Genomic DNA, 47958 nt, shown 5'->3' on the forward strand with positions numbered 1-47958 from the left:
GCCTTAGACATTGAGGAAAACCTTCCCATATACTGTGGGACGGTTATTTGTTGTACCCTTTTACCAGTATATCATCCTTCGTTTCGTTCATTAATAATTAAATATTGACAGCCTATTAGCTGGTATAACGCAATAACGGCTGCTCCGCAGCAACCGTTCAAGTATCGTGACCGTTTGCTGAAAAAGGTCAGATTAAGGAGCAGCAGATTTGTTCATCCGCTTAGCGGATATCAGATATAGAATTAGCACTACTCCAAAAAGGTTCCATAAACTCGGTATTGATGTGACAGTTAGATATAATCCATAAGGCAGGGACCAGACAAATACCATATACATTAGGATTCGTTTTTTTAAAAATGAACTTACTATGCCTAATATCGCGTACCCGCGTGGGTATTCAGCGTCACTGTCTCCGTTGCCCATGCTTTGCTCTCCGGGAAGTTGTTCGGCTGAAGGCCCAGCACCGCCGAGGCCTGTCTCGCTCCGTCTTCATGGCTTGCGTATTCGATCTTGGCAGGCAGCGGCTCGCGTATTCGCGGGCTGATCGGCACGCTCAAATCAATAAGTTTCATCTGTGTTTCCCTCTCTCCTTTATACTAACTACGAATCGTTCCGGCATCCTCGTCTTAGTGATTACTCAACTATCCTCCCGTTACTTCAACTGAAAAAATAGCAGTTGCCGTGGCGATCTGCTTCTTACGTCAGGCATAAAGACTGATACTATGATCAAGCTGCAATTTTTGCATGTCTCAAACAGTTTACCGTCTTTTGATGATCACCCAGCCATTTTTGTCATTCCATTTCACGTCGTAACCAATGCCTCAGCTACAAAACAGATTTATGGTGGTGAATCTTAGCCAGCACGGTGCGGGCGTATTCCGTCGGCGTCATATCCGTCGCTTTTTTGAAGCAGGACGAGAAATAATGGATACTGCTGTAGCCGAGCCTCTCCGCGATTTCGGTGTAGTTATACCGCTCTTCGCGGATCATCGATTTCGCCTCTTCGATCTTGAGATAAGTGAAATATTGCATGATGCCGAGTCCCGTCATTTCCTTAAACAAAGATTTGAGCCGCGTTTTGCCAATGAAAAAATGGTTGCATATTTGCTCGAATGTAAGCGGGGTGGAAATGCGGCTTTTCATATATTCGGTGATTTCTTCAATCAACTCCAACTTTCGTTTATCGTGAGGGATGATCGATACATCGGGTTTGCCTCCAATGCCGTGACGGCTGCTATGCCGGCGAAACAATTTGATCAAAAAAATCTCGAGGTAGTTTTTTATCAGATGCTCGCAGCCGAAGGGCGATCGTTCCTTTTTGCCGAGATACGGAGTAAATTGTGTATCGATCGGCGGATCGAAAGCTTCGAAGCCTTCTTTTAATAGCTCGGTAAGGATGGAGCGCTCATCCTTTTCCAACCGAAACGCTCTATTTTCGAAAAACAACATGGAGGGCGATTTCGACTCAAAAGAGACGATGATCAGATTCACAGCGTTTTTGGCTCCCCCGCAGTGGTATACATTCGGCGCGTAAAAGACGATATCCCCTTGCATTAATTGGAACCGACCGAAGTCGGTGAACACTTCCATCTCTCCTTTGTCCACATAAACAAACTCCCAAAAATCATGCTTTTCCCCCTTGTCATAGAAGCTTCTGGAAAGTTCGTAATAGTGGAATGTGTACAGTCTGTCGATAGCAAACTCCATGTGCAGATGATATTGTTTGCGGACCATATGTGTGTCCCTCCGACCAAAAACCGCAATTTATCGGCTATTTTCATAAAGACCGACTGAGCCGCAATCGTCTATGATAAAAGCGAGTCGCGCGGCTCGGACACATCGCTTTAAATGTTTATAAGATCACAATACGACTATATCAATACTCTCAGGAGAAGTTCAATGAGGATTTAGAAGCCAATAAGCGAGGGATCTGACATGTTGAAAGTCTGGAAGCAATGTTTTGTGCTGATGATTATTGCATCGGTAACGTCGGCTTGTACAAGCAAAGAAGCAAGCAAAATCGGAAATAAAGGGGTTGGCGGCGAGTCGGCGAAAGATTGGTCAAAAGAACCGATGGAACTTGTTTTCTTTGCCAACAATATGGAGACGCCTGAAGATATTAATTCCAGATATGGCGATCCACTAAGAAAAAAATTTCCCAATCTGACGTTCAAATACATACAAGCGACGAAGGGAAACACCTTGCAAGATTTGATTGCCGCGGGAGATCGTTTCGATATTTTCTTTAACGCAATCGGTCTTTTCGAAAGCCAGGCTTTTGAGAACGGAATTCAATACGACATGACCGATTTGATCAAGGCGCATAATATCGATTTAAACGTTCTAGAACCAATGCTGGTTAACGAGATCAAACGGGCTTCCGGCGGTAAAACCTATATGCTTCCGGTCCAAAATAATAATTTCGTGCTGTACTACAACAAAGAACTGTTCAATAAATTCGGGGTTCCTTATCCGAAAGACGGCATGACATGGGACGATATGGTAGGGCTTTCAATAAAGATGAGTAGAGTCGACGAAGGTACAAACTATTTCGGGTACAGCCATTACTCAGGTCTCACGCTGAGGCTGAACTCCTTGTCCATCCCAATATCCGAATCGACCGGCTCGGGCATGCCGATCATTAACAAAGACGAACGATGGAAAACGATTTACCAAAAATATTTCATCGAACCGTTCCATTCGCCGGTATATGAAGATCATTTCAAGAAAAGCGGAAATATCCCCAATCTATCCAATTTCTCCAAAGGGAATTTAGCCATGTTCCTTTACTTGTCATCTTTAATGCAGCTTGCCGACCCTTATTTGAAGGACGTTGATTGGGACGTGGCGGCCATGCCAACCTTGAAAGAGAATCCCGGTGTCGGCACGCAGGCTAATCCGATCTACATGGGCATTACAAAAATGGCAGGCAACAAGGATGGGGCTATGGAAGTTTTAAAGTATTTCATTTCAAACGAGTACCAGGTTGAAATGGCGCGGCAAGGCATTATTCCATCATTAAAGGACAAGGATGTCAAAAGCCAGCTTGGAGCGAGCGTAACAGGGAGTGCAAAAGGGAAAAATTGGGGTGCGGTTTTTTACAATAATTTCGCTCCATCGGCTCCAATGGGACCGTACGATATCAAACTGGCGTCTATTTACGAAAAGTATGCGGATACTTTGACCAAAGGCAAAGCCGATCTGAACACGGTATTGCGCCAGGCGGAGGAGGAGTCGGTAAAATACGTGAATGAGCAAAAAAGCAAGTAAAATGATAACGTTGTCGGAGCGATTACAAAACAACAAATATCGTGAAACGAGGAGTCGTTGAGAATGGAACAACAAAAAAACGAGGCCGGACAAACCGCTATTAGCAGAAGAAAACTGCTGATCTCGGCAGGGGCAGCAGGTGCGGTTTTGGCAGCGGAAGGTTTGTTGGGCGGTCCCATAGGCAAAGTTTATGGTACGAATGCGTCCGTATCGGAAACGGTCTACGACAAAAGGTCCGTTCATCGATTCCCGTTCAATGTCGATGTCATGAACGACGGGGTCATAAACGTGAAAGGGTTCGACGCGAATGGAGATGGGATAACGGATGATACGGCGTCCATTCAGATGGCTGTTGATGCCGCGTTAGCTATCGGTGGAGGAGTAGTGCTTTGCCCAGCCGGAACTTACCGTTTAAGTTCGAATATTACGTTTCCGTCAGATGTCACGCTTTGGTTTGTAAACGGTGCCAAATTTAGCATCGATAGCACTGTTACGGTAACGATCAATGGTCCTGTTACCGCGGGGGCGTACCCTATTTTTAGCGGTTCCGGTACGGTTGCCGGCAACATGAAAGTCGATGTAGTTTATCCCCAGTGGTGGGGGGCCAAAGGCGACGGAATCAACGATGACAGACTTTCATTGCAGAATGCTTTTAAATGCGCTTGCACCAATAATCTTACAGTCGACTTGCTCAATCATTATACTTACATGATTAACTCGTCTAACGGCAGTAGTATATTCGATCTAAACGGGCCGGTCCATATTGTAGGTCGTTCGACAATAAAGATAGGGTCGATCGGCGATTACGAAATGCTCTTTAACTTAAAAAGTGATAATATTTCCTTTGAAGATTTTACGATAGATGATCATACTGCGGGCAATCCCATGACTTCCCAAACGGGAACCATAGGGAAACGCCGAGTCTCGATTTACGGGTTTAATGCCGGTGTTATTCAGAATATACAGTTTAAACGCATCAGAATAAAAGATACATTAGGTGTTTGGCAAATTACCATGAAGGCCAAACATGTAATTATTGAGGACTGTATCATCGAGTACGCATCGACAGGGAGTCCGACATACGATAGAACGTGTTGTTATATGAATGGCGAAAATTGGAGCGTTCGAAATAACAGGTTTATCGGATCCCCCATATCCCACACATGCATGGAAACACATGGGTCCGAAATTACGGTAGATGGCAATTTCGTCAAAGATTTTGATGCCCCGTTATACATTGTAAACGATAACAATGCCGTTCCTTCGATAGAATCGGTCTCGATTGCCAACAACACGTTTATATCGCGGCAAGGCATCCGCTTATGGTTTGAAATTTCAAATTGCAACGTAAATACCGTGAATATTCACAACAACTCGATTACGGTTACGGGAGATCATTACGGCATTCTTACTCACTATATTGCAGGCGCAAACGTAGTTGTCGACCGGGTGCATATCACGTCGAATCATTTCAAGTTAAATGCACAGAACTATGCCTTTATCGAGCTTTACAACACGCAAGGCGGAGCGGGTTATACGGGCAGCGTCGTCTATAACCGGGTTTTTATCAATGACAACTCCTTTACCGGAACAGTTAAAGAGGCAGTCAAGCTGTATTCCCAACCTATCAAGCATCAGAGTTTCAAATATGTTGAGTTTAAGGGAAATACATTCGACATCGCGCAGCTTTACACCGACAGGCTAATCTATATGGTGGATACGCCTGTGGCGTTCGAAGACGTGCAGTTTAATGATAACGTATTCAATGTCCGTTCCGTAGCAAGCCCTTATACTTTAATCCGGATGTTTCAGGTTGGATACGTCGAAGCTAACCGGCCTGCTATTCACGGGAATGTGAAACTGAAGAACAAGAGCTATAGCATCCCGTCCGGTATTGCTTTCAATTACTCCAATACACAAGGAAACCTGGTGCTCGAGTCAAACGAGAGATTGGATCACAATCTGCAAACCGCTGCCGCCCTGTATATTTACAAAGGAATTTTGACCGACATTTACAATCAATCGATTACATATGATCAAGGCGCTGTCGCTAAACAGATAAGGAATGGTTCAGCCCCGCCGACTAGCGGAACTTATAACGCGGGTGATTATGTAAATAACGTCACCCCTGCAGCTGGCGGCTACATGGGCTGGGTTTGTGTGGCGGCTGGAGCTCCAGGAACGTGGAAGGGCTTCGGCGCTATCCAGGTATAATATTTCAGAATCCGGAGTTCGCCTCGAAGGCAGCTCCGGTTATTATTATCGATAAGGAACGTTTAGTTCTTAGTTCGATTTGTGAAGAGCATTCTGGCCCTCACGTTTCGAGCGTATTCCGTTGGGGTCATGTTAGTCGTCTTCTTGAAACAAGAGGAAAAATAATGAATGCTGCTGAAGCCGAGACGTTCGGCGATTTCCGTAAAGTTATATCGTTCTTCGCGAATCATCACTTTCGCTTCTTCGATTTTGAGATCATTGAAATATTGCATGACGCCGAGCCCCGTCAATTTTTGAAACAAAGCCTTCAACTGGGTTTTCCCGATAAGACAATCGAGGCAAATTTGCTCGATCGTCAGCGAGGAGCATAGACGGCTTTTCATATAATAAATGATTTGTTCCAAAAGATCCGCCTTTTTATTCTCCGGAGGGATGACCGGCAATGGGGGAGCGCCGCCCGCCCCGTTCTGCGGGCCACATCGGCGGAGAAGCTTGATCAATAATATCTCCAAATAATTTTTGATCAAATGCTCGCAGCCGAACAGCGATTGCTTTTTCTTGCTAAGATACGGGTAAAGCAACGTATCGATCGGAGTATCGAATGCTTCGAGCGCTTCCTTTAGCAGCTCGGCCAAAATGCTGCGCTCCTCCTGCTCCAGCCGGAACGCCTTGTACTCGAAAAAAGACATGAACGGCGCCTCGGATTCGAACGAAACGATCATCAGGTTTACCGCGCTCCTCGCTTTTCCCACGTGAAATCGATTCGGCGCATAGAAGGCGATATCCCCCTGCTTCTGTAGAAACTGTCCGCCGTCGACGAATATTTCGAGTTCCCCTTTGTCCACATAAACAAGCTCCCAGAAATCATGATTTTCCCCGTGTGTATAGAAGCTCTTGGCGAGCTCGTAATAGTGGAACGTATACAGCTTGTCGATTGCAAATTCCGTGTGCAGCGCATATTGTCTCCGCACCATGCTATCATTGCTCCCATCCAAATTCTACAATCATTTTGCCTTATACTATATCATCTTTGAAGCTGGAAAGATGGAGCGGTTAAACTCTCCGTTTACTTTAACGAGCAACTGCAGCCGACCATTGGCCGCCTGCAGTCATCAAATGATTGTACTATCGTAACCGTTAGTTGAATCAACCTTCTACGCTTTACCACATATATGTGATATGGTTCAGCGTATCATTCACATCAAACATTTTTCTTCTGGCAAGAATTTTTTATGTTTTCTGGTAACTTGCATCCTATTTCTTGTTCGCTTCATGGACCTTCAGCAGCTTCCCTTTGATCGTTGTATCCTTCATTTTATTGAGTACCAGGCGGCCTTTGCCGTTGAGAATATCCACATAGGAAAGATTGTCCTCAATGGTGATAATCCCTATATCATCCGCCGATACACCTTCGATTTTGGCAATGGTGCCGACAAAGTCTACTGCTCTGATCTTTTTTTTCTTCCCACCGTTAAAATATAGCTTCAGGATCTCTTGATCCACTCGGGAGCTCCTGTCCTTTTTGACAGCAGGTTGAATCCTCAACTTCGCTTCAAAAGAGGCTTTAGCATGTGCCGCTGCTTCCTTTGAAGGACTATTTTTATTGGGGATTTCAAACCCGATATATCTTTCAATGTTGATAACGAATTTCTCTTCATTCGGCGTAGCGAAGGAGATCGCTTTCCCCGTATTGCCAGCCCGTCCCGTTCTGCCGGTCCGATGCACATAGCTTTCATTCTCTAAAGGAAGGTCATAGTTGATCACATGACTGATGTTGTCTATATCAATCCCTCTTGCGGCTACATCCGTCGCAATCAGATAGCGGAATTCCCCTCGTTTGAACTCATTCATCACTTGAAGGCGATTATCCTGCTCCATCCCCCCATGGATTCTGTCACAGGGATATCCCAGCTTGTCTAATTCCTTAAACACAACATCGACCCTAACTTGCGTTCGGCAAAATATGATACAGCTGTCCGGATTCTCGACCATAGTGACGTCCCTGAGCAAGTTTAGCTTGTTGTCGTCCTTCACGATATAAAGGGAATGTTCAATTTGGCTTGTCGTTCTACCTGTCTTCATCTCAATATCCAGCGGATGCTTCATATACCGATGGCATAAATTCTCAACATCCTTGGGCAGCGTCGCAGAGAACAGCATGGTCATTCTATCCTTAGGCAACTCGCGGATAATCCTCTCCACCTGCTCAATAAATCCCATGCTTAGCATCTCATCGGCTTCATCTATCACAAGAAACCTTACTTGCTCCAGGTCAATGGTTTGTTTCTCGATATGATCCATTACTCGTCCCGGCGTACCTATGACAACATGATTTTTGTGCGTCAACTGCACCCTCTGCCTGGCAAAAGGCTGCTTTCCGTAAATAGCGGTTGCCTTGATTCGCTTATATCTTCCAATATTCATGATGTCCTGATTGACCTGATCTGCAAGCTCACGCGTTGGCGTTAGAATCAAGGCCTGAGGCCGATTCTCTTCCCACTCCACCATTTCACAAATCGGAATTCCATAAGCTGCGGTTTTACCGCTTCCCGTATGAGACTTGACGGTCATATCCTTCTTCTCAAGCGCGGAGGGGATCACCCTGCTTTGAACTTCCGTTGGCTTCTCGTACCCCAAGCTATCCAAGGCACGGATAATATCTTCACTTAATTTATAGTCCTTAAAACTTTGTTCACTCATTAAAAGACCCCTTTGTTGAACCACCTATGAATTTTTTAATATCTCATCAATTTCACTTTTCAATAACAGGTACCTGTGAACACTTCTCATGATCGGAACCTTGGTTAGTGTGCTTTTGTCTACATAAGATTTCATTTGATCTTTAGAATAACCTAACAAACTCCCTGCTTCTGTAACTGTTAAAACAACCTCGTTACTTGTGGCATTAAAGGTTTTTTTCACTTTTAGATTCCAATCTTCGAATTCAACCATAAATTTCACCCCCTCTTATTCTTTGCCAATAACTTACTTAATCTCTTATGCCGGTTATCCGGCCCCGTTAAGAAATAGAACAGCCACCCTCAACTCAATGAATGAAGGGCAGCTGTTCTTGATTTCTCTTACAACATCACAACGTTTTCAGCTTGTGGACCGCGGTTACCTTGCACTATGTTAAATTCAACGCGTTGTCCTTCGTCCAGCGATTTGAAGCCGTCACTGACGATCGCACTGAAGTGCACGAAAACGTCGCTCCAGAATTCATAAATTAACATGCAACTTTATTGTTAACAAAAAAATTAAAATTCACACATTGCAAAGGTTTCATCGCACAAATGAACACCTTTTGTAATATGTGAATCTAGGTCTCAGTTATATGATAACGTAATTATAACACTTATTCAGGAGAAAACAAGGAATAGTATTTATCAATCTAAGTTTGAAAACGTACGAAGCCTGCCACGAAGCAGGCTTCTTGTCTTATGGGAGTACTCAGAACTTTGCTCATTATTTACCGGCATATTCCTTTGTCGCTGTAGCCAGCATGGATTCCCAATTGGAAAAATCCGTCTCCCTCACCACATGCCGGTCAAAAAGTTCGCCGGAAATATTATTGACATCCTCATGTGTCTTTGCTTGAAAATTGCCTTTATCTAAAAACTCTCCAAAGCTCTTAAAACTGGAGTGCTTACTCATGAACGATTCACTAAACAACTTTTCTAAAGAAATATGATTCGGATCTTCTTCAATCGTTTTCTGGCCTTGTAATTCCTTCAACAACTCGTCAAATGATATAAGCTTATGCTTTTTCAAACTACCACCCCTTAATCTGTGTTATGGATCCTAGCCTATCTTGTCGATATCGAAGACCACTCATTTTCAAGCCAGTTATCAAAGTCAGCGCCTTTATCACCTTCGTAGGTATCATACACATCGAGTCTCATCTTTTTTAATTTCTCTTTAAACTCTTCAAAGGAATGACCTGCTGGCAAGCTTTTCTTAATTCTTACCAAGATTTTAGTCGTTCCTTTAATCAAGTCTCCTTTTTTCCTTGGCGGCAGTTGAATATCTTCGCCAAATTCTTTGAGTTTATGGAAAGCAGCCTCTTGAACTTTGTACACGGCATCATTATTGTTCATCTTTGAAACGCTTGCAGCGGCCCGGCATATGGCGCATGTTCGAATCGACATGGGTTCTCCGTTACCCGCGGGTCCTGCTGCTTGTGCAGCACCTCCATCAGCTCCACGTTCAGCTTCTTCTTGATGTCCGAATATTCCGGCCTGTCAGCCACATTCTCCATATAAAAAGGATCCTTCCGCAAATCGTACAGTTCCTCATACGGGCGTTTACCGAAGCCCAAACGGAACAGCGGCTTGATCTCCTCTTCATTTCGGTGATGAATCATCCATGCTTTAGTTGGGCTAGCATCCATATCGGCGTAGGCGACTCCGGTTTTCCAATGCAAGTCCTCGTAGGAGGGAGGCACGGTATTCGGATTGTCCAAGCCGCGGGGAGCGCCCATTGGCCAGCGGTCCGGCTCAAAATTGATGATGTACAGATATTCCTCAGTCCGAATGGCCCGCTGCGGATAAGGCAACTCGCCTTTGCGAGCGGAGCTGACATGCCTCTCCCGGCCGGTTACGACAAAGGTGCGCCCCGGGTCCACCTGACCGCTTATCTCGCTCAGCAAAACCGGTAGCAGACTGCATCCCGTCATCGATTCTGGGATCGGCATCCCCGCCGCCTCCAGAAAGGTCGGTGCCAGATCCATCAGGTTCACGAAGTCGTCGATGATCCGTCCCGGCTGGATATGACCCGGCCAACGCATAGCAAGTGCGACCTCGCAGCCGATATTGTACAGATTGCATTTGCCTCGCGGCATTCCAGGAATCCCGTGGTCCCCGCTCACGACGATCAGCGTCTCGTCGAGCTCGCCTAACTCCTCCAGCCGCTGCAGAATAATGCCTAGTCCGGTATCCATCGCTTGGCATTCGCCCAAATAATCGCAAACATCCTCTCGAACCTCCGGAACGTCCGGCAAAAATGCGGGCAGCCGGCCCATGAGATCGTCTGGATTCAGCCCCCATAGCGCCTTGCCGGAACCCTGCTCCCACGTACGATGGGTATTGGTCGGACCCCACCAATAGCAAAATGGCTTTCCCTCCGGCCGGGATTCCATGAAAGAGTCAAAGTTCATTCGAACTTCGTCTAGAAGCTCTCGCTTGGCTGCTTCTATCCCGATCTCCTGCGCGCGCTTGGTGACATGGTGAGAAAACTTGCCGAAGTTGGCGCCACCCGTTACATACGCGGTTCGCTTCCCGCCATACGGAGCATTGGCGGTTTTTCCGGGAGACCACACTTTGTAAGTGTGGCCGATGTGGTAGCCGTTTTTCTCCAGCTCAAGCGGATAAGTCGGAATCGTTTCGTCCCAGACGGCCCCGAGCAGAATGGCGCCGAGACCAGTCTGCCAAAAATATTGGCCGGACAGCAAGGAACTGCGGCAAGGTGTGCAGCTCGGCGCCGGAACGGAAGCATTCATAAAGAGCGCGCCTTCTCGGGCGATCCGATCGAAACTCGGAGTGGAGATAAGCTTATTGATAGAATCAGGTCCTTCGTGCTCGGCATAAATGCTGGCATAGCGTCCCCAGTCGTCGGCGAAAGCAAACAAGATATTCAAATCGAAATCACCTTTCCTTAGGAAGATTTTTAAGTCACCTCGGCAAAATAATCATTAGAGTGACTATTAAGCACGTCTGCCCGTTACTTCAATGATGAAGAGCAGGGAGACGGCTTCTTAAATGAAGTCAAAATGATAATAGAACATTCTCAATTTCTTTCCACTCTTTGAATCGAATGGGAACCCTCTTATGCCACACCGTAGCAATTTTTTCCCAGTGTTCCATGCGTCTGTTATACTTTTCAAACCATCCACCTAAGAAGTTTGGACTTGATACAAAGCCATAACAGAGTTCAGCCGCAATTGCTTTCCATTCCTCTTTTGGCAAAGGATTTATGGAATGATAACCTTTACAAAAGGAAAAAATCCCGTTTAAATCTAATGCCGACAAATGTAAACAACACAATAAATCTTCTCCTATGTAACCCTCGGTTCCTGCTCCATCAGTCCAATCCACCAAGGCAGCCACTTCACCATTTATTTTTAGCATCCGATGGAAAATGAAAATTATTTTTGGGTTTCTCAGTTGTTATCATCCAATTCCGATGGAACTTTCCTAAAAGCTGCCCCATATAAAAGGCTTCACGTTCTGGTAATTGTCCAGGGTGATATGTATGGCCACTTATCCATTCATTGACCTGATAAGTCTCATTTTCAACATGCGCTAGCAACTTGCCTTGTCTTGTTTTAATAAGAAGGGGAGCAGGAAAATCGTATTCCCGTAACGATTGACTTAGCTCAAGCCCCCGTATCATTCGGTCATATCTTTTTTCTACTCGTTCCTTATACCAAAATCTTTTTGCATACCACTTTTTTGATCCAGCCAGAATACAGAAACTTTCCTCCCAAAGACCGTACTGTATTCTTTTTACATCATTAGCCTTTATTCCATATTGTTCCTCAAGCGCTTTAATTAGCTTATCCATATAGTCATCGTCCTTAAGAAATATGTATCTCGCTTGTTACTATAACGCGCATCATAGAGAGCTGCCCTTGTGGCAGTCCCACAATATCGTAGTTAGCGTAATGCTTCCAGGTTTTTTTGCTCGTTCAAACGCTTCCCAGATAACTTCATAGTATGCCCCCTCCTAGTTTTACAATAATTGGTTAGTGTGAAGCTATGTTATTATACTATTAATAAATTGACAAACCTTAAAAACTCACGTTTGCTTTCTGAATAGAAACATACATTCGCCTACCATGCCTGAATATGGAGTTTTCAGAAAATGAGATCTTTGTTTATCTTTATATATCTCATTTTTTTGAAGGGAGGGTCTATCGAATAGCTACCGATCATCATCGCGTCAGCCTGATTAGTTGAGCAATGATTCATGTATAAATGCCGTTTCGAGTCGGAATAAACCACCAGCCATTTTTCCCTTTTTTTTCTATAAGGGTTGAAGGTAAAATAAATATTGTAAGGATAAATTCATGAGAATAATATTTAGAACGGAGTGATAGTTTGAGGAAATTTATACTAGGCATCCTTGTTGGCGCCCTTATATTTTCGGTTAATCGAATCGATGCCTCCAACTTGTTAGAAGTTGTTCAGTTCCCCGCAAAACTTATCATAAACGGGAGCCCTGCAGCACTGGATGCCGATCATCCTATGTTGAACTATAATGGATCTGCTTATGTTCCGGTCAGAATAATCGGCGAGGCATTACAATCTAAAGTTAAGTATCTCGATGACCCAGAAAGGACGATCTCAATAAACGACCCGCGTGCAAAACTGCCCCAAAACTATCCCGAAGACTTGGCTATTCTGAATGGGGATGTCGTTTATCTCTCCATGTCCAAGGCCTACAATGAGGTACAAATAAGTGATTTTCTTAATAATATACAAAAAAACGTTGGCGATTGGATACGGATTACCAGATACACCTTCGAAGGTGACCCTATCATTCAGTTGGTTTCATATAACGATGGAATTTTCAGATATACCCTTGATAACTCCCGCGATAAATTCGGCGCTACTGATATTAGGGTAATGGATTGTTCAGAATTGAATAAATCAAATGGAGAATTACTCGGACATAAGTATACCGAGCTTACTTTAAAAGGCTGCGGTCAGAATCAAGAATCAACCTCGCTATACAAACTATTTGACAAATAAGGAGTTAGTATTGGATATCCACCTTACGTTAGAGCATCACACATCAATCAGACTGTGCGCAACGAAGGCAGCCGAACATATTGTCCGGCTGCCTTTGTGTAACGACTGAGCTATCGTACCCATCCCCCCGATTTAAGGATGTATTCACGGAAATTTTTTAAAAAATACTAACTCGAAAAGGCTGTTGGATTTTATTGTATCCATAGTCGTAAATCCGGAATCGCAGTGGATTTTCAAGATACTGCCTCAAATCGACGTCCTTGAATTTGGTCCGGAAGCAAGTATCCTCGGTATCCGAAAGATCCGGATACGTCGAACCACAACCTCCAGCAAAGCTTGAAAGTTTAAGCCTGTATTCTTCCGGTGTCGACACCCGCATCAGGCGAACCCCCTCGAACGACGTAATAGGGGATTGCTGCTTCGGCGTCTGTAAGATGATTTCCAGTAGTTCCGGGTACAATTTGGCGCTTTTCAGCTTGAGCCGGTCGTCCGGTGTCTTTAACAATTTCTGTTGATCCAGATCGACCAGCACATCCAGCTTGTCTTTGTCCAGTGCGCGGATGCTGCTGCCCACAATTTCGAGCGACTTCGCTTGGGCCAAATAGTTCCCTTCGAAATAAAGGGTGACCGGGTTTGGCGGCAAGCCGAGTTCTCCTGTATACGCTTGATCCGACCACACATCGGCGTATGAATGCGAGAACGAAGAAACATAATATTCGAGCGCTTTCCACTCATTGCCGGTTTCATCCATCAGTCGCAAATCCTCGATAGCAAAAATTTGCTTGGTGTTGTGCGGATCTATGACCAATTCGAGTTTGGTCACCGTCGGCAGCATGGTCGCCCGCAGGAACGTCACCTTTTGCCCTTCCAAGGTCACTGTTTGGTTAATGTCGAATATTTTCTTCTGAAGGGCGAATTTTTCCTTATCAATCCGAAACGTGAACTTCCATTCCGGTTTGAGCGGCCACAGCACAGCCTCATCTTGCTTCTGCCCCTCCATCTGCACTTTTAAAGTGAGTCTCTGCGGAATGGAGGCATTTTCCCGCAATAAGTACTGCATATTTCCGTTCAATTGATTCCCTTTTGCTACCCACGGGGGTTCGATCTCCCCAAGTGTCCTTCCGCCATCGACTACTTCACCGGTGTCGGCATCGATCCAGTCCGCTCGGACATTGTTGATTTGCTTGTAGCCTACCTTGTCCGTAACGGTGTAAAAAGCGATCATTCTGGCCTCGTCGATAATAATATCGTTAATCGTCACTTGAATCCCGTCGTGCTCAACGCTCTTGCCAATATGCTGCATATAATCGTTCTCTACGGCCGTCTCGATTCCTGCATCCCGATGAAGCGCCTGCGCCAGAAACTGAAGAATCGGCAGCTTGCCTACGTAAGCCTCAATGGAAGTTGAAAAGCGTGCGCTTGCGAGCAGCATGACAACAATTAATGCAGCGGCCCATCCCACCTTGCGGTAATGCCTGCGACGAAGTTCCTTTCCTTTACGCATCCCGCTGCGTATAAAATCGTCGATTCGTTCGGGCACGGGATCGTAACGATAAGCTTCCTTTAGCGACTGTAAGCATTCATCGTTGCCAAAGTCAAAGTCCCGATCCGAAGCCGGTTCTTTTGTCGGTTCTGCCGAGGGTTTGGTCTGATCTGCATTCGCCTCAAGATTCATACTTTTCCGATCTTCCATTACCTGTCCTCCTCTTCCATTCGCAAATGACTGCGCAATCCTTTAAGCGCTCGGTACAGCCACGTTTTAACGGTACTGTCCTTCCGGCCAAGCACCTCGGCGATTTCTCGAATCGTATAGTCCTCGTAATATTTCAAAAAAATGATTTGCTGGTATCTCGGCTCCAGCTTATCTATTGCCGTTTCGATGACGATACGAGAAGAATCGACTACCTGACCGGAGCCTATTGGTTCATGGACGATCGACGTCTGTCTGCGCCGGCGCCTTAGTTCGTTCAGGCAATAATTCATCAGGATCCGAACGATCCATGTGCCGAAAAACTGCGGCTTCCTGAGCTTATGCAGCTTCGTATAGGCGCGGCATGTCGCTTCGTGTACGGCTTCGAGCGCATCTTCTTCGTTCTTCAGATAGCCGAGCGCGATGCGGTATAGCTTTTCTTTGTGGCAGCTCACCAGTTGGAAAAACGCTTCGTCATCTCCCTGCTTCGCAACCCGCACGAGTTCGGTTGAATCCATGTCCGTCCGTTCCCCATTCCTCATAATTTATGGATTAGACCTCGCAACAGTGGAAAAAGTTTCAACCTGAGCAACTGAACTTGTCCATGTATTAAAAATTGAAGGGAACTAACCCCATAGATACGAAAAACCTCCCATAAGAGCCATGAAATCTAGTTGGCTTCATATGGAAGGTCTTAGTGCACGGTCGCCTTGTAGATATTTTATTGAGCCAGTTTTCCCTCCGCTTCAGTTGCTGAAGATGGATATAAATCGTTATACAAATTGGTTAATTTTAATTTGACCTTATCGTGATCCAATGTAAATGTTAACAAATATTCGGCATAAGACTGTAGTTCTTTAAGCTGCAAGTTAATAGCGTTATTATCAAAAGTAGCAGTAGCTACGGTACTGTTAATCGGGGATATTTCCGACGGGTCGTAGTAGGCCATATAATTTCCATTAAATCCAAAGCTACGGGTTCTTTTCACCCCTTTAAACTCAATGGTCAAACTCCCCACGTTGTTGTTTAGGAAATCAAAGGTATAGGAGAAAGCTCCATTTTCAAAATCATACCTTTTTCCGGAAATATCCTTGGCAAAAGGCGGAATTTCAATCGTTTGGGAGACAACAGGCGGACTTTCAGCGTGCAAAACTTCTTGTAACGTCCGACCTGCTATCGAAATGTTTTCCAATGGTTTTGATGATATAGAGGGTATTATAAATTGCTCCAATAGCAGTGTTGGCAAGTTGAAATTAGTTGTGCTTCCAGTTGTGACAACTACCATATTTTGATGGGGCAGTACATTAATGGTTTGCCCACCAGTACCAGATGCTGAATACCCCTCGTTATTGTTCATCCACCATAAATATCCATAGTCTCTACCTAAGAACAGATTCGATTTTAGGTGAGTCCTCGTGGATTCCATAACCCATTCTTTAGAAACGATTTGATTTCCATAGCGGACAGGATATCCGTAGCACCCGTATTGTAGTTAAATATGCTGCCAGGTTTCTCCTGCATTGGACGATTGAGTGCGAATAACACTGGATCTGCGGCTTGAGTCGCTTCTGTATACGAATTACCTGTTTGCCCGTAGGGAACAGTAGACTCCCGCCAATCGAACCCTGCTGTCATCGTAAGCAAGTTTTGAATCGTGATCTCCTGTTTTAGCGGATCCATGTTGTCGATGGACTTATCCGGGAAGTAAGGCAATACTTTGTTTTGAATGTCGGTGATCTTACCTTCCTTTACAGCGATACCTATTAAAGCGGAAAGCACACTTTTCGACGTTGATTGAAGGGTATGGACCAGGTCCTCTCGATAAGGATAAAAATTTGCGTTCAATACCATGTATCCGTTACGGATAATGACAATGCTGCGAATCTTTGATTTTTGATCTTTTAAATATTCGATCATTCGAAGCAGTTGTTCCGAGTCCATCCCTTGCTCTTCCGGCTTAGAAGTTCGCCATTCGGATTCCGGAAAATAATCATTTTTTACTGCTTTTGAAGCTGGGTCACTCCGAGCATTAAAATGGTAAATTGAGTATCCTAGTACCATAATGATCATACAAAGGATAGTTAGGATTTTTTTATTTATCTTGATATTGCCCCATCTCCCCTCAGGTTGAATCCGGCCAGCTCCGGAATCGGGAACGGAAAATATTTCAGCATCGCACCCGATCCCAAAAGGCGGATTACGAGGGAGCGTAAGAAAGCTGCCGGTCATTCTCGCGGCAGCTTTTTGGTGTAGGGTTATTGGGCCATCGTTTCCCGTTGAATAATCGTTCCAAACTTTTTCAAATCCATAATCCCGTTCGACCTTACAAATTCTTGTTTCGTAACATATATCGCAGCGTTACTTTATCATAGCGTTATGCTGGGTCCATCCTTTGTCCAGCAATACTTGACCTTCCGTCTGCAGCGTATTTACTGCTTCTTCGACCGTTTTGCGGCCTTTGACCGCCTCGTCGATTTCACGGATGGTCAACGTTTGGAACGTCTGGTAAAACGAGCCCGGCATATTCAAATACGAAAGGTCGGCTTGCTGCTTTTGTTTCAGCAAGTAAAACGGCTCCAGGCTGCGGCCGTCCTTCGTTTTTGCGAAAGCGGTTCGGGTGGACAGGACGTTCGCCGTCTTCTGTTTCACTTTGGCGGCTTCCTCGCTGTTGAAATATTGTACGACTTTCCAGGCCGTTTCGACATGCTCCGCGTTGACCGATACGGCATAAACCGGCGCAACGTTGAAGCGGCGGGTAAGCTCCGGGTTTGCCGGATCGACGGGGACGGTAACAATGTCCCAATTCAGCTCCGCTTGTCCCCATTGCTTCATGCGGAACATTTGCTCGGTGTCGCTAATCATCATCGCAGCTTTGCTCGAGCTGAACAAGTCCATTTGCTTCGTCTCGTCCGGGCCGTATTGGATCGGTTTCCCGTCCTTGTAATAATAATAAAGGCTGCCCGCCTTGAAGCCGTCCACAACGTGGCGGAACGCTTTGGTCCATAGCGGGGTTCGGATCGTCATTTGCTTGCCGTCGGGACTTAAAAATTCGGCGCCATCCGTACTCGCTATATCATAAACGATGTCGAAAGGAGTCCAATATTTTTCGTGTATGCCGTATATTCGTTTGTCCGGATCGGGATCGATTGGAAACTGGCGGGCGAGCCGCATCGTTTCTTCCCAGGACATACGGTTGGTCGGGTATGGCACCCCGTATCGATCGAACAAATCTTTATTGTAGTACAGCGCATAGCTCGTCAGCTCCGGCGCGAGTCCGAACAGCTTGCCCTCGTCATTCGCCTTGAGCTGAGCGATTGCGGCGGGAGAGAAGGAGCCCAGATCATATTTCGATTTCCTCGCGAGCGGCTCCAGGTCGAGCAATAGTCCGGCATTCGCCCACTTCATGTATTGGCTCGAATCATACGTAATGAGCAAATCCGGTTTTTGCTCGCGGATCAATTTCTCATATACCTCATAGTAATTTTTACCCGGCCCGAACAAATCCTTGGTCGGGATAATTTGCACCTCCACATCCGGAAACTTGATGGCAAAATAATCGCCATAGCTTCTTGGGAACGATTCCTCGTCATAGAACGGAATGCGCAGCACTTTTTTTTCTGGTTCGTCCGCGGCTTTGCTGCAAGCGGAGAGCGCGATCGGCAGCGCCAGCGCGGCGGTCAGGGAGGCGCCGGCGAGCCGGCGCCTCGTTATAGATTTAAGCTTCATGTTTTTTCTGCGGCCTCCATCCATTCCCGATTGCGGTTTGTTCGCGGCTTTTGCTTGGTCGAGCAATTATAGTAGAGCGCATTGGCCGAAAAGGTTGGCGTCAGTCCGTACAAGGTGCCGCCCCCCGGCTTCGCGGATCGTCTCGACGATTCCGTCGCGGAAGCCGCGCGCTCAATAGTCCAAACCCACTTTTCATTCACCTCGATCTATTGGACGAGCAGCCTTCAAAAAGGGTTCCCCAAAGTATCCCATAAAGTGAAGGGCAGCTACGGGGGAGCTCCCCAAGAGCGCCTGAAAAAAGCAAGGCCCCGAACGAAAGATTCGGGGCTACAGACATACATACGCTATGCGGCACCAATGGGAAACGACTGGCATAAAGAGTCGTAGTTTTATGTCGACAACTAAATTAGCTCACCAGTTCTGTTAATCGAGCTATTGTAATCCTCAATAGGGCACCCCCATATAGTGAACCTATTTCCATCCGGATCATAAAAATCAAAGAACTTTCCTACTTCGCCTTCATCCCTAAAATTATGTACTCGTACGCCATTTTCCTTTAACGAGGCAAAAGCTTTCTCGATATCTTTTGTTATAAATCCAACAATGGAGTAGTCCTGTCCGTTTTTCAAGAACTTTGCACGTTCTTCGTGCTGGGTTTTAATAAAGAGTAACGTGGGACCTGATGGAAGATTAACACTCGCTAATTCTTCATGGACTTTATGAGCACCCTTACACCCAAGATACTTGATGTACCAATTTATAGCTTCATCAATGTCACTGACTGGCATATGTATAAAGTTAACTTCCTGGATGATTGAAACATCATTAACGTCGTTCTCTGTAGAGAATTTTTGTTCTGTCATTTTCATACCCTCCAACGAATTTCTTTATTTGTCAGCTATTCAATAGCCCAAAAAATACTCCTTGTTTTTTACATAAATACAAGTTATTATATCATCAGTAACAACTGTTTCAAAAAATTTGAAAAGAGGTGGACAAAATGAAAAGGCCAATTCAACATGTAACTGATAAAATCATTTTGTCCGCATTGACTTTTTAACGTTACTCATACGTTAACTTTGTCTTTTCGCGTCGCTGATTTTATCAGCGGCGTTTTATTTTGTCCACCCCGAGAGGGAGAAAAATATTGAAAAGACTTTTATGGTATCTGAACCAAATCACGGACAGCAACACAACTACATTTCGGTATACGGTTGTTGTGGACGGTGCTTCTGTGCAAAAAGAAATTTACGATGGGGAGTGCGCAGAAACACACCTCAAACCCAGCGGCGAAGTGCTGAACTCTGATCGCTTGGAAATACGGCGCGAGACTGTCTATTGGCGCGATGGGATTTCATATGCTTTTGAGCGCACGAACCGTATGGCTCTTGACCGTCCTACCGTCACAATAGCGATTCCCGTAGAGCGCCTCGGCATTACGGATTTTACTCCCGCCGCCGCTGATTATTGCCTACGCAGAATCGCGCCTTATTTTGAACATGTAAATGCCGAATACGCAAACAAAGCCCGTCCGGACAGCGATAACGGAAGATTTTATATGTACTCGCCCGGCGGAGAGGTACTTTCTCGCAATGCGGCATATTTTGCCTTGTGCCCGGCGAAGGATTATGAGAACGGGCGAGGCGCGAAGATTTATGTGACCAAATTTGTCGACCCGCTGCCGGATCAAATGTGCGTCTGTGTTCGGATTGAAATACAACTTCCACACGGTAAACTCAAGAGAATGCGGAACATGCTTGTGGGTCATTTGCCCGATGAAACGGAGCGCTTCGTCCGTGAATTTGATAGCGAAGGATTGCGCTCAGCACTCGCGCTCGAAGCAAAGCAAAACTCGATTCGCAAATTTTTGCGCGAGGAACATTATTGTGCGTTCATCGCCAATGGAAGCATACTGGCAAGAGAGAAAGGTACTCAATTGCCAATGAAGGAAGCGCTGCCGTTCCAGAGCACAACCGAGGACGAAATCGAAATTGCTGGTGTGCGCGGTATGGGGATTCGGCACGGTGTAACGGTTATTACCGGTGGCGGATATTCCGGCAAATCCACTATCCTTAATGCGGTTTCGGCCGGCATATACAACCACGTTGCGGGCGATGGGCGTGAGTTGTGCATAACCGATAACAGCGCCGTTACGATAACAGCGGAAGATGGGCGCGCTGTTTCAAGCTTGAACATCTCTCCGTTCATAAAGTGGCTTCCCGGCGGCAACACCAAAGTATTTTCAACTGCTCACGCTTCCGGCTCTACATCACAAGCCGCAAACATAATGGAGGCTGTAGATTGCGGCTCAACGCTTCTTCTTATTGATGAGGATCGAAGCGCGACTAATTTTATGATTCGTGACGCGCTCATGAAAGAGCTTATTGAAAAAGAGCCGATTACACCGTTTACCGACCGTGTGCGCGAACTATCCGCCAACGGCGTGTCCACCCTATTGGTCATCGGCGGAAGCGGCGAATATCTTTCTGTTGCGGATAAAATCTACATGATGGACGACTTCGTCATTCATGATGCGACTTTGCGGGCAAAAAGGCTCTCGCCAGAACTATCCAAGCCGCCGAGCAGCGCAGATTGGACAACTCGGAGAGCTTTAACGAGCAGCCGTTTCACGTCATATCCTGAAGGAAGCGGCTCCGAAAGGCTTGAGGTATCCGATACGGGCTTCATCGTTATTGGCGATGAACGTATTGACGTTCGCGCACTGCACGATGTCGCAACAGCGGCGCAGGTGAATGCTCTTGCTTTTATGCTGCGCTTCTTGGAACGCGGAGCTGATGATGGCAACGAACTTGAAACTCTTGCGCTTGCAATGCGCGGTCTTACTCGCAAAACGACCTCGCGTGAGATTGATGTGGCCGAGTGCGTGAGGAAGTTATATGCACAAATCGAACAAGAGGGTATTCATATAGTCGATTCGGGCTTTTTTACAACAATGAACCGTTTCCTTGACTTGCCTCGTGAATTTGAGCTGCGCGCTGCCATAAATCGTATGCGCCGCGTAACTTGGTCAACTACACAGAAAATCAAATAAACGGTAAAACGTAATGCGCTCTGTGGACAACATGGATCACAGAGCGCCTTGTTCAATTTTCAAGCCAAAGTAAAAATCCGAACCCGTTATGAAAATGAGGCTCGCTCTCGTCGATATATAACTTACGGCTGGCGAGGAAGGTCGTTAAGCTAAATTCAACACGTTTCCTTTAGTTCAGCACACACTACAATATTGTTGTTGCATAACTACCTAATATATGTACTTCATGACCGAATGTTTGAATGATTTTTATGGCTTTTTCCATGCTTTGATCACTTCGTGCTGCCTCCGTTTCAATAAAGAACCGATATGTCCCTAATTTTTTACCCGTTGGTCTCGATTCAATCCACGAAAGGTTGATCGCTAAAGAAGAGAAGATATTTAATATTGAGGAAAGCACTCCAGGAAATTCATTGTTCGGCGTAATCAACATCATTGTTTTCTTTTGCTCAATATCAGTTGTGGAGTTTTTACTAACTACAATAAACCGCGTATGATTTATGGTATTATCCTGCACCTCGCTCTGAAGAATCTTTAAACCGTACTCTTGTGCCACCGTCTTCGAAGCAATAGCTGCTTTTCTTAGAATATTCGATTCTTTTATAAATAAAGCTGCTTTAGCTGTACTGTCCGTATATTCCACTTTGAAAGCATGTGATTTTATATACTGCCTGCATTGGTTAATTGCAGGAGCTATTGAGATTACTGTATCGATATCGCCGATATCGCTTTCAGTGTTTCCAATTAGATGTAGCGAGACTGTAAAGATGAGATCAGCCTCAATATTCAAGTTGTACAACAATAAGCCATCGACAGTCATGTGTATATTCCCAGCTATCGAATTTTCGATTGGGACTATACATTTATCCACTTCTTCGTTGCTGACCGCTTCTAGCACATCTTGTATTGATTCAAACATAAACCACTCGGTGCTCTTGTCTTCAAAAAACTTTTGTGCAGCTTCTTCAGAAAATGTACCTTTGGGGCCCAAATAAGCGACTTTTGACATTACAGAGCTCTCCTAGTTTTTTTCTGTAAATTATACCGCGAAAAGTAAGGAAAAATATATCTCTCGTGTATATTTTTGTTGAGCAATTCGTCTCCGTTAGCGTAACGGATGAATTCTTTCAAACTACGCTGTATCGTATACTTGAACAACTTCCACAATACCAGGTCTATATTCAGTTTTAGATAACCTTATCCAAAATAAGCATCGTTTTCGATTGCATAAGCATCTATGTCAATTCACAGTCAAAGCAATGGATTTTGTGAAATATACTTGTATAAAAGTATCGTCCATTCTTTTGCTATCGGGTTCAAGTATTGGTTTACCGTTTGGCCAATAAATCAAGGATGGATTCCACAGTGAATTCCTAGCCCATTTTCGCAGCTCTAAAACAGGCATTACTTTGTCGCTGAAAGCTTTACCTTGATTAAATGCGTATCCTAATGCCATTTCAAGATATTGCTTTTGAGAACCTGATAGCCATCTACCTGGTTAATACTAGACTGCCCCGTTACTTCAACGCGAATAAAAAGAAGCCGCCTCAACAAGGCAACTCCTATATTATCGTATCCGTTTAGCAACGAGGCTACTACCTCATCCAAATTGATTATCAAGCTCTCATCATCTTAGCAGTACTTGATAGTTGGGTGGAGAATCCTTGATCGAGAGGTCTGTCAACTAGAAACAGGTCGACAAAACGCTGTACCGCCCGGACGGACGCGTCGCTGTCCAAATAACCGACGGCCCGGCTTCCGTCCGGGGAAAGCATGCTTCCGCCGCTCGACAAAATCACCGACTCGACGAACATCCAATCTTTTTGCACGACCACGCCGTATTGCAGCGCATTGCCGGCTTTGTCCCGCTTTGTCAGCCGGATCGCACTGTCCACGAACTGCTCCTACGTCCATCCCAAGGCGGGATAGGGGATGCCCTGCTCCTCGAAACGATCTTTCTTGTACAGAAATCCCGGGACGCGGGGCTCGAACGGAACGATCGCTAACTTGCCTGGTAATGTCGCATCCAATGTGAGCACGATCATTTCCCCGTGTGCACATTGGATTATCGTATTTCCGCACGCGACAGCGGGTGATCTTGCCCCAGTTTGGCCGGATGCCCATTCCCAAATGCCTCTAGCTTTGATAGACATCGAGACAAGCGTTAGAAATTGATTGCCGCGGTTAATATTGGTGATTGGCCCCAGTCCATGAGTCGGATAGCTTCCCCGTTCAATCGCTTCATCTGCGGATCAAGGATGCAGCTCCAAATAAAAGTCGTCGAACCAAGCTTGTCCATTGGCACTCTGGTCCAGTTTCGCATAGACGCGCAGTTTGGCTGTATTTGGTGACAGCGTGATCGACCGCTCGTACCGCGTCCAGTCGGTTTGGGCAGGAACTTCAATCCAGGTGTACCGCACCGTTACTTCATTTGCATTCATCTCGCGAACGCCGAACCAGGCCAAGCCTGTTGTCGCATTGCTTTTCGCCCAACCAGAGAACGTAAGCGACGCATTGGCCCCGACCGGTATCGAAGTTGCCGTGTACAGCTGGTTGCTCGTATTTGCCGGTTCCGGGAACAAAGTAGCTGCATACTGTCCTTCGTACACAACATCTGTGACACGCGCGCCTTTGCCATATGCCCAGCTTCCCGCCGTTTCAAATCCGCCGCTGGTCAATATGTTGCGATCGACGCGTACATGTAACGTCAACGTCTCGACAAGCCCTGTTCCTTTGTACACGCTAACCGTCACCGGGTAGCCGCCACGCGGAAGCGACTCGCCCACGTCAACGGTTCCGTTCACAACGAGCTGACCGTACGGACCGACCTGCGACGAAGTTGGCAGCTGCACCGCCAGCCCGCTCGAGCTGCTTGTCTGTAGTGACAAATGCTGCTCTGTGCCGCTCTGGTTCGCAAGTTGAAGTTCAAATGGATACGTTCCCGATGTATTCGCCAGCACGGACGACATGTTGAGCTTCGCTGTCAATAGCGGGCTGACCGACCATGTTACAGAGCGATTTGCCTGCACTGCTGCGCCTGCAAACACAAAGGAAACATTTGCGTCCACTTGCGCCGCTGTCTCCGTATACCCACCGGCAACCGTCCACGACTGAACCAATGTGACGCTCGCTTGCGCAGCAACTGTCGGAAGCGTCTGCGACCATGCCGGCGCGGCAATCTCTGCCGGCCATACCGCTTGCAACACAACACCTGTAAGCGAAGCGCTGCCTTGGTTGGTCACGACATACGTCACCTTGGTAAGCTCCCCGCGGTACAATGCCTCGGCATCGAATTGAATCTCGATCGAGACTTGGCTCACAATGATCTGCTCCGCAAGTGCACGTGCATGCTGCAGTGAAGCAGCCGCTTCTACCTTGTTCGCCACAGACGAGCCTGGCAGCCATGCCAGCAGCGCATCCAACTGCTTCACCGCTTCGGCTGCATGCTGCAGCGCCGCTGTGACACCCATCCCATGCCCATTGCCGTTGACATTACCATTACCATTACCATTACCATTACCATTACCATTACCATTACCGTTTCCGTTTCCGTTACCATTGCCATTTCCATTGCCATTTCCATTGCCATTTCCATTGCCATTTCCATTTCCATTTCCATTTCCATTTCCATTGCCGTTTTCGTTTCCGTTACCTTTCCCTTTTCCGTTGCTGTTTCCATGTTGATTTTCGCTTGTCAACGCGTTCTCCACTCCAGAAAGCGCCTGCAACACTTTATTGATACCTTCCACCCAGACATTGTTGGCGGATGCACCGCTTGTATCCTGCACCATATGCGCGGCACGCTGTGCCGTCTGCACAAAGGATGACAGCTTGTATACATATGCTTCATGCGCGCCAATCGTGACTGGTAATGTCGCTATCAATCCACTGACAGGCGCGGTAGCTGCTCCATACATCAGTTCCCCGGTGTAGCCAGCAAATGGCAGCGGCACCGATACCGTTTGTGCCGTATTCGAATGGTTCAGCACGACCGCGTATACGTCACCAGCCACGTTCCATGTTGCATATTCTGTGTCGGCATTGCGCGCTTCCGCTGTTTTGGGATTCTTCGCCAGCGTCTGGATCAAGCTATACTCGTCTTGGAATGCGACGAAGCCAGGATATAGATCCGAGTCCGGCAAATACCAATCCGGATCGCTGTATGCGTAGTAACCGATTGCTTTCGCTCCGCCGATGATCGACTGGTACGCCATATTGCGCAGTTCATCGATCGTCGGCAAATAAGTCCATGTCGTGCTTGACGGATAATAAAACGTTTGCAAGATCGTCCACACTTGCCGGTTCCCGCCCACAGCAGCAATACCATTACGAATGTCGTCTCCAACTTCCGTAATTGGCTTGTTCGGGAACGGGTACGAATCGATGGACAAAATATCGGTCATGCGGCCGTTGCGCTCCGCAAACAGCGGGTTCGCTTCCGTCAAGTAGACGGGATGCTTGTCGTCAATCGTCCGGATGATCCGGTACGCTTCGGTCATCTCCTCGATGCTGTATTTGTCCTGCGGTTCATCCACCATCATCCAGCCAAGCAAGGCCGGATGGTCTTTGTACATCGTTACAATATCAGTCGTCAACGCCGCGTTTTCGCCAATTTTGCCGCCATAGTAGAGCGGGAACATCACCTTCAAACCATACGCTTGCGCATTGTTGAGCAGTTGTCCGACACGCGTCGTTGTATTGGCAACCCAGCCCTGCACCGTGTTGATGCCGGCCTCTGCCATTTTGCCGTAATCCGCTTCCTTCACATGATACCCCATAACCGGGAAAAACGGCTGTCCATCCACAATCATCGGTCCGTTCGGATCCGGCTGCATCGCCGGCCGCGCAAACCGGTAAACCGTCGCTTCATTACGGTCCACCTCGACATTTGCCAACGTCTTCAGCACAAGCTCGACCGTGTACGGCTCCTTGACGGTCATCAACTGCGGCTGGAACGAAAACGTCGTCAGCGCAACTGCCGGTACATTCGTTTCGCTGGCAATAACCTGGCCGTCGGACTGCCGCTTTACACGGAAATCGACCTGATGCTGGGCATAGTCCGCCGCATCGAGAAACAGCTTTGTCTGTACGGAGCCAGTTGTGTGATCGGTGTAGTAAAAAATTTGGTCGGTGTACAGTTTGAATGCGCTTGCATTATTCGTCTTGACAAACGACGCATCGTCGAAATGAACGAGCCCGCGCCCATACAGCCGCACATACATTTTCACATATTTTGCGTTATCCGGCGCAACAACCGAACGCTCGTACTTTGCCCAGTTACCTGTCACTATTTTACTGTACGTCCCTTGAGCCTCACCGACATACGTACTGGAGGACAATGGCATTCCGCTATAAAACTCCAGCTTGATCGCAACACCGCGGTCGCGGATGTCAGTCGATTTGTACCAGACGCTGTAATCATACGAAGCACGTTCCTCGACTTCCACCACTTGGGATACCCACGGATTGCGCGAAGTCGATTCGGTCTTCACCGTTACGCCCGCAGATCCAGTGCGCGCAGCAGCTGCCGTTACCTCGACCTCGTCGTTTGCCCAGTTGTTGATACCGAGCCAAGGCTCCGGCACTCCCGCTGTTGTCACCGTTTCGAAGCTTGCATTGTTCAACAAATTAACCTGGAGCGGTGGCTGGGATGCTTCGCTGTACGAAGCTCCTGCAACCAACACAGTTCCAACAAGCGCCGCAGTGGCAATAAGCCGTTTACAGCTTGCGATGAATCGCTGTCTTTTCATCATTGATCACTCCTGTTCCTCATTTCGCGGGACCATACCACCTGCACAGCGAGCAACGTGACGTCGTCGTTTTTAATCACTACTACGGGCGGTATGACAAGCAGATTTTCTGTCGTTCGTTCCCGACATTGCGGCCGATGGACGGAAAGGCTTATTTGTTCCGATGCATGCGTTACTTGGCTCCTTTAACCGCAGCCAACTGCTGCTTGATTTCTTCTTCTGCCTGCGACAACGCCCTGTTTACATCGATCGTTCCATTCAAGTAGTCGTTAAACTTGTTTCTCGCAATGCGTTCTCCTTTTTCACGGTATTGCAATGGAACGGGATAGGGGACGGGCTTGCTTTTGAAAATGCTTGGCAAATGCTTGTCCTTCAATGAAGGGTCTTACATTACTAAATCTACAATTCTTTAAACCCTAAGATCGCTTTAGGCGCTATTCCAAAAAAGTTTCATATTCAAACCATATATACAGCTGTGGTCCGCCTCAGTCATTTCTTGCCTGCGGAAATCGGCTTTTCAAATGGAAATTGTGTTTTGGCAATCCGCAGCACGGGTTTATCGTTCGATGCCTGTTGAGATACGGCCACGGTATCGCCCGCTCCATTCTAGCGGAGTTCCTTCTCACAGCCGCACAAAATCAGGACCATGACAGATACAAATGCAGCCATCGCGACCAGCCCGTCTCTTCTCATCGTATCCCCCTCCTCGGGCAAGATTGTTCGATCCAAGTTAATATGCACTTATCGTAAACAACTTGTGACGGTTCGCGACTACTTTTCCTCCTTTCCGGCTAGCTCCAATTGTAAACGCCGCCAAAATGGCCGTATATCGCATTTTCGTTGAATTATCTTCGCAATGTCTTCTTTCCCAACGATATGTATAAAAACGAACGGTCGGCATATCGATGAAATCTTTGTGTCATCGTCATACGATTATTGCGTTACGGTCATAAACGGAGCTAGGCTGCCGATCCAATGTCGGCAGCCTAGTCTTAGTTGGATATTGAGCTATCGTCTCCGTTAGCGTAATGAAACATTCCGAGTTGCCCGATGCGTAAACGCATTGGACCCGACTCTACGAATCCGTTAGAGTTTTAATCGAATAAATGGATCCTCCACTCTATCATTTAATAATTCTTGATATGCCTTATTTCTAAATGTATTTCCCATCATATCCTTCTTTCGATAGTTCCTTAATTCTTCTAAATCAAACTTAGCTAGATAAAGACCTTCTGTCACATTATCCGCTAACATAATTGTATTGCTTACCGACTTACCAGTCTTATCCCAAACGATTGGACTGAATGCACATGAACATCCAGCATTCTCGCCCGGTGGGTTTGCCATTACAATACCAACCATATTTTCATATGCTCTTGTCGAAAGAGCTTGCAATCGATGGTTCATGCAACCGCAATCATTAGGAACCAATATAATTTCAGCACCTTTTAACATCAATACTCTTGCGCTTTCTGGATATTCTCTATCGTAACTATGCTGCCCGCTAGCGTAACACCAACTTTAATCACTTTGGAACTTTTTGGCTAAACTAATGTATAATCCTAAAGAGATGATGTTTATGAAGAACTTACGTATTTGGTTGTACTTAGTGGTTCATTTTAGCTGAATCGAATTCCAAAAGCAGGATTAAACCAGACGATAAGGCGAGGCCACGACTCAACAACGGAACGGAAACCTGGGTTCAAAGTGATCAACTTTCCAGTGCTTTGTATTGGAGGAAAGATGGGTTAGCCTCTACCTTGATTTCAAAAATGGCGATCCATTCGGTCGCCATTTTAGTTACAATTAAAGGGACCCTCTTAGGTTACAAGTGAAAGGAATTGACTATATGAAAAATAGAAAGACGCTCACTCTAAGTATGATCGCTGTCACTCTCTTGACAACGTACTTTGTCCTTCAATCATTTCGTGTATTCGATTCCAATACATTCGTCGCGAAAAATGGTGTTCTTTCCTTGCAGCATTGGGATTGGCAGGAAGAAAAAACTATTCCGCTTGATGGAGAATGGGACTTCTATCCAGATGAATTAATTGTGCCAAGCCCGGATGAGGATGTCTTTGAACGTTATAAGAACAAACGCCAATCCATTCCGGTACCTGCAGCATGGGATCGCTATAGGGCTGGGAACGCTACTCCTTATGGGACAGGCACGTACCGCTTGCTTATTCAGGTTCCGGAGGATGACCGTTATGGTGTAAAGCTGAATACGATTCGAAATGCGAGCAAAGTGTATGTAAACGGGGAGGAGCTTGGCTCAGCAGGTGTTCCTTCAAAAACCACCGAAGCATATCGCTTCGATTACAAAAAGTATGTCGTACTGGGAAATAGTAAAAATAAACAGATAGAACTTGTTATACTAGTTGCTAATTATGACTATGCCGTTGGCGGTATTGTTAATTCGCTCTACTTTGGTCCAGGCGATCAAATATTAGCAAAACAAGGCCGTGAAAAATTCATTGAAGCCTTTCTCATTTCTGGCTATTTTCTGTTTACACTTATATACTTTACGACCTATTTACAACACAAACGGAAATTCCGGTATGAGCTCTATTTCAGTCTATTCAGTTTAGCGCAAGCTGTACATATATCTACGATAAACGAAAGATGGATCTACTTACTATTTCCGGAGATCAACCCGTCCTTACAACTAGGAATACAAGGCATTTCACTTACACTTTTCGTCTTGTTTTTCCTACTTTTTGTTTATTATTTCTTCAACATGTCTGCCAGCAAAAGGATCGTCACTGCATTAAGTACAATCTTAGGATTTCAAGTCTTGGCGTTGTGTGTGTTAAACATGTCCATTGATCTTATGGTAAAGGTTCCGCTTCCGCTCAATCAACTCATTGTTTCTGGGACTACGGCTATTGGTTATGTGTATATTTTTATTATGCTGCTAAAAGCCTATAAGCAAAAAACGGATGAGTCCGACTATGTGCTGATCATCGTTTTTGCTTTTGCTGTTTATGGTATTCTACTCGCAATTGTCCTGCTATTTGATGTGGATATCGAAATCCCGTCACTTCTTTTGTTTTTAATTATGGTGATGAGCTTGGCGTTACTAATGAGTCATCGTTCCCAGCAGGCCTATAATAGAGTCGAGGAACTGTCTAATGAATTGCTTGAATTCGACCGAATGAAGGATGAATTTCTAGTCAAAACATCACACGAGCTCGGCACTCCGCTCCACGGCATTATGAATCTTTCTCAATCGCTGCTGGAGGGTGAAGAGGGGCCTTTAAAAAGAAAACAACAAGAAAGTGTTATTTTGATACACTCGGTTAGTAGAAGATTGGCAGGCTTGGTTAAAGATCTTTTATTTATTTCTAAAATAAAGCAAGGTGAAGTTTCTATTACATCCAGACCGATCGAAATTCGAATTATTGAGGAAGTGCTTGCTGAGATTGCCTATGTTATGCCGCCCGCTCCGTCTGTTCAAGTGATCAATATGATCCCAAAGGTCTTGCCGCTTGTCTACACCGACGAGCAAAAGCTAAAGCAAGTTTTCTTCAATCTGATCTACAATGCGATTAAATTCACTAAGCAGGGAACAATCACGATCTCAGCTCAAATCATAGAAGATCAGATGCACATATCGGTTGAGGATACTGGTCCAGGTATTGCTGCAGAGTACCATGACCTCATATTTACAACCTTTTATCAAGTTGAAAGCAGCCGGAGCAGGGAATCAGAAGGACTTGGTTTGGGATTAAGCATTACCAAGAAAATTGTGGAGAGTGCAGGCGGACGTATTTGGGTAACTTCAGAAGCAGGTAAAGGCTCATGCTTCACCTTCACGATCCCGCTCGCTACTAAGCAGCAGCTACTCGAGCATAACGAAATAAACAATCACGAAATGAACGAACAAATTACGTCTGCCCAAATGAGAATTCGTGAGACGAAGCAGTCGCAGGTTATCCTGCCTACAAAAGTGAAAGGGTCAAAGCCATATACGATATTAGTTGTAGATGACGAGCCTGCCAATCTGAAGGTACTTATCAATATGCTTTATTCGCTTCATTACAGCGTAATTGCAGTAGGCAGCGGGCAGGAAGCACTCGACATCATTGAAACGGAAAAAGTGGATCTATTAATTTTAGATTTAATGATGCCCCATATGACGGGATATGAAGTCTGCAAGACGATCAGGCAGGAGCAGGACTTAGTAGACTTGCCTGTCATCATATTAACAGCCGCAGGACAATTGTCTGACTTAGTTGTATCCTTTCAATTAGGTGCCAACGATTACATGCAAAAGCCTGTTAATTTGAAGGAATTAGAGATGCGAATCGAGTCCTTATTATTAATGAAAAAATCAGCACAGGATGCTGTGGAACATGAACTCAGCTACTTCTATGCTCAGATTACACCGCATTTTTTATTCAACACACTCAATTCGATCATTATGCTAAGTTGGACTGACCAGCAAAAAACCCAAACTGCTTTAGAACATCTTTCTACCTATTTCCGGGGAAAGCTGGATTACCAGAAGCAGCGATCACTCATCCCTTTGGAGGAAGAAATACAATTAGTGAAGGCATACTTAGCGATAGAAAAAATGCGCTTCGAAGAAAGGCTTCATATCGAATACAATATCGACGAAACGATTCAAACCTATATTCCAGCAATGACGCTACAACCGCTAGTAGAAAATGCGGTTCGTCACGGGATCTCCAAAAGTAAAAACGGTGGAACGCTGCGTCTTTCGATCAAGCGGGAGCAGCAGCATATCCAAATCACAATAGAGGACAATGGTGTGGGGATTCCTCTAGAAAAGCAGCAAGAGCTATTACGAGGTCGAAATGAGCGATTGGGCTTTACAAATCCATTTAGAAAGCTTTCGCTTATTAAAGGAGCTCGTCTTCAAATGAACAGTGAAGTGGGCATAGGGACAACGATCATCATTCGTATGCTCGAGATCAAAGACAACAGGCAAAAGTTCTAATTTTCACTCATACATAAAGCCCTAATCGATTCCACAACGAAATGAAGGACGTAACAGTAACATGCCCCCACCCTTATAGAAGTGGGGGCTTCCCAGGACTTAAGGGTTCAGTCGCCGTGGCAAACTGCTCCTTGTTTCGTTTAGTAACGTCTTCGTTTAGTGTAGCAACCTATTTAATCGGCCCCTTACCAACCAACTGTCATTAATCCCCCCCTTATTACTGGCGTTCATGTTCAATCCAGTATCCTCCCTCCATCAAGAAATTCGTTCTATTCAGAGTTTCAATACGGTTATTGGTTCGTTGTGGATGATCTCGTCGTTCTCACGAAAGCCGAAACTTTCATAAAGCTTTTTAGCGACGAAGTTATCGGCCTCATAACAAGTCCAGCAGTAATGTGCAGGCCCAGCCGGAAATGTGCGGATAAACTCCAAGATTTTTCTCATGGCTTCCCGACCATAGCCTCGGTTCTGGTGGTTCTTGTCAATCATCAGTCGTAAAATACAATAGCTATCGTGTGCGATTGACGGGAGGTCGTATCCGGTGATTCCATAAGTCAACATAACAAAACCTACAGGCTGCCCATCCGAATAAATGGCAAATGGCATTGGATGTCCCCCATTGGTGGCAAGGACATAGCACGAAGCTACACTTGATAGATTGGATGCAACAAAGCGCCGCTGTTCCTCTGATACTTCCAAGTTAAATATGGCGCGTCTGTTTTCCAGCGTTATTTTTCTGAGAGTAATCATTCAGGTCTTCTCCCTTTATCCATTGTCGTTTGCGCCGCGGTCGCATAAATAATATTACAGTTTTCACCAAAAAGTTGTAGACTTATATTGATTTTTTTTATACACTATTATGTATCCATGACTTTTTTAGGTGTATCCTTTTTGGCATATGGTAATTGGTGAATCGGCACATAGTTGTGCCGATTTTATTTTTTAGTAACGTAATCTGCCCGTTAATATGAAAAACGTCTATCGACGTACTTCAAAGATGAGCGACCGCGTTTTAGCGGAAATTTTTCTTGGTACAGAAAACTTTACCTTTATCGAAATAACCCTTCGAAGTTGTGACGCTTTAGTGAAATTAAATTTTCTGTATCGTTAAGAAAAGGCATCCGATATAAAATGCCGGCTGCCTCCAAAAATTCTATTGAAATTAAAGTCTCCGTTAGCGCAATGAGCCAATTTGCAATATGATACGGTTCTAGCTTAACGGGGCTATCGGCGAAAAATGCAAAAGGAGCTGTCGCAGCGCAACAAGCTCCTAGAAATCGATTTGATTAATTTTTGAATATAATCTAAGACAATGCTTTGGCCAGCAAGTAAAACCGGTGCTGTGTCACCTCAAAGTAACCTTGCCGTTCAATATGCAGATGAATACTGTATAGCTCTTCTCTGTATTTATCGACTTTGAAATCCGGAATCTGCCACGGAATGGCCTTCAAATAATAGACCAGTGCGCCGACATCATAGAATCGTTGACTAAGAAACTGCTCAGACTGTTTCACGACTTCAAGGTGATTCTCCTGCACGCCCTGTATGGCGGCATCGAGCTTCCATTCCGAAAATGCTGTATTTAACGCTACGCCGAATCGTTCGTTGATCTCGAAGCAATCGGTGCCTCCCGACTGTTGAGTTAGGAAATACCCGCCGTCGGAGAGCACCCGCCGAACCTCCCGCGGCGAATACGATTCATGCTTGTTCAGCACTAAATCGAACTGGCCGGTCTCAAAAGGAAGACGCTCATCATCCTCCACAGAAAGGACAGTCACACCCAGCGGCTCCAGTAGTTCTTTGGCGACGGACAAGTTCGGCTGATAGCCTTCGGTGGCGCAAACGAATTTCGGCCATGGCCTCAACATTGACAACAACTCTCCGCCGCCGGTCCCCATATCCAGCATCGACTCGGCATCCTGCACGAGAGGGATGGCCATGCTTCCGTATGACCATGCCAAGCAGTCGCTAGTCATTCGCCCTGTTTCCACAATATAGGAAAAGTCCCATCCCGAGAATGGCTGATTCGCTTGCCCGATCCAACGTTCAAATTGCTTGTCTTCTCTTCTCATCTACAAGTCCCTCCAAAATCGTGATCTGCAAATCAAATAGTACTTCCATTTACAGATACCGTCCGGTGGGCCACGCGCATAAGGAGATGGGACTTAGTACTCGTGCTCAATCGATCGCATAGAAGTGCTCCTCCCTTTTGATGCAACACCTTTTTGCGGCCCTTAGTGTCCGAAGAAAATAAAGTCCTAGTCTACTACTGTTTCATTTAACTATCGTCTCCGTTAGCTTAACTACATTGCACCGTCTGTTTGCTTCAGGGGAATATATATTTTAAAACTGCCTGAGTCCTGTGTAAAATCAAAATCTCCATCGTATTTCTCGAAATGGACCATCTCTTGATCCTCTTCCCCACCATTAGAAGAATTACAAATGCGATCAAAGGTCTCAGGCTGGTTGGACATTGTTCCGTTGTGAGTATAAACTTCGTAACTAATATCTGGAACTGTTATTTTGACAAAATCGGGAGGGATACCTGTACCTTCATCGATCTCGGTGCAAACAATAAACCCCTCCCAGGGTACTATGTGATAGATAAAATACTTTGAATCTTATGGAAACCCGATATCCCGGAAATCCGTTGGTGGAAATCTTTAAACTTTTGGTTCAGCCAATTGGGCTTACCATCCCACCCAGGGAAATCTGTTCCATGGCGGATGCCCGCTAAGTGATAAGAACCTCTTCTCTCCGATTGATATTCCACTTGCTGACCCTCCCCTGTAATGTAATTTTGAACGTTACCGTTATTGCCGCTTAGCACCTTGAATGCAGTAGGAACTACTGTAGGTTTATATGCCTCGGTTTCCTTCAAGAAGAGTTTACGATGCCCGTCTCGTTTTTTAGCATTCTCTGCCAAGCACGTTCCCTCACTTCCATAATAGTCAATACCAACATTATCCAGAGTTTTTCAAAAGTCTTTATGTCATTTTTTATCATTTATGTGTTTGGCTTGATAACACATAACTGCCCCGTTAGCTTAACCAACGGGCGTCAGTCTACAACTTTACTTTCTCAGTCTAATACTTTATTTTCCGAGTCTAACACTTTATTTTTCAGTCTAATACTTTATTTTCTTTCAACAGCTTACATATATGATTTTTATTTTGCTGGTCACAATTGCTAATATGAAATCCGATCACTAGATGCCCTAAAAAAGAGATTTGTACTAATTCTACTAGCCCTTGGAGAAACGCCTCCGATCCAGTTTAAAAACATAATTTCAATGCTACATTTTGTCAATACCGTGTAATGAACATACGCATTTTTTATTTTGTTCGAATAGAATATTGTCATGACATCTTCTATTGAGAGGAGCGTTATCAATTGAACAAAAAAATAAAGAGAATGATAAGTGGCCAAAAAGTTGTCGGTGGGGGTATGAGTCGTATTGTTTATGACCTAGGGAATGGTTACGTTTTAAAAATAGCACAATCGAAAGATGGAATTATTAGTAATAAACGAGAAGTTACGATATACAAATCAGCGCCTCTTATATTAAAAAAACATCTTGGCCACATTAAAAAATATGGTGATGGGTATAGTTGGATAGTCATGAAAGGTTATCATTTGAATTTCAAAAAAACGGACAGAATTATGCGAAAACTCATTACAATGAAGGCTGATTTTAGAAAATACGGAATTATCCCTTCCGATATAACAAGTAAAAACGGTAATCCCAACAACAAGAACATACGCCGGAAACCTAATGGGGAAATTGTTATAATTGATTATGGGGATTTTGAGTGGCGTAAAGCTACCACGTAAAGCGACTTAATAAATGAATGAATCTTGTTCCAGTCATCATCCGCCGGCCGACGCACCTTCAGACCAAACTAATAAACCTGAAAAAAACACTTTACAGAAGGGACATTCTGTAAAGTGTTTTGGCAGGCCGCCGATCCATGCCAGCAGCCTCGTTCCAGTTGATTGAACTATTGTACCCGTTAGCGGAATAGCGCGAATAAGGTACTCAACCGAGGGGCGTCTTGTGTTGCCGCAACAATGCCGCAATGTCGACGCCGTCTATAGTCAACCCTTCTATATCGCAATCTTCAATACTGACGCCTCGTAAATTAGTTTTTTTTTGTACAATTACACATGACGTAAGTAAACATTATTCCCTCATCACTTACTAGGTATTGTAGAATGCTTTCTGCCAGCTCTGGATCCGATGACCTGCGGAGTGCACTGACTCTTTCCGCTTTGCGACCATTCCCTTGCTGCCTAGTTACCATCTCACCAAAAAACCTCTTGCCTTCCGCAGAGGAAGATTTCCAACCGACATAGCTATTTTGGCGTTCCCTTCGACTATCATCTTCGGGAATTTCACAAGCTTCTTGTCACAAATCGGGAATGTCACAACGTTCTTGTCATCGCCCAATGTCAAGAAACTTGTGACATTAATAAAATAAGCCGCGATTTACGCGACTTTAAATGTAACAATGTTTGTGACTTCCGACATGAAATCAGTCACTATGGCCGCTGATTCATTTAAATGTAACTCCATAATAACCCAAGTTGCAGCCGCCTTCCCTTTCAATTTTAACTGTCTTTTGCTCATTATTGTCGAGTACTTGGTAGTTTACCGTAGAAGGACGAACCAGTTCAATGAAATAATCCCCTGGCGGTACTTCCTTGCCGTCCATTCCGGTATGGTCCCATGTAAATGATGCAATATAAGCGAATGAACTTGGAATTACCCCCGAAAAAGGCGGCAACTTGTGGCTATATACAACCTCATGACCGTCCTTTACACGAACTTGAAAAGTTAGTTCAATTGGACTAACCGATATATCTTCTTTCATATTGTTGTGGATTTGGGCATAAAAAGCTTGGTCATTCTCATAAGCACCCCCGGGAGAAATAAAAAACGGGACACCTGGAGCGCAATTCGCTACCAGTTCCCCCACCCGCTTTAATCTCCACTCGATCACGGGCTTTCCTTGGTAAATATCAATTTTATGCGCCCAGTTCGTCGCTTCCGATCCCGGCTCGTATCCGACTGACGCACCCATCTTTTCAGAAAAAAGCCTTAATGGGATATAAGCCTTATTTTTATAATTGATTACGCCATTATCTCCAGAGACATCAATAGCTTCTACATCCTTTCCGTTATGGATCGTAACCATGCTCGGAAAAAGAGTTCCTTGAATCGTTGAAGAGGGCACCGCTGCCGTTAGAAGTGTCAAAATAAACCCGCACACTAATCCAAACATCCATTTTCTCAAAATAACCATCCTCCCGATCCGCGTAATTCTTGATTATTTTCCTTATATTGTTAGATGCAAGAAAAGCCTTTTTGTTACGTTATCCTGCCCCGTTACTTCAACGGACAACGGCAGCCGATCGTGTGCCGGCTGCCGTCATGTAGTGACTGAGCTATCGTGTTCCGTTAGTGGAGACGAGAAATTTTAGACCGCGCGAACATTGAAGCACATTATTCATGCATGAACAATGGCCTGATCGCTATTTCATTTCCATGCGGTCGAGCCGGCTGTTTCCCTCCCATGAGTGGTTGTAGTACAGTGTGTCGCCCGCAAAGTAAAGTGTAGTCGCACGAGCGGTCGTCAGGCCAGTTCCCCCCGAACCGTCAAGGCGGAACTTGTCGATATTGCCGGAACCCATAATTCTGAAATTGCCTGCGGCCATGTAAATCCAGCCCTGGTGGTAATGAAACGCCCTAATCAAGCCCTCCGAGGAGGTATGCAGCGGAATATCGACCAGTCCGTCTCCGCTCATTTTGTTCAATTGTATACCATTCTGGCTAACATAATAGATCCACCCGTCGATGAGGATCGCACGGGTCACATCTTCGCGAAGCTTCCGATTATCGGAGCCGTCCAGGTTCATCCGAAACAGCATGTTCTGTCTGACATAGTAGATCGTATCCCCATCCAGAAAAAATCCGGAAAAGGACGAACTTTGGTCTTTGGCCAGGAGCACTTGGTCTTCCGTACCGTCAGTCTTCATCCTACGAATGCTGTCGGTCCAGTAATAGCCGCCGCCGTTTGTATCATGCATGTAATAAATCCAGCCGTTGTTCACCCATAGCTTTTCGGCAGGACCGGCGAAAAGCTGCGTGCGCCCGGTCCCGTCTGTTTTGATCTTATAGATGCCGCCGGGATCATTTGGGGAGGGAATCGTGTAATATAGCCAATCCCCTTCGATGTTGAGGTACGAGGCATTGTCGTCCGAAAGCCTCACTTCCTCGCTACCATCCGTTTTGCGTTTCACCAGTTGACTCGTTCCGAAATATTTGATCTCCGGATTCATATAGATCCAATCGCCTTGAACGGCTAGTTGTCCGTTATTCGCCACATTGAGCGCATCGGCCTGCTTCGCTTGCACATTCGTTCCGCCTCCGCAGGACTCGATCCCGAGGCCATGTTCCGCATCCCAGCTTGTCATCCATCCGAAAACGTCGTGCGTAAACCGCCACGTCATCGGAAAATACGTGATATTGCGGTAAAGCAGCAGCGGATACGGTTCAGCTGCATTGTCGATCCCTTGTCCGTTTACCTGAACTGGAAACATGGCAAGCTCAGCCTTTTGTGTATCGTCGTATGAATTGATTGTGGAAGTCAAATTCTGTTGGAGCGGTATGCAGGCGTTCGTATTTGCCAGCGACATCCCCTGCATTGGGTCCCACTGTGCCGTAAGCCCCAGTGCGGTCATGTTGTTCCAGGTCATCGGGAAGTACGTGATGTCCTTATACACGAGAAGTGGATATTCGCTGTGCCGCACATCCAGCACGGTACCGTTCACGGTTATGCGAAATTCGGGAAAGCTTACCTCGACCCGGTCAGTTGCAGCATTTGAGACTGTCGGCTGCAAGGCAAGCGGTATACTCAAAAGCAATGCATAGAGACAAAGGCGGGCTTTGTTCAAATCGAATTCATCTCCTCATGAATTACTTCTTATATGTTATAAACGGTCGTTATTTCCGAAATGTTGTAAAAAAAGATGTTGTAGCTGAAGCTCCATTTGGCAGAACTACCGATCCTGCCCGTTACTTCAATGAACTGGAGCAGGTCGCCGCGGCGTCTGCTCCAATCATCAAATTTCCCGCTATCGTCTCCGTTAGCGTAATCATCGAGAATATACATGGTTATACTTGGTTGTACTTTAAAATCGAAAACATATTTCCATCAGGATCTACAAACTCGAAGAACCATCCCATTCCTTCGTCGCGTATATCGGTTGCTGAAATTCCCGCGTCACGAAGTTCTCGATGAAGTTGTTCAATTTCATTAGTTGTAAAACCAATTATCGGTCTGGTTACACCTTCATTCGACCACACCGCACGAGCGGATGAATCCGACTGATTAAGCACCAATACAGGTCCATTTTGTAATTTCATCACGACCATTGAATCGTTTTTAAATCCAGGTTCAAATCCAAGATATTTATGATACCAGTCTAGAGAACGTTGTAAGTCGCTAACAGGAATATCATTAAAGTGAATTTCTTCAATTAGGCACTTCTTCATATTTCACCTCGCAGTTTGGTCAAGATAAGTTCGTTCTTCTGGTCATAAATTCCTTTTTTATGTTGGACAATTTCAGTAAACTGCTCCGTTACTTCAATAAACATCAAGAGGAGCTGTCCTTGCGGCAGCTCCATGCTATCGTGCTCCGTTAGCGGAATGACTAATTTTCAATAAAAGTACTTGAACTATTTTACATCGATGGAGACGCTACCGAATAATTCTCCACCTAAATAGGCATTAAGTTTCCATTTTCCTGAATTAGGTAGTTCTAGACCTGAAGGTAAATGAGCATCCGCCCCATTGTTTGGACCACCTAAACCGTAATTGTACTCCCATACATATTTTTTATCCGGAGTTCCCATTCCCTCAAGCAAAACTTGATGCTTTTCGCCTGTTTTCAGATCAATGGCTTCAACTTTAAAGGGAACTCGAGCTAATTCTTCTTTCGTACCCCAGAAATGCCACATGTACTTATTCGGTTTATTCGCAACAAAACCGCTAGGAGCTAAAATACCAATTCTTCCTTCAATGCCCTGTAACGTATATACTCCGCTCTTGAATGTAGGGCTTGCTTGAACATCAACATCTTGTTTTTTACATCCAGTTGTTGTTGAAGTAATTAACATGAGAATAAGTAAAACAATAATATTTTTCATAAATTCCTCCTTTTCATGACAAAGTTATTGTTATTTTAGACGTATTATATCACCCTCTAGTTGCGTTAAACTGCCCGTTAGCTCAACAAGGCCGCCGAATCCTTCCGGCAGCCTTGTCTTTGTGATTACGCAACTATCGTCTCCGATAGCTCAAAAACCCTCAATATGTAAATCGGGGTAGTTCGCTACATTAATAACATTCCCCGAAGGATCTGTAACATTGAATTCAGGAAAGCGATCAATGTTCCAGGTGTGCGTTATTTCGGTTACTTCCTCATTAGCCTCAACGAATGTTCGGTAACACTCAAAAACATTAGATGTTTTTATACAAAGAACTGCATAAGGTTTTCCTTCTGATACAAATTGAATCGGTAGTGGTTGCTCTACTCGCTTTAAAAACAAGTATGGACCTGGTTCAAGCTTTAAATCAGATTCGTTTTCAGTTTTCCAGCAGTGTGTAAAACCGAAATATTTCTCATACCAAGCTACTGACTCGTCAATATCCCTGACCGGTAATCTCACCTGAACTACTGTATTAACGAGTGATTTGGTCTCCTCGGTGTTAATCATCTTAACCCCTCCTTATTCATTGTTAATCTCGGGCTTATTATACCGATCATTTGTTCGCTTGTAAATATTTCCCTTCATATTATCCTGCCCCGTTACTTCAACGATCAGGAGCAGGTCGCCGCGGCGCCTGCTCCTGATCTTATGATTATACTATCGTTCCCGAAAGCTTAATCTCCTCGATCTGGTCCGTTGCAACGTACCCCGTCAGGAAGACGCCCCCTGACCGGTTTCTGCCTTGCGTAAATACACCCCCGTTATCGAATGCTCGGCAGCAGCAAGCTGGACAGGGGTGCCTTCGAATACAATTCGGCCACCCCGGTGGCCGCCCTCAGGACCCATGTCAATGATCCAGTCTGCGCTCTTGATCACATCCAGGTTGTGTTCGATGACCACCACCGTGTTGCCCCCGTCGACCAAGCGGTTCATAATGTCCATCAGACGAGAGATATCGGACATATGCAGTCCAGTTGTCGGCTCGTCCATTACATATAGACTGCCTTCCTTGTGAAGTTCCCCGGCCAGTTTGATGCGCTGGCATTCCCCGCCTGACAAGGTGCTCAGAGGCTGGCCAAGCGTTACGTATCCGAGTCCCACATCCTCAAGCGTCCGCATTTGACGGAGCAGTTCCTTCCCGCTGAAGAACGCCGAAGCTTCCCGTACCGTCATAGCGAGGACGTCGCTGATGGATTTTCCTTTCAGTTTATACTGCAGCACTTCATCACTGAACCGTTTGCCCGCGCATATTTCACATGTCGTCCTTACCGGCTCGAGAAAGGCCAGGTCCGTATATATCATCCCAAGACCCTGACAGTTGGAACAGGCTCCCTTGGAGTTGAAGCTGAACAAGGAAGCACTCACCTTGTTGGCTGCTGCGAACAGCCGGCGGATCTCGTCCATCATCCCCGTGTAGGTAGCCGGATTGGAGCGTATGGACGTGCCCACGGCCGTTTGATCAATGACAATCGCTTCCGGATGCGACGGCAGGAATGCTCCGTTAATCAGTGTACTTTTGCCTGAGCCGGCTACTCCCGTTACCACAGTCAGCACACCGACCGGTATATCGACTGTCACATCCTTCAGATTGTGCAGGCTGGCGCCGGCTACGGTCATCCGACCCTTGGGCACCCTAGTTGAAGTTTTCAAGGGCAGACTTTGCTTCAAGTACCGTCCTGTCAAGGTATCCGCGCGGAGTAAGCCCGCAAAGTCGCCTTCGTAGACGATTTCTCCGCCGCGGGTTCCCGCATGAGGTCCAACATCGATGATGTAATCGGCGATCTCCATTACTTCGCGGTCATGTTCGACGACAAGTACAGTATTCCCTTTGTCCCGGAGCTGGCACAGCATGCCGTTCAGACGACGGACATCCCGCGGATGCAGTCCGACGCTCGGTTCATCGAAAATGTAGATCATGTCGGTAAGACTGCTGCTCAGATGCCGGATCATCTTGATGCGCTGCGACTCCCCGCCCGACAAGGATGCGGTTTGACGGTCCAGACTCAGGTACTCCAGCCCAATAGAGACCAGATGGTTCAACCGGATCAGAATCCCGTCAATCATCGGACCAGCAACGGGATCCTGTATAGCTTCAATAATACGTATGAGCTCGCCAATCTCCATCGCTGCGCACTGGGCAATGTTGTATCCGTTAATCCGGCAGCCCAAGGCCGCTTGATTAAGCCGGCTTCCTCCGCAAAGGCTACACTCGCTATAAGATAGAAACAGGTCAAGGGTTTCTCGTTTGGACTCTGACAACTCACTACTATCCCTCTTTAAATACAGGCGGGTCAGCTTGGGCAGCAGACCTTCATAATCCGATTCGATATCGCCGCCTTTGGTGCGGTATACGATCTTGCTTTCTTTGCCGTGGAGGAGGGTATCCCATTCTGCCTGCGTATAGTCGGCAAGCCGCTTGTTATTGTCGAACAAGCCGGAATGGGTATACGTATTCAAGTACCAACTTCCCACTTTGAATACGGAGAACAGGATTGCGCCTTCATTCAGTGACTTGGACCTGTCGAGCAACTTGTCCACATCAAACTGCACCACCTGTCCGACTCCGGAGCATTCCGGGCACATGCCAGCCGGCTCGTTAAACGAGAAAAAATGTGAAGAGCCGACAAAAGGCTTGCCGATTCTGGAAAAAAGCAACCGGAGCATGGCATAAATATCTGTGATTGTGCCGACCGTCGAACGGGAGTTACCGCCGAGCCGTTTCTGGTCGATCACAACCGCCGTAGACAAGTTCTCGATGAGATCGGTATCCGGCTGACTAAACCGGGGCAGCCGATTGCGGATGAATGCGGTAAAAGTCTCATTAAGCTGTCTCTGCGCCTCTGCGCTTACGGTGTCGAATACCAAGGAAGATTTCCCCGAGCCCGAGACGCCGGTGAAGATTGTGATTTTTCGCTTCGGTATACGGACATTCACGTTTTTCAGGTTATTCTCACGTGCTCCTTTGATTATGATGTCTTCGACGTTCATAGACTCCACCTCGGATTTCCATTTTCTTAGTTTCACAGTATAACGGAATAATCACGACAAGTTTTAGACTGAACCCAGTAGATGAAAAAGCGGCGGTCGAAGACTAGAAAATAAAGTCTTTGACTTGCCGCTGTTAAAAACGATTTTATGATTGGAATGTACAATATTATTAGTTCCCATCAAAATGATAAAATAGTTGTACAACGCCTGAGGAGAACGTTCTTGTAGTAACCAGTTTTAAATTCAATCTCTGTTTTATATCCACAAACAGCGGTTTCCCTTCTCCCAAAACGACAGGGTGAACAGATAATCTAAATTCATCAACAAGTCCTAAATTGATAAAAGTTGTAATAAGACTTGCTCCGCCATATAGCCAGATGTCTTTACCAGGCTTATTCTTTAATTCATTTACTTTTTCAAGAATACTATCATTTATGAATTTTGCTTTATTATCCGTTCCCTTTTGCGTCCTGGAAAACACATATTTCTCTTTACTATGAACCAATTCCCAGAATTCTCTTTCAGAATCCGCATGTTCAAGTTCCGGAGTAAATTGTCCCCATAAATCATAGCTTTTTCTTCCATATAAAATGGTATCAATTTGATTTAAAAAATGATTAAACCCCATCTCAGAGTCCATAATGCACCAATCAACTTCACCATGTTTTCCTTCAATAAAACCATCTAAAGTAACAGCTAAATCTAAAATTATTTTTCGTTTCATGATTTGTTACTCCTTTCGTTAATCTATCACCATTATAGACCTCATATACGTCACCTATTGTCATATTAATAAAAGAGAGCTCTCCGTCTGAGCGATTCCCTGAAAAGCAATACAGCATTTATTCTACGCGGGTTCTCATCAATCGTTTAAAAAAAGAGTAGTAATATTCTTTTCAAGAATCTGCCCAATCTTACTTTATTCTGCCGCCAAGCATTGTGGTTATTCATTGACATAAACCGCCAGTTGCTTCAATGAACTCAAAGAGGAGCTGTCCTTATGGCAGCTCCACGCTATCGTACCCGTTAGTTCAACCGAACGAATAAATTGTTCTATCCTTTAAAGGGCTCATGTACAACCAGCATATTTCCACTTGGGTCGAAGAACTCAAAGTCCATTCCTTCCCCTCGTTCCTCTCTAACCTCACCAATTCGAACGCCGTTGTTCCGCAGCTTTTTTAATAGTGTTCGTATATCTGCTGCTTCGAGGCCAATTACTGGAGTTATGCCATCTTTCAATTGAAAATGAGCAAATGTATCATGTTCAGTTTCCCACAAAAAGAAATGGGGACCAGTGGGAAGCTCAAGGATAACCATCTTGTTATCCCCACGTTTCCATTTTACTTGGAATCCTAGATTTTCTACATACCAATCCATGGACTGAGTTAGCTGTTTTACTGGAATCATAACATGAGAAACTCGATTAATGATTACATCGTACATTAAGGTCTCGCCCCCATATTGGTCATGGTAAATTAACCCACATACAGAATAACGAATGTATGTTCTCTTGTAAAGATGCTCTTTCTAGATAATCATCACGCATAACTCCCTTTAGCTTAATGAAAACGGCAGCCGATCTTCTGGCCGGCTGCCGTTGTGTCTATTTTAACTATCGTCCCATTTAGCTCAAGCCTTACTTTACTTTATCTCAACTGGAGACGATCATCGACGCTTTACATGAGCCGCATGTGGGACAACGTCCGAAACCGCGCACGTATCGAGAAAAGGCACGCCGTGCGTACCTGTCTCTCGCCAAGCAACGCCGAATCGGCTATCGGGCACTCCGCCGGGGAATCGGGAAGCAGCTTACCTTTATTAAGCGAGATCTTCGCATCATTGAAGAACTGGCGGCGATCACGGCGCTCAGCAGACGGCAATACAAGCAGTTGCTTGTCATTCAGGAGTTGTATCGGCAGCAACGACTGATGTACACGAAGCGAGTCTATCATGTGGAGGATCGCATCGTCAGCATTCATCAACCGCATATTCGTCCAATCGTTCGCGGGAAAGCAAAAGCGAAAGTCGAATTCGGTGCGAAGGTGTCCGTTAGCATGGTGCAGGGTTACGCTTTCTTAGAGCGCCGGCAATGGGACAACTTCAACGAAGGCGTCACCTTGATCGAATCGGTGGAGACGTAAAAAGCTCGGTTCGGCGTGTACCCGAAAGAAGTGATGGCCGATCGGATCTACCGAAACCGGGAGAACCGTGCCTACTGCAAGAGCGCGGCATTCGGCTCAGCGGGCCTCCGATCGGTCGACCTTCGAAGCAGGCGGACACGGCGGAGATGAAACGAACCGCCAAGCTGTATGCAGGCGAGCGCAATGCGATCGAAGGCAAGTTTGGTGAAGGAAAACGAAAATATGGGTTGAATCGAATCCGGGCGCGACTCGAGCAAACGAGCGGGGCCGTCATCGCCCTGCAGTTCCTCGTGATGAACCTGGAACGCCGCTTGCGGCTCCTTTTTGTCTTTATTTTCAACATGCTGCTGATTCGCAACGCCCACAAACGAATTGCTCTGTAATGTTTCGTTCAGCAAGCCCTATGTACCACAACTGTTATATCATTTTTTAAAAATACCAATATGTGCTCTTGTATGAATACTTATACATAAAGGCATGACAGGAGAGTAAGCCTTGGGATGATGGTTTTGAAAAATTGGCATCCAGCATACATCTCATGCGGTTATCTGGGTAATGTGTAATAAATACTTTACACATAGTAAAAAATAATATACTCTATGTATGAAAACTTTTACACAAGAAACGGAGATGATCCCAATGTATGATCAGGAGAAAAAGACAGTCGCCTCATTGCTCGCAAGCCTGATTGTTCTTATTGCTTATGTCCTGTACAGTTATGCCAGGATCCGGGAGCGAGGGGCTGATCTGGAGTCCAACCTCACCTGGTGGGCGGGTGTTATACTGGTGTTCATTGGGATCGGCATCGTCGTGTACAGCATTATCCTGATTGTGTTTCGCATTCTGAATGCGATTGTGATACAAGCACGGAAGGAAGAAGACGATTCGACGGATGTCTTAGACGAGATGGACAGACGGATTATGCTGATTGCAACGAAAAACGGGTTTATTGTTGTCAATGCAGGATTTATCGCCGCGCTCGTTACTCTCGTCCTGGATATGCCGTCTGCTGTCATGTTGAATATTGTGTTCCTGTCCTTTCTTGCCGGGGCGATGGTTGAGGGGTTCTGGAAGTTGTTACTGTACAGAAGAGGGATCGGGAATGGATAACATCACGATTACGAACCATATACGTCGGTTGCGTTTTCACCATCATGAGATGACACAGCTCGAGCTGGCGAGGAGAACGGGTGTTACGAGACAGACCATTGTCGCTGTAGAGAACGGCAAGTACTTCCCCTCGCTGGAGCTTGCGTTCCGGATTGCCCATGCGTTCGGTGAGAAGCTGGAGGATGTGTTCGTCTGCGAGTTCACGGGAACAGACGACAATACAAGGAGGGGAACACGATGAAAGCAGTCGGACAGCCGCAAGACAATCGCCAGAGTCGTCACGGAAAATGCGGAGGACCTACGAACGATTGCGGGTTTGGCTGTAGCCGGAACGTATAAGGTGGTCATTGACCGAACGTGGCCTCTGGAGGAGATGTCTGAAGCACATCGTTACGTGGACACAGGTCGCAAACGCGGTAATATGGCAATAAGGGTAATGGAGTTATAGCGCTGTTTCGAAAGCGACAACTTTCACATGCATTTCTCACTTTGTTGAATGAGAAGATGCTGATGGGTCGCAGGGCAGCCGTGGATGCCATGGATGTTCGTTTGTTCCCCGTCCAGAAAGCCCTTTCTATGGAGCTAGCTTTCGATCATCGTCAAATTCTTGAGGATGCGCTCGTGGAGATTCGCAAACAAATGCTGACTACCATTGATTGCTAAGGAATTTCTACCTAAGGAATTCACTATAAGCGAGCTGTATCAGGTCATTCAAGCTGTTGTGCCTGAATTTGACGAGAAGAATTTTATGCGATCACATCAACCCAAAGTCGCAAGGGTATCATTGAGGAGGTGAGGGATCATAAGAGCGATTTGAAGAAATCGAATGAATACTCACAAAGAGCTGCACAGTTGTATCGCTATTCCGAAACGGAGCCAAGGTTGTCTCTATATCAATAAATGACGGATTGTCAAGCTAAGTGCGACAATTCGTCCATGAATGCTTCGTGAGCCGATTTCCAGCCGAGACATTTACGAGGGCGAAGGTTGATAAGACGAAGAGCTGTCGCCAACTCCTCATCC

The 47958-nt window shown here is 45.7% G+C and carries 44 protein-coding genes and 6 pseudogenes; 11 read left to right on the forward strand and 39 right to left on the reverse strand.

What is annotated here, in order from left to right; genetic code table 11:
* Positions 1 to 380: 380 nt before the first annotated feature.
* Positions 381 to 572: pseudogene (locus tag D7M11_RS33525) on the reverse strand (cyclase family protein); the annotation flags it as partial.
* A gap of 253 nt (positions 573 to 825) precedes the next feature.
* A complete protein-coding gene (locus tag D7M11_RS33530; RefSeq protein WP_120751640.1) occupies positions 826 to 1734 on the reverse strand; it encodes an AraC family transcriptional regulator in 909 nt (302 codons plus the stop codon).
* A gap of 201 nt (positions 1735 to 1935) precedes the next feature.
* On the opposite strand from D7M11_RS33530, the gene D7M11_RS33535 reads away from it, so the two are divergent.
* Together D7M11_RS33535 and D7M11_RS33540 are read left to right on the forward strand one after the other, a co-directional pair.
* The gene (locus D7M11_RS33535; protein WP_120751641.1) at positions 1936 to 3270 is read left to right on the forward strand and encodes an ABC transporter substrate-binding protein; all 1335 of its coding nucleotides are present in this window, start codon (positions 1936 to 1938) and stop codon (positions 3268 to 3270) included.
* A 63-nt stretch (positions 3271 to 3333) separates the two neighbouring features.
* Entirely contained in the window at positions 3334 to 5484 is a 2151-nt protein-coding gene (locus tag D7M11_RS33540; protein ID WP_205127146.1) for a glycosyl hydrolase family 28-related protein, read from the forward strand.
* Positions 5485 to 5546: 62 nt separating this feature from the next.
* On the opposite strand, the gene D7M11_RS33545 is transcribed toward D7M11_RS33540, so the two are convergent.
* The 9 genes and pseudogenes from D7M11_RS33545 to D7M11_RS33580 form a co-directional block, all read right to left on the reverse strand.
* On the reverse strand, positions 5547 to 6458 hold the full coding sequence (locus D7M11_RS33545; RefSeq protein WP_120751642.1) for an AraC family transcriptional regulator: 912 nt from the start codon (positions 6456 to 6458) through the stop codon (positions 5547 to 5549).
* A gap of 280 nt (positions 6459 to 6738) precedes the next feature.
* Positions 6739 to 8184, reverse strand: coding sequence for a DEAD/DEAH box helicase (locus tag D7M11_RS33550; protein ID WP_120751643.1), 1446 nt, complete (start codon positions 8182 to 8184; stop codon positions 6739 to 6741).
* 24 nt (positions 8185 to 8208) lie between these two features.
* A complete protein-coding gene (locus D7M11_RS33555; RefSeq protein ID WP_120751644.1) occupies positions 8209 to 8436 on the reverse strand; it encodes a DNA-binding protein in 228 nt (75 codons plus the stop codon).
* A gap of 128 nt (positions 8437 to 8564) precedes the next feature.
* A pseudogene (locus D7M11_RS33560) lies at positions 8565 to 8693 on the reverse strand (cold shock domain-containing protein); the annotation flags it as partial.
* A gap of 256 nt (positions 8694 to 8949) precedes the next feature.
* Positions 8950 to 9237 (reverse strand): hypothetical protein, encoded by a 288-nt coding sequence (locus D7M11_RS33565; RefSeq protein ID WP_193556348.1) that lies wholly within the window; start codon positions 9235 to 9237, stop codon positions 8950 to 8952.
* A 53-nt stretch (positions 9238 to 9290) separates the two neighbouring features.
* Positions 9291 to 9575: pseudogene (locus D7M11_RS33570) on the reverse strand (HEAT repeat domain-containing protein); the annotation flags it as partial.
* A gap of 2 nt (positions 9576 to 9577) precedes the next feature.
* The gene (locus D7M11_RS33575) at positions 9578 to 11119 is read right to left on the reverse strand and encodes a sulfatase family protein (RefSeq protein ID WP_205127147.1); all 1542 of its coding nucleotides are present in this window, start codon (positions 11117 to 11119) and stop codon (positions 9578 to 9580) included.
* A gap of 127 nt (positions 11120 to 11246) precedes the next feature.
* Positions 11247 to 11609: a hypothetical protein gene (locus D7M11_RS36215; protein ID WP_193556343.1), complete on the reverse strand. Its 363-nt coding sequence runs from the start codon at positions 11607 to 11609 to the stop codon at positions 11247 to 11249.
* A complete protein-coding gene (locus tag D7M11_RS33580; protein WP_120751647.1) occupies positions 11590 to 12045 on the reverse strand; it encodes a protein kinase family protein in 456 nt (151 codons plus the stop codon). The genes D7M11_RS36215 and D7M11_RS33580 overlap by 20 nt, the downstream gene beginning before the upstream one ends.
* A gap of 536 nt (positions 12046 to 12581) precedes the next feature.
* Here D7M11_RS33580 and D7M11_RS33585 point away from each other — a divergent pair.
* On the forward strand, positions 12582 to 13235 hold the full coding sequence (locus tag D7M11_RS33585; protein WP_120751648.1) for a DUF4362 domain-containing protein: 654 nt from the start codon (positions 12582 to 12584) through the stop codon (positions 13233 to 13235).
* 157 nt (positions 13236 to 13392) lie between these two features.
* Here D7M11_RS33585 and D7M11_RS33590 read toward each other — a convergent pair whose 3' ends face one another.
* The 7 genes from D7M11_RS33590 to D7M11_RS33615 form a co-directional block, all read right to left on the reverse strand.
* Positions 13393 to 14928: a DUF4179 domain-containing protein gene (locus D7M11_RS33590; RefSeq protein ID WP_120751649.1), complete on the reverse strand. Its 1536-nt coding sequence runs from the start codon at positions 14926 to 14928 to the stop codon at positions 13393 to 13395.
* The gene (locus tag D7M11_RS33595) at positions 14928 to 15443 is read right to left on the reverse strand and encodes a sigma-70 family RNA polymerase sigma factor (RefSeq protein WP_120751650.1); all 516 of its coding nucleotides are present in this window, start codon (positions 15441 to 15443) and stop codon (positions 14928 to 14930) included. The genes D7M11_RS33590 and D7M11_RS33595 overlap by 1 nt, the downstream gene beginning before the upstream one ends.
* A gap of 203 nt (positions 15444 to 15646) precedes the next feature.
* Complete coding sequence (locus D7M11_RS33600) at positions 15647 to 16282, reverse strand: hypothetical protein (RefSeq protein WP_120751651.1); 636 nt, start codon at positions 16280 to 16282, stop codon at positions 15647 to 15649.
* A gap of 44 nt (positions 16283 to 16326) precedes the next feature.
* On the reverse strand, positions 16327 to 17154 hold the full coding sequence (locus D7M11_RS33605; protein WP_120751652.1) for a serine hydrolase domain-containing protein: 828 nt from the start codon (positions 17152 to 17154) through the stop codon (positions 16327 to 16329).
* Positions 17155 to 17283: 129 nt separating this feature from the next.
* Positions 17284 to 18651: an ABC transporter substrate-binding protein gene (locus D7M11_RS33610; RefSeq protein WP_158606975.1), complete on the reverse strand. Its 1368-nt coding sequence runs from the start codon at positions 18649 to 18651 to the stop codon at positions 17284 to 17286.
* A complete protein-coding gene (locus D7M11_RS37010) occupies positions 18648 to 18851 on the reverse strand; it encodes a hypothetical protein (RefSeq protein ID WP_193556344.1) in 204 nt (67 codons plus the stop codon). The genes D7M11_RS33610 and D7M11_RS37010 overlap by 4 nt, the downstream gene beginning before the upstream one ends.
* A gap of 201 nt (positions 18852 to 19052) precedes the next feature.
* Complete coding sequence (locus D7M11_RS33615; protein ID WP_158606976.1) at positions 19053 to 19514, reverse strand: VOC family protein; 462 nt, start codon at positions 19512 to 19514, stop codon at positions 19053 to 19055.
* A gap of 284 nt (positions 19515 to 19798) precedes the next feature.
* On the opposite strand from D7M11_RS33615, the gene D7M11_RS33620 reads away from it, so the two are divergent.
* Positions 19799 to 21703 carry a P-loop domain-containing protein gene (locus D7M11_RS33620; protein WP_120751655.1) on the forward strand — a complete coding sequence of 635 codons (1905 nt, stop codon included), beginning with the start codon at positions 19799 to 19801 and terminating at the stop codon, positions 21701 to 21703.
* A gap of 184 nt (positions 21704 to 21887) precedes the next feature.
* Here the strand turns inward: D7M11_RS33620 and pheA are convergent, their stop codons facing one another.
* From pheA to D7M11_RS33645, 6 genes and pseudogenes are all read right to left on the reverse strand, one after another.
* Entirely contained in the window at positions 21888 to 22712 is an 825-nt protein-coding gene (pheA, locus tag D7M11_RS33625; protein WP_120751656.1) for a prephenate dehydratase, read from the reverse strand.
* Between the two features lie 607 nt (positions 22713 to 23319).
* Positions 23320 to 23598 (reverse strand): hypothetical protein, encoded by a 279-nt coding sequence (locus tag D7M11_RS33630; protein WP_120751657.1) that lies wholly within the window; start codon positions 23596 to 23598, stop codon positions 23320 to 23322.
* A gap of 9 nt (positions 23599 to 23607) precedes the next feature.
* Positions 23608 to 23940, reverse strand: coding sequence for a hypothetical protein (locus D7M11_RS37960; RefSeq protein WP_338042529.1), 333 nt, complete (start codon positions 23938 to 23940; stop codon positions 23608 to 23610).
* Between the two features lie 15 nt (positions 23941 to 23955).
* On the reverse strand, positions 23956 to 27456 hold the full coding sequence (locus D7M11_RS33635; RefSeq protein WP_120751658.1) for a carbohydrate binding domain-containing protein: 3501 nt from the start codon (positions 27454 to 27456) through the stop codon (positions 23956 to 23958).
* Positions 27457 to 27625: 169 nt separating this feature from the next.
* On the reverse strand, positions 27626 to 27769 hold the full coding sequence (locus D7M11_RS33640; protein WP_193556345.1) for a hypothetical protein: 144 nt from the start codon (positions 27767 to 27769) through the stop codon (positions 27626 to 27628).
* Between the two features lie 770 nt (positions 27770 to 28539).
* Positions 28540 to 28932: pseudogene (locus D7M11_RS33645) on the reverse strand (carbon-nitrogen hydrolase family protein); the annotation flags it as partial.
* 496 nt (positions 28933 to 29428) lie between these two features.
* Between D7M11_RS33645 and D7M11_RS33650 the strand changes: the two are divergent.
* Positions 29429 to 32419, forward strand: coding sequence for an ATP-binding protein (locus D7M11_RS33650; protein ID WP_205127148.1), 2991 nt, complete (start codon positions 29429 to 29431; stop codon positions 32417 to 32419).
* A gap of 273 nt (positions 32420 to 32692) precedes the next feature.
* Here the strand turns inward: D7M11_RS33650 and D7M11_RS33655 are convergent, their stop codons facing one another.
* The 4 genes from D7M11_RS33655 to D7M11_RS33670 form a co-directional block, all read right to left on the reverse strand.
* Entirely contained in the window at positions 32693 to 33169 is a 477-nt protein-coding gene (locus D7M11_RS33655; protein ID WP_120751662.1) for a GNAT family N-acetyltransferase, read from the reverse strand.
* Between the two features lie 554 nt (positions 33170 to 33723).
* Positions 33724 to 34491 (reverse strand): class I SAM-dependent methyltransferase, encoded by a 768-nt coding sequence (locus tag D7M11_RS33660; protein WP_120751663.1) that lies wholly within the window; start codon positions 34489 to 34491, stop codon positions 33724 to 33726.
* Positions 34492 to 34722: 231 nt separating this feature from the next.
* Positions 34723 to 35025, reverse strand: a complete 303-nt coding sequence (locus tag D7M11_RS38215) for an effector binding domain-containing protein (RefSeq protein ID WP_120751664.1) — start codon at positions 35023 to 35025, stop codon at positions 34723 to 34725.
* The gene (locus D7M11_RS33670) at positions 35013 to 35345 is read right to left on the reverse strand and encodes a hypothetical protein (protein ID WP_120751665.1); all 333 of its coding nucleotides are present in this window, start codon (positions 35343 to 35345) and stop codon (positions 35013 to 35015) included. Before D7M11_RS33670 ends, D7M11_RS38215 begins: the two co-directional genes overlap by 13 nt.
* Positions 35346 to 35812: 467 nt before the next feature.
* Between D7M11_RS33670 and D7M11_RS33675 the strand changes: the two genes are divergently transcribed.
* Positions 35813 to 36253: a hypothetical protein gene (locus tag D7M11_RS33675; protein WP_120751666.1), complete on the forward strand. Its 441-nt coding sequence runs from the start codon at positions 35813 to 35815 to the stop codon at positions 36251 to 36253.
* A gap of 722 nt (positions 36254 to 36975) precedes the next feature.
* On the opposite strand, the gene D7M11_RS33680 is transcribed toward D7M11_RS33675, so the two are convergent.
* From D7M11_RS33680 to D7M11_RS33720, 10 genes are all read right to left on the reverse strand, one after another.
* On the reverse strand, positions 36976 to 37716 hold the full coding sequence (locus D7M11_RS33680; RefSeq protein ID WP_120751667.1) for a hypothetical protein: 741 nt from the start codon (positions 37714 to 37716) through the stop codon (positions 36976 to 36978).
* A gap of 238 nt (positions 37717 to 37954) precedes the next feature.
* Positions 37955 to 39376, reverse strand: a complete 1422-nt coding sequence (locus D7M11_RS33685; RefSeq protein ID WP_120751668.1) for a DUF5050 domain-containing protein — start codon at positions 39374 to 39376, stop codon at positions 37955 to 37957.
* 29 nt (positions 39377 to 39405) lie between these two features.
* Positions 39406 to 39594, reverse strand: a complete 189-nt coding sequence (locus D7M11_RS37015; protein ID WP_120751669.1) for a hypothetical protein — start codon at positions 39592 to 39594, stop codon at positions 39406 to 39408.
* 2 nt (positions 39595 to 39596) lie between these two features.
* On the reverse strand, positions 39597 to 39977 hold the full coding sequence (locus D7M11_RS33695) for a VOC family protein (RefSeq protein ID WP_120751670.1): 381 nt from the start codon (positions 39975 to 39977) through the stop codon (positions 39597 to 39599).
* The gene (locus D7M11_RS36615; RefSeq protein ID WP_158606977.1) at positions 39974 to 40111 is read right to left on the reverse strand and encodes a hypothetical protein; all 138 of its coding nucleotides are present in this window, start codon (positions 40109 to 40111) and stop codon (positions 39974 to 39976) included. The genes D7M11_RS33695 and D7M11_RS36615 overlap by 4 nt, the downstream gene beginning before the upstream one ends.
* A gap of 51 nt (positions 40112 to 40162) precedes the next feature.
* A complete protein-coding gene (locus D7M11_RS33700; RefSeq protein WP_120751671.1) occupies positions 40163 to 40633 on the reverse strand; it encodes a DUF4871 domain-containing protein in 471 nt (156 codons plus the stop codon).
* Positions 40634 to 40783: 150 nt separating this feature from the next.
* A complete protein-coding gene (locus tag D7M11_RS33705) occupies positions 40784 to 41203 on the reverse strand; it encodes a VOC family protein (protein ID WP_120751672.1) in 420 nt (139 codons plus the stop codon).
* 204 nt (positions 41204 to 41407) lie between these two features.
* A complete protein-coding gene (locus D7M11_RS33710) occupies positions 41408 to 43684 on the reverse strand; it encodes an ATP-binding cassette domain-containing protein (RefSeq protein WP_120751673.1) in 2277 nt (758 codons plus the stop codon).
* 169 nt (positions 43685 to 43853) lie between these two features.
* Entirely contained in the window at positions 43854 to 44408 is a 555-nt protein-coding gene (locus D7M11_RS33715) for a dihydrofolate reductase family protein (protein WP_120751674.1), read from the reverse strand.
* Positions 44409 to 44737: 329 nt separating this feature from the next.
* Positions 44738 to 45127: a VOC family protein gene (locus D7M11_RS33720; protein ID WP_120751675.1), complete on the reverse strand. Its 390-nt coding sequence runs from the start codon at positions 45125 to 45127 to the stop codon at positions 44738 to 44740.
* A 209-nt stretch (positions 45128 to 45336) separates the two neighbouring features.
* Here D7M11_RS33720 and D7M11_RS37620 point away from each other — a divergent pair.
* The 5 genes and pseudogenes from D7M11_RS37620 to D7M11_RS37965 form a co-directional block, all read left to right on the forward strand.
* Positions 45337 to 46208: pseudogene (locus D7M11_RS37620) on the forward strand (transposase); the annotation flags it as partial.
* 256 nt (positions 46209 to 46464) lie between these two features.
* The gene (locus tag D7M11_RS33735) at positions 46465 to 46935 is read left to right on the forward strand and encodes a hypothetical protein (protein WP_120751678.1); all 471 of its coding nucleotides are present in this window, start codon (positions 46465 to 46467) and stop codon (positions 46933 to 46935) included.
* Positions 46928 to 47176: a helix-turn-helix transcriptional regulator gene (locus tag D7M11_RS33740; protein WP_120751679.1), complete on the forward strand. Its 249-nt coding sequence runs from the start codon at positions 46928 to 46930 to the stop codon at positions 47174 to 47176. Before D7M11_RS33735 ends, D7M11_RS33740 begins: the two co-directional genes overlap by 8 nt.
* Before the next feature lie 24 nt (positions 47177 to 47200).
* A complete protein-coding gene (locus D7M11_RS33745; RefSeq protein WP_120751680.1) occupies positions 47201 to 47383 on the forward strand; it encodes a zinc-binding dehydrogenase in 183 nt (60 codons plus the stop codon).
* Positions 47384 to 47427: 44 nt separating this feature from the next.
* Positions 47428 to 47598, forward strand: a complete 171-nt coding sequence (locus D7M11_RS37965) for an NUDIX hydrolase (protein WP_193556347.1) — start codon at positions 47428 to 47430, stop codon at positions 47596 to 47598.
* Between the two features lie 248 nt (positions 47599 to 47846).
* Here the strand turns inward: D7M11_RS37965 and D7M11_RS37630 are convergent.
* Positions 47847 to 47958, reverse strand: a pseudogene (locus D7M11_RS37630) (IS30 family transposase); the annotation flags it as partial.

The organism is Paenibacillus ginsengarvi (assembly GCF_003626695.1).
Taxonomy (GTDB): Bacteria; Bacillota; Bacilli; order Paenibacillales; family NBRC-103111; genus Paenibacillus_AB; species Paenibacillus_AB ginsengarvi.

What these genes read in the sequence shown, in the direction of transcription:
- D7M11_RS33530 (WP_120751640.1), bottom strand. Translation starts at nt 1,734, where the DNA reads ATGGTCCGCAAACAATATCATCTGCACATGGAGTTTGCTATCGACAGA.
- D7M11_RS33720 (WP_120751675.1), bottom strand. Translation starts at nt 45,127, where the DNA reads ATGTACGATGTAATCATTAATCGAGTTTCTCATGTTATGATTCCAGTA.
- D7M11_RS33550 (WP_120751643.1), bottom strand. Translation starts at nt 8,184, where the DNA reads ATGAGTGAACAAAGTTTTAAGGACTATAAATTAAGTGAAGATATTATC.
- D7M11_RS36215 (WP_193556343.1), bottom strand. Translation starts at nt 11,609, where the DNA reads ATGCTAAAAATAAATGGTGAAGTGGCTGCCTTGGTGGATTGGACTGAT.
- D7M11_RS33545 (WP_120751642.1), bottom strand. Translation starts at nt 6,458, where the DNA reads ATGGTGCGGAGACAATATGCGCTGCACACGGAATTTGCAATCGACAAG.
- D7M11_RS33700 (WP_120751671.1), bottom strand. Translation starts at nt 40,633, where the DNA reads ATGAAAAATATTATTGTTTTACTTATTCTCATGTTAATTACTTCAACA.
- D7M11_RS33535 (WP_120751641.1), top strand. Translation starts at nt 1,936, where the DNA reads ATGTTGAAAGTCTGGAAGCAATGTTTTGTGCTGATGATTATTGCATCG.
- D7M11_RS33635 (WP_120751658.1), bottom strand. Translation starts at nt 27,456, where the DNA reads ATGATGAAAAGACAGCGATTCATCGCAAGCTGTAAACGGCTTATTGCC.
- D7M11_RS33740 (WP_120751679.1), top strand. Translation starts at nt 46,928, where the DNA reads ATGGATAACATCACGATTACGAACCATATACGTCGGTTGCGTTTTCAC.
- D7M11_RS37015 (WP_120751669.1), bottom strand. Translation starts at nt 39,594, where the DNA reads ATGTATATTCTCGATGATTACGCTAACGGAGACGATAGCGGGAAATTT.
- D7M11_RS33615 (WP_158606976.1), bottom strand. Translation starts at nt 19,514, where the DNA reads ATGACAGAACAAAAATTCTCTACAGAGAACGACGTTAATGATGTTTCA.
- D7M11_RS33695 (WP_120751670.1), bottom strand. Translation starts at nt 39,977, where the DNA reads ATGAAGAAGTGCCTAATTGAAGAAATTCACTTTAATGATATTCCTGTT.
- D7M11_RS33705 (WP_120751672.1), bottom strand. Translation starts at nt 41,203, where the DNA reads ATGATTAACACCGAGGAGACCAAATCACTCGTTAATACAGTAGTTCAG.
- D7M11_RS33595 (WP_120751650.1), bottom strand. Translation starts at nt 15,443, where the DNA reads ATGGATTCAACCGAACTCGTGCGGGTTGCGAAGCAGGGAGATGACGAA.
- D7M11_RS36615 (WP_158606977.1), bottom strand. Translation starts at nt 40,111, where the DNA reads ATGGAGCTGCCGCAAGGACAGCTCCTCTTGATGTTTATTGAAGTAACG.
- D7M11_RS33735 (WP_120751678.1), top strand. Translation starts at nt 46,465, where the DNA reads ATGTATGATCAGGAGAAAAAGACAGTCGCCTCATTGCTCGCAAGCCTG.
- D7M11_RS33555 (WP_120751644.1), bottom strand. Translation starts at nt 8,436, where the DNA reads ATGGTTGAATTCGAAGATTGGAATCTAAAAGTGAAAAAAACCTTTAAT.
- D7M11_RS33660 (WP_120751663.1), bottom strand. Translation starts at nt 34,491, where the DNA reads ATGAGAAGAGAAGACAAGCAATTTGAACGTTGGATCGGGCAAGCGAAT.
- D7M11_RS33600 (WP_120751651.1), bottom strand. Translation starts at nt 16,282, where the DNA reads ATGAACAATAACGAGGGGTATTCAGCATCTGGTACTGGTGGGCAAACC.
- D7M11_RS33710 (WP_120751673.1), bottom strand. Translation starts at nt 43,684, where the DNA reads ATGAACGTCGAAGACATCATAATCAAAGGAGCACGTGAGAATAACCTG.
- D7M11_RS33590 (WP_120751649.1), bottom strand. Translation starts at nt 14,928, where the DNA reads ATGGAAGATCGGAAAAGTATGAATCTTGAGGCGAATGCAGATCAGACC.
- D7M11_RS33610 (WP_158606975.1), bottom strand. Translation starts at nt 18,651, where the DNA reads ATGAAGCTTAAATCTATAACGAGGCGCCGGCTCGCCGGCGCCTCCCTG.
- D7M11_RS33580 (WP_120751647.1), bottom strand. Translation starts at nt 12,045, where the DNA reads ATGGATAAGCTAATTAAAGCGCTTGAGGAACAATATGGAATAAAGGCT.
- D7M11_RS33715 (WP_120751674.1), bottom strand. Translation starts at nt 44,408, where the DNA reads ATGAAACGAAAAATAATTTTAGATTTAGCTGTTACTTTAGATGGTTTT.
- D7M11_RS33605 (WP_120751652.1), bottom strand. Translation starts at nt 17,154, where the DNA reads ATGACCGGCAGCTTTCTTACGCTCCCTCGTAATCCGCCTTTTGGGATC.
- pheA (WP_120751656.1), bottom strand. Translation starts at nt 22,712, where the DNA reads ATGTCAAAAGTCGCTTATTTGGGCCCCAAAGGTACATTTTCTGAAGAA.
- D7M11_RS33540 (WP_205127146.1), top strand. Translation starts at nt 3,334, where the DNA reads ATGGAACAACAAAAAAACGAGGCCGGACAAACCGCTATTAGCAGAAGA.
- D7M11_RS33655 (WP_120751662.1), bottom strand. Translation starts at nt 33,169, where the DNA reads ATGATTACTCTCAGAAAAATAACGCTGGAAAACAGACGCGCCATATTT.